Source organism: Pedococcus sp. P2_A3 (genome assembly GCF_056405035.1).
Genome location: NZ_JBFUCW010000008.1, coordinates 1 through 56,149 on the forward strand (window position 1 = coordinate 1; position 56,149 = coordinate 56,149).

Genomic DNA, 56,149 nt, shown 5'->3' on the forward strand with positions numbered 1-56,149 from the left:
AGGTGCGGCCGCGCAGCGCGTGGGCACCTTCGCCCGTGCCGCTGCCGACAAGGCCGCCCAGCGGCGGGAGCAGCGCCAGGCCGCCGAGGAGCGCGCCGAGCAACGCCGGATCTCGCTCAACCAGGCACTCGTCGAGGGCGAGGAGCCGCTCGGTCCACCGCTGCCGATGCTGCCTGCCGAAACCGGCACCGCACCCTCGCGTGACCAGGCCAAGGTGGTCCTGGCCATCGTGGCGGCGTTCCTCATCATCGCCACCATCCTGGGTTTCTGGGGTGCCTCGAGGATCGGCTCGAAGACCGACCTCGGGCTGGGTGGCAACCCCACCCCGCGCAGCACGGTCAAGGTGACCGCTCCGGCCGTCACCGTCACGCCGACCGCCCCGGGCACCACCGGCGCCCCCACCGGGGGGCAGCCGTTCGCCATCCTCAGTGCCACCGGGTTCGACCCGGACGGCGACGGCGCCGAGCGCAACGGTGAGGCAGCCCGCGTGTTCGACGGCAAGGACTCCACCTTCTGGAGCTCCGAGGGCTACGCCACCCCCAACCTCGGCGGCCTCAAGAAGGGGGTGGGCCTGCGACTCGACCTGGGCCAGAACCGCACCCTCACGACCGTCAAGCTCGTCCTGCCCAACGCCGCCGACGTGAGTGTGTATGCCGGCAACGACCGCGTGACCCTCGACAGCGCCACCCTGCTCGGCTCGTCGAAGGGCAAGTCGGGCGCCATCACGATCACCTCCCCCACCCCGGTGCAGGGCCAGTACGTGTTCATCTGGTTCACCGCCGTGAGCCAGGTCGCCGACGGGCGGTTCCGCGCCACGGTCGCCGAGGTCTCGGTCAGCTGAGCCGTCCCGGCGGCCGACCAGCACCCCCATGACCCCCGTCCCCTTGCCGGAGCAGGACGACCGCGCACTGCTGCGCGCGCACGTCGAGGGTGACCCCGACGCGTTCGGTGAGCTGTTCCGCCGTCACCGCGACCGCATGTGGGCGGTGGCGCTGCGCACCACGCGCAACCGGGAGCTGGCCTCCGACTGCGTCCAGGACGCGTTCATCTCCGCGTTCCGGCGGGCCGGGTCCTACCGGGGGGACGCAGCCGTCACCACGTGGCTGCACCGCATCGTCGTCAACGCCTGTCTCGACCGCCTGCGGCGCGACAAGCCCACCAGCGAGCTCCCGGAGCGCGAGCTGGCCGACCGCCACGACGCCCATTCGTCGGTCGACACGCGACTCGACGTCCGTGAGGCGCTCGACCGCCTCCCCGAGGGGCAGCGGATGGCCCTGATCCTCGTCGACATGCACGGTCTCTCGGTGGCCGAGGCCGCCCAGGTCCTGGAGGTCGCGGAGGGCACCGTGAAGTCCCGGTGCAGCCGTGGGCGCGACACCATGGCGGCCCTCCTGCGGGAACCATCGGGGCAGCCGTGACGTCGTACACATGTCGCCACCGCCGTGTCCGCCCCGGCAGCCGCGCGACCCCGCACCTGGTACCCGTCGTCTGGAGGAAGTCGTGGTGAGCACACCCCCGGTGCCCCCGGCAGACAGTGGCGACCCCCTGCGCGGCGGGCCGGCACCCGACCGCCACGCCGGCGACGGGCGCCACGCCGAGACGGAGCACGACCCCACCGGCATCCGGGCCCTCCTGTCGGGCCTGCCCGACCCGGGACCGATGCCCCCCGACCTGGTCGCCCGCATCACGGCGTCGATCGCCCAGGAGCAGTCCGCCCGCGACGGCGGCAGTGTCGTGCCCCTGCGCCGACGCAGCTGGGGCTGGCAGCACCTGGGCGCGGCGGCGGCCGCCGCGGTCGTCCTGGCCGTCGGCATCCCCGCGCTGCTGACCGGCACCGGTCCCGGTGACGTGATGGCCTCGCTGCAGGGCACCTCGTCGGCCGACAGCGCCAGCGGCGCCGGCGCCGAGGCCGGCAAGGCCCTCAGCAACTCTGGCGCCACCCCGACCGAGGGCAGCGCGGTGCCGGGCCCGGCGCAGCCGTCCGGCCCCAGCGACCAGCGGGTGCGTGGCTCGGTGGCCGGCGTGGCCCTCGCGGCCACCGGCACGGCATACACCCGCGCGGGGCTCGCCACGCAGGCCGCCGCCCTGGGCACCACCTTCGAGGCGTCCTCCGCGGCCAAGGACGCCGTCGTGCCCGATGGTGAGGCCGGGTTGCGCGCCTGCCTCACCGCACTGGGGGTGCCGGACGGGGTCCAGGTGCGGGGCGACGTCGCGACCCTCGACGGCGCCCCCGCGGTCATCGCCCTGGTCGGCGGCGGCAGCTCCCAGCGCGTGTATGCCGTGTCAGCCGACTGCACCGGGGAGCACCCGACCCTGCTCGCGGGCCCGCTACCCCTCCCCTGAGTGGCTCCCGACCCCACGGCCCGCGCGTCGGGCCGCACCGGCGGCGACGGGGAACATCGAGGCCCTACGATCAGTTGAAGAGTCCGGCACCGTATGTTGCGGTGCACCGCCTTCTCGACCACAAGGGGCTGTAACCGCGTGACCACCACCGCACCCGCTGACATCCGCAGTCTGATCATCATCGGCTCGGGCCCGGCGGGGTACACCGCCGCCGTCTACGCGGCCCGCGCCAACCTCCAGCCGCTGCTGTTCGAGGGAGCCGTCACCGCTGGTGGCGCCCTGATGAACACCACCGAGGTGGAGAACTTCCCGGGGTTCCGGGACGGCATCATGGGCCCGGACCTGATGGAGAACATGCGCGCCCAGGCCGAGCGGTTCGGCGCCGAGATCATCACCGACGACGTCGAGTCGGTCGACCTCGAGGGCGAGGTCAAGACCGTCGTCGACGCCGAGGGCAACACCTACCGTGCGCACGCCGTCATCCTCGCCATGGGCTCGGCCTACCGTGAGCTCGGCCTGCCCGACGAGAAGCGGCTCTCCGGCCACGGCGTCTCCTGGTGTGCGACCTGCGACGGCTTCTTCTTCCGCGACCAGGACATCGCCGTCGTCGGTGGCGGCGACTCGGCCGTCGAGGAGGCCACCTTCCTCACCAAGTTCGCCCGGTCGGTGACGATCGTGCACCGTCGCGGCGAGCTGCGCGCCTCCAAGATCATGGCCGAGCGCGCCCTCTCGAACGACAAGATCAAGTTCGCCTGGAACTCCGCCGTCGAGGAGATCCACGGCGACGCCAAGCTCACCGGCATCACCCTGCGCGACACCGTGACCGGCGAGACCCGCGAGCTGCCCGTGACCGGCCTGTTCGTCGCGATCGGGCACGACCCGCGCAACGAGCTGGTCAAGGGCGTCGTCGACCTCGACGACGAGGGCTACGTGCTCGTGCAGGGTCGCACCACCCTGACCAACCTGCCGGGCGTGTTCGCCTCCGGCGACCTGGTCGACCACACCTACCGCCAGGCCATCACCGCGGCCGGCTCGGGGTGTGCCGCGGCCCTCGACGCCGAGCGCTACCTCGCCGACCGCGAGCACGCCGGCGCCCCTGCCCCCGACGCCGACCTCACCGACCCCGTGCCCGCCCAGGAAGGCGCCTTGACGCACTGACCTGCGGGTCGACCTGTCGGACCCTGCTGGGATCGTGACAGGTGCACCCAGCGCCACGGCACACCGACTGCACCACCCCGCACCACAACCAGCCAACCGCAGCACCACCGAAAGGAGCCCCCGAGTGGGAGCCATCAAGGACACCACGGACGCCACCTTCGAGGCAGACGTCCTCCAGAAAGACAAGCCGGTCCTGGTGGACTTCTGGGCGCCCTGGTGCGGCCCGTGCCGCGCCGTCGCCCCGATCCTCGAGGAGCTGGCCGTCGCCCACGCCGACAAGATCGAGATCGTCAAGCTCAACACCGACGAGAACCTCGCCGTCAGCAGCCGCTACGGCATCACCGGCATCCCGACCCTGAACGTCTACGTCGGGGGCGAGGTCGTCAAGACCCTCGTGGGTGCCATGCCCAAGCCCAAGCTGGTGCGTGAGCTCGCCGACTACCTCGGCTGAGCGACCTCCTGACCGTATGCCGGTCGCGCCCGATCGTGGGCGCGACCGGCATCGTCGTGACGGGGCTGGTCCGGTTGGTCCACGGCGCGGTTCTGACTTAGGCTCGGGCGTCGGCCACCCGGCGGCACGGGTCAGTTCACCCGTGCTCGTCACCACCGCTGACCTGCACAAACATCGATCGTCGAGGCACCCGCACCCCGGGTGGCGCCACCAGCCAGAGGAGGCCGTGTGTCAGACAGCAAGTACGGCCTGCTCGGTCTGGGCAGCCACGGCCCCGAGGTGGCCGACGTGCGGGCCCGCCTCGCCGCCCTCCCGCTCGACCAGCTGCCCGACCGCCCCGACCTGCTGGGCGCCGACGCGGGCGAAGGCTTCGACCCGGCCCTGTTCGACGCCACGCTCGAGCGGGCGGTGCGCGCCTTCCAGCAGCACAAGGGGCTCATCGTCGACGGCGTCGTGGGGGTCGAGACCTTCACCGCGATCGACGGCGCGAAGTGGGCCCTCGGCGACCGGATCCTGCTCCACACGCCGGGCCACCTGCAGCGCGGCGAGGACGTCGTCACCCTGCAGGAGCGGCTCAACACCCTCGGCTTCGCAGCCGGCCGCGTCGACGGCCGATTCGGCCCGCAGACCGAGGCCGCCGTCCGCAGCTTCCAGCGGGCCTACGGCCTGTCCGGCGACGGCTCGGTGGGTCCCCACACCCTGCGCGCCTTCGACGACCTGCGCCGGTCGGTGTCGGGCGGCTCGGCCAACGTGCTGCGCGAGCGCGAGCTCGTCCGACGCTCGGGCCACAGCCTGTCGGGTCGCACGGTCGTGCTCGACCCCGGCCACGGCGGCGCCAACACCGGGGCCGTCGCCCACGGGCTCGTCGAGTCCGAGGTGGTGATGGACCTCGCCCGGCGGATCGAGGGCCGGCTGACCGCCATCGGTGTCTCCGTCGTCTACACGCGCACCGAGCACACCAGCCCCAGCGAGGACGAGCGGGCCGCGCTGGCCAACGAGGCCGGGGCCGACCTCGTGCTGTCGCTGCACTGCGACTCCCACGACGCGGCCGAGGCCAGCGGCGTGGCCACCTTCTTCTTCGGTCGTGACCGCCAGACGTCCTGGTCGCCGATCGGTGAGCACCTGGCCGACCTCGTGCTGCGCGAGGTGGTGGCCCGCACCGGCCTCGAGAACTGCCGCTCGCACGGCCGGTCCTGGGCGCTCCTGCAGCAGACCCGGATGCCAGCGGTGCGGATCGAGGCCGGGTACCTCTCGCACCCCAGCGACGCGGCGCGGCTCGCCGACCCTGCGTTCCGCGACACCCTCGCCGAGGCCGTCCTGGTCAGCCTCCAGCGCCTCTACATGGGCGACGAAGACACCGCCACGACAGGCGTGCTGCGCCTCGGCGACCTGCGCGCATACCTCGCCTCGCACAGCTGACGCGTCGCGAATCGCCTACTGCCCCAACGATTTCACCGCTGGCTGGCAGGACCCGAGTCAGGCGCTGCGGTCGAGCCCGAGCAGGTCGACGATCCGGTTGAGGTCCTCGACGGAGGCGAACTCCACCGTCAGCTTGCCCTTGCGCTGCCCGAGGGCGATGTTGACCCGGGTGTCGAAGCGGTCGGAGAGCCGGGCGGCCAGGTCGTCCAGCTGCGGGTGCCGACTGCCGGCGCGTGGCCGGCGCGGCTTGGCGACCTCGTCCGGGCCACCGACCGCCACGATCTCCTCGACGTTGCGCACGCTGAGTCCCTCGGCCACGATCCGCTGAGCCACCCGTTCCATGGCCGCGCCGTCGGGGAGCCCCAGCAGCGCCCGGGCGTGCCCGGCCGACAGCACGCCGGCCGCCACGCGGCGGGCGACCAACGGGGGGAGCTTGAGCAGCCGCAGGGTGTTGGAGATCTGCGGTCGTGAACGACCGATCCGGCCAGCCAGCTCGTCGTGCGTGCACCCGAAGTCCTCGAGCAGCTGCTGGTAGGCCGCCGCTTCCTCCAGGGCGTTGAGCTGGCTGCGGTGCAGGTTCTCCAGGAGGGCGTCGCGCAGCAGGTCGTCGTCGTCGGTCTCCTTGACGATGGCCGGCACGGTGGCCTTGCCGGCCTCCTGCGACGCCCGCCAGCGACGCTCGCCCATGATCAGCTCGTAGCGCACGCCGTCGGCGGCGTTGTCGAGCTCGTCAGGCCCCTGACCTGCAGGAATGGGCCGAATCACGATCGGCTGCAGCACCCCGATCTCCCGGATCGAGTGCACCAGCTCGGCCATGTCGTCCTCGTCGAACACCGACCTGGGCTGGCGTGGGTTCGGCCGGATCTGCTCCACGGGGATCTCGCCGTAGGACACGCCGGGCACCGGCGTGAGGTCGGCTGCGCCGCTCGCGGACTCAGCACGCTCGGTCTGGCCACTGTCCGGGTCGGCGACTCCCCCGTCGGCGTCGGCGACTCCCGCAGCCTGGTCCTCGTCGGCCGCCGGCGACTCACCGGCATACGTGGTGGTCGTGCCTGAGCGCGAGTCGGGGAAGAACACGTCCACGGGACGGCCGTTGGGGGACATGGGGGCGTTGGGGATGAGGGCACCCAGGCCTCGGCCGAGGGCGCGACGCTTCTCGCTCATGGTGTCTTCTCTCACTGCTGTTCGGATGATGGCTGCGCGGACGCGGTCTGGGGGGTGGCGGTGACGGCGCCGCGGTCGGCGAGCTCGGCGGCTGCCCCGAGGTAGGACAACGCTCCGCTCGAGTTCGGGTCGTAGGTCATGACCGTCTGTCCGTGGCTGGGGGCCTCGGAGATCCGGACCGACCGGGGCACGGTGTTGCGCAGCACCTGCTCAGGGAAGTGGTTGCGCACCTCCTCCGCGACCTGGGCCGACAGGCGGGTGCGGCCGTCGTACATCGTCAGCAGGATGGTCGACACGTGCAACGTCGGGTTGAGGTGGTTGCGGATCAGCTCGATGTTCTTGAGCAGCTGCGACAGGCCCTCGAGCGCGTAGTACTCGCACTGGATCGGGATGAAGACCTCCTGCGCCGCGACGAAGGCGTTGACGGTCAGCAGGCCCAGGCTCGGCGGGCAGTCGATCAGCACGTAGTCCGGAGTCGGCCCGTCGCTGTCGGCGGCGTCCTCGAGGTAGGCCGCGATGGCCTTCTGCAGCCGGGTCTCCCGGGCCACCAGGGACACCAGCTCGATCTCGGCGCCGGCCAGGTCGATGGTGGCCGGGGCGCACCACAACCCGGAGATGTCGGGGCACTCCTGCACGACATCGGCCAACGGCGTGCCCTCCACCAGGACGTCGTAGATGCTGGGCACCTCGGCGTGGTGGTCGATCCCCAGGGCGGTGCTGGCGTTGCCCTGCGGATCGATGTCGATGACCAAGACCGTCAGCCCGGCCTGGGCCAGCCCGGCGGCGATGTTGACGGTGGTGGTCGTCTTGCCCACCCCGCCCTTCTGGTTGGCCACGGTCAGCACGCGCGTGGCGGCCGGCTTGGGGAAGACCCGTCCCGTGAGGGCGATCCGCTTGCGTGCGTCGGCGGCAACCGCGCGAGCCAGGGGCGTGTCATGGTCGCCCCGCGGCAGGGCCGCCGCCACTTCCTCGCGCTCGTCGGTTTCACGTGAAACAGCGGCGGCGAGGGCGTCCAGGGCCTCTTGGGCGGCGGCGGCATCGCCGGTGTGGGCGTCCGGCTCCCGCGGGGGCTGCGCCTCCACGGACTGGGCCTCCACGGACTGGGCCTCCACGGACTGGGCCTCCACGGACTGCGCTCCTGCCGCTGCCGGTGTTTCACGTGAAACAGCGGGCTCCTCCGGGAGTCCCGCCGTCACGAGGGGGCGCTGCGGCGTGGGGGTTTCACGTGAAACGTCGTCCAACTCCCCGAGCCGACCACCCACCGGCCAGCCGAGTGCGGTGCTGGCGCGGCCGAGCCGCTGAGGCCATCCGAGTCCCTGGGTCAGTTGCAGCGTCGCTGTGCTCACACAGTCACCTCGTTGGCCATGGACATCATCCAACCCTACGTCGCCGTGCAGTCACAACGCGGGAGGCGGGCCGCCGCCCGCCGGGTCAGGCAGGCGGTCGGGTCAGGCAGGCGGTCGGGTCAGGCAGGCGGTCGGGTCAGGCAGGCGGTCGGGTCAGGCAGGCGGTCGGGTCAGGCAGGCGGCCGGGTCAGGCAGGCGGCCGGGTCAGGCAGGCGGCCGGGTCAGGCAGGCGGCCGGGTCAGGCAGGCGGCCGGGTCAGGCAGGCGGTCGGGTCAGGCAGGCGGTCGGGTCAGGCAGGCGGCCGGGTCAGGCAGGCGGCCGGGTCAGGCAGGCGGCCGGGTCAGGCAGGCGGTCGGGTCAGGCAGGCGGTCGGGTCAGGCAGGCGGTCGGGTCAGGCAGGCGGTCGGGTCAGGCAGGCGGTCGGGTCAGGCAGGCAGGCGGGTCAGGTCGCGCCCTTCGCCTGACCCCTGGTCTGACCCGACGCCTGACCGGTGGCCTTCGCCCTGCCCCGGGCCGCGCGCCGGGCCGCTGCCTTCGAGGGAGCCCTGGGCGCGGGTCGGGAGCCGATGGTGAGCTGCAGGGTCGTCGTCGGGACCGACAACAGCTCCGTGCCGTAGGTCTCGATCCGGGCGGACACCAGGCCGAGCTTGCGCAGCGTCTTCTGCTCTGCCTCCAGCTCCTCCGCGGCCGACCCGCCCTTGAGGGCCACCAGGGTGCCGCCGTCGAGCAGCAGGGGGAAGGTCCACCGGGCCAGCTTGTCGATCCGGGCCACCGCCCGCGCCGTCGCGTATGGCGCCGCCAGGACCCCGGCGAACTCCTCGGCCCGGCCGCGGTGCACCGTGCAGTTCTCGAGGCCGAGCTGCTCGATGGTCGTGGCGAGCCAGGTCGTGCGGCGCAGCATCGGCTCGACGAGGTGCAGGTGGAGGTCCGGCCGGACGATCGCCAGGGCGAGCCCGGGCAGACCTGCCCCGGACCCGACGTCCACGACGGCGACGCCGTGGGGGAATGCCTCGTGGGCGACCGCGCAGTTGAGGATGTGCCGGTCCCACAGGATCGGCACCTCCCTCGGGCCGATCAGCCCGTGCGAGACCCCCGTGTCGGCCAGGATCGCCGCGAACCGTTCGGCGAGCTCACGCCGAGCACCGAAGACCGCGTCAGCCGCTGGGGGCGCCGGGGGTACTGGCGCGCTGGCGGAAGGCTCCACCTGTCCGTGGGGGGAGGACGCGACGGGCGCGGTACCGGTCTGCCCGGTACCGCGCCCGTCGTCGGTGCGCTCCTGCGAGGTCATGCGTGCTGTTTCACGTGAAACACGATCGTGCCGGAGCAGGTCACGCCGGGAGGACGACGACGAAACGTCGGGGCTCGACGCCGTCGGACTCCGAGGAGAGCCCGGCGGCCAGCACCTCGTCGTGCACCACCTTGCGCTCGAACGCGGTCATCGGGTCCAGCGCCGCCTTCTCGCCAGTCGCCTTCACCTGGTCGATGACGGTGTGCGCCAGCTCGACCAGGGTCGACCGGCGCTCGGCCCGGTGGCCGGCCACGTCGAGCATCAGGCGGCTGCGCTCACCGGTGGCGGACTGCACCGCGAGCCGGGTCAGCTCCTGCAGCGCCTCGAGCACCTTGCCGTCCTGGCCCACGAGGCGGCGGGGCACCCGGCCTTCGTCGGAGTCGACGATGGAGACCGCCGCGCGGTCGCCGTCCACGTCGACGTCGATGTCACCGTCGAGGTCGGCGATGTCGAGCAGCGTCTCCAGGAAGTCCGCGGCCACCTCGCCCTCGCGCTCGAGGTCGGCCACCTTGGCGGGACGCCGGCGCGGAGCGCCGGAGCCATCGGTGTCAGAGCCCTCGGTGTCAGAGCCCTCGGCGTCGGTGCTCTCGGTGTCAGTGGCGGCCGAGTCGGCTGCCTCGTCGGTCGTCTCGTCAGTGGACTCGGTGGTCTGGTCGGTGGCGGGGGTGTCGTCCACGACGGTGTCGTTCTGCTCGGTCATGGTGATCACTCTCAGTTGTCGGTCTGGGGCTTGGGGTCGGTGGTGGTGCCGGACGCCTTCTTCGGCTGGGCCGTCTTGGCCGCGCCACCCTTCTTCTTCTTGTTGCGGGACGGCTGCACGCGTTGGCCGCTTGGCTTGGGGGCCTCGGTCTCCTCGGGCTTGTCGAGGCCCTTCACGGTGAACTCCTCGACCGGCTTGCCCTTCTTGAGGCGCCGCTCCTGCATGGCCTTCTCGGCCAGGGAGCCCGGTGCCGGCATCTTGCGGATCACGTAGAACTGCTGGCACATGGACCAGACGTTGGTGGTGAGCCAGTAGAGCAGGACACCGATGGGGAAGTTCACGCCCGAGATCGCGAAGAAGATCGGCATCAGGTAGAGCAGCATCTTCTGCTGCTTCGCGAACGGGTTGTCCAGCGCGGAGGCCGGCATGTTCTTCATCATCAGCTGGCGCTGGGTGGTGAAGGTGCTGGCCGACATCAGGACGATGAGCATGATCGTGACGACCTGCACGGTGACACTGCTGGCACCGATGAACTTGTCGGACAGCTGGGCGCCGAAGAAGGTGGACGCCTCGGCCTCGCCGGCCAGCTTGCGGGTGATCGGGCCGATCGGGTCGGTCGAGCCGTCCGCGATCTTCTTGAGCCCGTTGAGCACCCGGAACAGGCCGAAGAAGAACGGCGACTGGAGCAGGATCGGCAGGCACGAGCTGAACGGGTTGGTCCCGGTCCGCTTGTAGAGGTCCATCGTCTCCTGCGTCATGGCCTGACGGGAGTCGGGGTCCTTCTTGTCCTTGTACTTGGCCTGGATCTTCTGCATCTCGGGCTGGATCAGCTGCATCCGCCGGGAGGCGTGGATCTGCCTGACGAACAGCGGGATCATCGCCGCCCGCATCACCACCACGAGGCCTACGATGGACAGGGTCCATGCCACCCCGGAGGCGGACGGGATACCGAGGGCCGTGAACAGGGAGTGCCAACCCCACAGGATCCACGAGACGATCCACTCGAACGGGTAGACCAGGCTGCTGAAACTCATGTCGTCCTCAATCTGGTGGTGGTCCGCCGAGGTGACGGTCCACCGGTGGTTCCGGTCCCGCGGTGGGTATGCCGCGTGGCCGGCAGGTCTGGTGCCCGGCCGCTAGGCGGCGTGGGCGGGTGGTGCTGGCTGGTGGTCGCTCGGGCCCGAGTCCGGTCCGGCGGGCGTCCCGCCGCCCGGTGCCTGCGGCGCGCGGGCGGGGACGTGGTCGACCCCTCCGGCGGCCCACGGGTGGCACCTACCCAACCGCCGCAGCGCCAGCCAGGTTCCCTTGACGGGACCGAACCGGCGGATGGCCGTCAGCGCGTAGGACGAGCAGGACGGGTAGTAACGGCAGCTCGGGGGCGTCATCGGGGAGATGAAGCGCTGGTAGAACAGCAGCAGCCCGATCAGGGGGGCCGCGGCGACTCGCCGGAGGGTGGTCACGCTCGGGTCGCCCCCAGCCGGGTGGTCACCCGGGCGAGGAGGGCGTCGAGCTCAACCGCGAGGGAAGCCGAACTTGCCTGTGCCGCAACGGGATTCGCGCGGATGACGAGGTCCGTGCCGCTCGGCAGGGCGTCGACGCGGGCTGCCATGAGCGCCCGCAGTCGCCGCTTCGTGCGGTTGCGGACCACTGCCCCTCCGACGGCCTTGGAGACAACAAAACCGACCCGCGGCGGTTGTCCCGCACGCGCGTCGGCCTGGTTGGCGTGGACCACGATCAGCGTGGAGCCAGCTCGGGCTCCCCTGGGCCCCCGAAAGGTGGCCGCGAAGTCCGAGCTCGCACGGAGCCGGTGCCCCGCGGGCAGCACGGGTCGACCTCAGGCGGAGAGCTCGGAGCGGCCCTTGGCGCGGCGGGCCGACAGGATGGCGCGGCCCGCACGGGTGCGCATGCGCAGGCGGAAGCCGTGGGTCTTGGCCCGACGACGGTTGTTCGGCTGGAAAGTACGCTTGCTCACGAGGATCTCCGTTACTGGTCAGGCCCGGGTGGCCTGCTGAGTGCATGGACGCCTGTTCGGCCGCAATCGGAGGCCCGCGCCTCGACCGGTGGTGGGACTCACCGCTGGTCCAGGGGCGTCACGGGCATGCGAAAACGGCCGACAGGCCTGGTCAAAGGTACGCGAGCGCGACGGGCAGGGTCAAACCAGCGGTGACCACCCGGCATACCTGGGGCTTTTAGCACTGGTGCTCCCGGTTCGCCCCGGGGACACGCCGAGTTCGCACACTGATTTTGGTCGGCGCTGGCCAATTTTCGGTCGTTTCGGTTGCCGGGGCACCGCCGCTGTTGTTACCGTCCCTCCTCGTCCCATTCCTTGCCCACAGGTTGTGGATAACTATGTGGACAAGGCATGCTGAGGACCCGGGGCACGCGGAAACCAGCACAGACCCTGCGACAGGGCAGATCAGCGACGACCGTCGAAAGGGATGTGGGACCGGTGAGTGACACAGATCTGGACTTCACTCAGATCTGGCAGAACACCATCGCCACCCTCGACGCCGACGGCCTCCCCGCTCGGGAGCGCGCCTTCCTCACCCTGGCCCGGCTGGCCGGTCTCCTCGACGGCACCGCCCTGGTCAAGGTCCCGAACGACTACACCAAGGACGTCGTCGAGCAACGGGTGCGCGATGCCGTGACCCGGGCGCTCTCCTCGCAGCTCGGGGAGCAGGTGCACCTCGCGGTGACCGTCGACACCTCGCTCGACGAGTCCCACCACACGGAGGACACGACGGGCTACGCCGACGAGGCCGCGTCCGGTCCGATGACCACCCTGGGCTCCGACATCCACGCGGGCATGGGTGTGCCCGGTCAGGGCGACAACGTCTACGCCCTCACGCCGGCCACCGAGCAGCAGCGCCGCCCCCGCGACGAGGTGCCGAGCATCACCGACGAGTCGGCGACCCGGCTCAACCCGAAGTACACCTTCGACACCTTCGTCATCGGCGCGAGCAACCGGTTCGCCCACGCGGCCGCCGTCGCGGTGGCCGAGGCGCCGGCCAAGGCGTACAACCCGCTGTTCGTCTACGGCGAGTCCGGGCTGGGCAAGACCCACCTGCTGCACGCGATCGGGCACTACGCGCGCAACCTGTACCCGCACGTCAAGGTGCGCTACGTGAACTCCGAGGAGTTCACCAACGACTTCATCAACAGCATCCGCGACGACAAGGCGAGCAACTTCCAGCGCCGGTACCGCGACGTGGACGTGCTCCTGATCGACGACATCCAGTTCCTGCAGGGCAAGGTGCAGACCCAGGAGGAGTTCTTCCACACCTTCAACACCCTGCACAACGCCAACAAGCAGGTCGTCATCACCAGTGACCTCCCGCCCAAGCTGCTGAGCGGCTTCGAGGAGCGGATGCGCAGCCGGTTCGAGTGGGGCCTGCTCACCGACGTCCAGCCGCCCGACCTCGAGACCCGCATCGCCATCCTGCGCAAGAAGGCCATCCAGGAACGGATGAGCGCCCCCGACGAGGTGCTGGAGTTCATCGCCAGCCGGATCTCGACCAACATCCGCGAGCTCGAGGGCGCCCTGATCCGGGTGACCGCGTTCGCCAGCCTCAACCGGCAGAGCGTCGACATGGGCCTGGCCGAGATCGTGCTCAAGGACCTCATCCCGAACGAGCAGGGCAGCCAGATCACCAGCGCGACGATCATGGCCCAGACCGCGGCCTACTTCGGGCTCACCATCGAGGACCTCTGCGGTGGCTCCCGCTCCCGCGTCCTGGTGACCGCCCGGCAGATCGCGATGTACCTGTGCCGGGAGCTCACCGACCTCTCGCTGCCCAAGATCGGCCAGCAGTTCGGCGGTCGCGACCACACCACGGTCATGCACGCCGACAAGAAGATCCGCCAGCTGATGGCCGAGCGCCGGGCGATCTACAACCAGGTCACCGAGCTGACGAACCGGATCAAGCAGCAGTCGCGCTGACCACCATCCCCAGCACAGCCCCCGGTCGCCGCCACGTTCTCCACAGGGTTGTGCACAGCTGTGAAGGTTTGTTCATCCCCCCGACATGTTCGTCCGGGGCCACCTCCGTCACGCTCGTCTGAGCACGGACCCGCCGTGGGAAACGGGACATTTACGGCACAGGGACCATGGTCCACACCTGTGGACAACTCTGTGGGTATGTGTGCGGGGCCCACGACCATCGTCCGAATGGATGATCTTTCCCACCGGTTGTGGATAACCGGTGGACAACGCGTGCACGAGTCGTCGTCCGGCTGGGGACAACGCGACCTGGCGTGTGGAGACCGTGTGGGCGACCGAACCGCCTCCACAGCCCCAGCCAGCTTGTCCGCCGGCCCGTCCACCCCTCGTGCACACCGGACGCGCCGCGCTGACCTGCACCGATGTCGCTCGTCCACAGGATCCACACCCCCTATGACAACGACTAATCCTCCCTAGTCATGGATCCAGCCCCGAGTACCCAAGCTGGTTCACCCCTGCTGGTTCACCGACGGGGAAAGAACAGAAAACGGCCGACGAGATCGGGGCAGCGGATTGCCCGATCCGGGTTGGCCGACCGCACCCTGAGCACTAGGGTCAGTCCGCAATCACATTCTTGAAGTTTTCCAGCGGCGGGGCCGCACGCGAAGGGCAGGTAGTCACGGTGAAGTTCCGGGTCGAACGTGAGGTCCTCGCCGATGCCGTGACGTGGGTGGCCCGCGGCCTCCCGGCCCGTCCGCCGGTGCCGGTCCTCGCCGGCGTCCTCCTCGAGGCGAACGAAGAGGGCACCCTCACGCTCTCGGCCTTCGACTACGAGGTCTCGGCCAAGATCACCGTGGCGGCCGAGGTCGCCGAAGGTGGCACGGTCCTGGTGCTGGGCCGCCTCCTCGCCGACATCTCGCGCAACCTGCCGTCCAAGCCGGTCGACGTCGCGACCGAGGGCAACAAGGTCTCGGTCGTCTGTGGTTCGTCGCGGTTCAGCCTGATGCAGATGCCGGCCGACGACTACCCGACCCTGCCGACCTCCCCCACCGCCAGCGGCACCATCGCCGGCGACGTCTTCACCCAGGCGGTCGCCCAGGTCTCGATCGCGGCCGACCGCGGCGACACCCTGCCGATCCTCACCGGCGTCCGGGTCGAGATCGACGGCGACAAGATGACGCTGCTGGCCACCGACCGCTACCGGCTCGCGATGCGCGAACTGACCTGGAACCCCGAGGCCACCGACGCCAGCCACCTGGCCCTGGTGCCGGCCCGCACCCTGTCCGAGACCGCGAAGGCCCTCGGCGCCTCCGGCTCGATCGAGGTCGCGCTGGGCTCCTCCGCGGGCGGCGACGGCCTGGTCGGCTTCGAGGCCGGCCAGCGACGCACGACCACCCGTCTGCTCGACGGGGAGTACCCGAAGGTCACCTCGATCTTCCCCACCAGCGTCGACACCGAGGCCGTGATCAAGACCTCCGAGCTCATCGAGGCCGTCAAGCGCGTCGCCCTGGTGGCCGAGCGCAACACCCCCGTGCGGCTGAAGTTCACCGACGGCCAGGTCGCCATCGAGGCCGGTACCGGTGACGACGCCCAGGCGTCGGAGGCCGTCGAGTCCACCCTCACCGGACCCGAGCTCGAGATCGCCTTCAACCCGCAGTTCCTGCTCGACGGCCTGGGCGCCGTGGGCACCGACTACTCGCGGTTCTCCTTCACCCAGCCCTCCCGGCCGGCAGTGCTCTCCGGGCAGGACGAGCTCGACGGCGAGGCCGACACCTCGTACCGCTACGTGCTGATGCCGGTTCGCTTCGCGAGCTGACCTCACCCGGGCGTAGCCTGAGCGGGCCGCACCCGAGGTATGCCGCGAAGCCTGGCTCCGCGGCATACGTCTCCACCCACACGAAAGGGCGTCTCATGCAGCTCGGTCTGATCGGTCTCGGCAAGATGGGTGGCAACATGCGCGAGCGGATTCGCCGCGCAGGGCACGAGGTGGTGGGGTTCGACCGCAATCCGGCGGTGTCCGACGTCAAGACCCTGGCCGGTCTGGTCAAGGCCCTCGACGCGCCCCGCACCGTCTGGGTGATGGTGCCCGCCGGCGCGCCGACCTCCGACACGGTGGCACAGCTGGCCAAGCTCCTCGACAAAGGCGACATGGTCATCGACGGCGGCAACAGCCGCTTCACCGATGACTTCGAGAACGAGAAGCTGCTCAAGTCCAAGGGGATCGGCTACCTCGACTGCGGCGTCAGCGGCGGCATCTGGGGCCTCGAGAACGGCTACGGCCTCATGGTCGGTGGCACCGCGGCCAACGTGCGCAAGGCGATGCCGATCTTCGACGCGCTGCGCCCCGAGGGGCCGCGCGAGGAGGGCTTCGTCCACGCCGGCAAGGTCGGCGCCGGTCACTACACGAAGATGGTGCACAACGGCATCGAGTACGGCCTGATGGCTGCCTATGCCGAGGGCTACGAGCTGCTCGAGGCGAAGGACATCGTCACCGACGTGCCGGGCGCCTTCAAGGCCTGGACCCGCGGCACCGTCGTCCGGTCCTGGCTGCTCGACCTGCTGGTCGACGCCCTCGAGAAGAACCCCCACCTCGACGACGTGTCCGGCTACACCGTCGACTCGGGTGAAGGACGCTGGACCGTCGAGGAGGCGATCGCCAACTCGGTGCCGATGCCGGTCATCTCGGCGTCGCTGTTCTCCCGGTTCGCCTCGCGCCAGCAGGAGTCCCCGACGATGCAGGCCGTCGCGGCGCTGCGCGGCGGGTTCGGCGGACACCAGGTCATGTCGGTCGCCGAGGGCGAGAAGCTGCGCGCCGACGGTGCCCCGAAGCACGAGAAGGCCGTCCAGGCGAAGGCCGCCACCAAGGAGAAGCCGCCCACGAGCCCGGCCAAGGCCGCTGCGAAGGGGCGCCAGGCCGCGACGGCCGGACCGTCCTCGGGCACCGGCTCGACGCCCAAACGTCCGGCCAGGAAGGCCTGACCGGGGACCGTGCACGTCCGCCACCTGACCGTCTCCGACTTCCGCAGCTACAGCACGGCCGACCTGCCGCTCGAGCCCGGCGTGACGACGCTCGTGGGGCTGAACGGCCAGGGCAAGACCAACCTGGTCGAGGCGATCGGTTACCTCGCGACGCTGTCCAGCCACCGGGTCTCCACCGACCAGCCGATGGTGCGGTTCGGTGCGGAGCAGGCGGTCATCCGGGGGGCGGTCGTGCGCGACGGCCGGGAGACGATGCTGGAGCTGGAGCTCAACCCCGGCCGCGCCAACCGGGCCCGGCTCGGCCGCTCTCCCGTGTCACGACCCCGCGACGTGCTCGGCACCCTGCGCACGGTGCTCTTCGCCCCCGAGGACCTCGCCCTGGTCAAGGGCGACCCGTCGGAGCGGCGGCGGTTCCTCGACGACCTGCTGGTGGCGCGGCAGCCGCGGTGGGCCGGCGTGCGCAGCGACTACGACAAGGCGCTCAAGCAGCGCAATGCCCTGTTGAAGTCCGCACAACCGTTGCTGCGCAAGGGATCTCGTCGCCGCCCCCCGTCCCGGCCCGCGGACGAGCCGGTGGACGACGCCCGCGTGTCGGCCCTCCACACCCTCGACGTCTGGAACGACCACCTCGCGGCCGTCGGGTCGCAGCTGCTCTACGCACGCCTGCGGCTGCTGCGCGACCTCGGGCCCTACCTCGCCAAGGCGTACGACGAGGTCAGTGCGGGGCAGTCCGACGCGCGGGTGTCCTACAAGAGCAGCCTGCGCGAGGCCGCCGCCGCGTCCCTGGCTGCTGGTGAGGTCCCCGAGATCGACGCGCTGCGGGCCGAGCTGCTGGCCACCTTCGACGAGGTCCGCGACAAGGAGGTCGAGCGCGGCATCTCCCTCGTCGGACCGCACCGCGACGACCTCGTCCTGAGCCTGGGCGAGCTGCCGGCCAAGGGCTATGCCAGCCACGGCGAGAGCTGGTCATTCGCGCTGGGACTCAAGCTGGCGGCATACCAGCTGTTGCGGCACGACCTCGGTGAGGACCCGGTGCTGATCCTCGACGACGTGTTCGCCGAGCTCGACACCGGACGCCGCGAACGGCTGGCCGCGATGGTGGTCGACTGCGAGCAGGTGTTGATCACCGCCGCCGTCGACGCGGACGTGCCCACGAGCCTGGTCGGCCAGACCTTCACGGTCACCCTCGGACAGGTGGCCCGGCGTGAGTGACGAGCGCAATGACACCGAGGCGGTCGACGACGCGGAGGCCGGGGCAGATGCACCCGAGAGCGGCCTGCCGGGTGCCGACCTCGTTGACGACGCGGCCGAGGCTGCCCTGCAACGGGCGCGGGCCGCAGCGCGCGAGAAAGGACTTCGCCCCGGCCTGAAACCCATGCGCCGCAGGCAGATCGGGCGCCCGATGCCGGGGACGAGCACCGACCGGCGGGACCCCTTGCTGCTCGGTGACCAGATGGATCGGCTGATGGCCGACCGCGGGTGGAAGGTCGACGTCGCGGTGGGCTCGGTGATGGGCCGCTGGCCCGACATCGTGGGCGAGGAGGTGGCGCAGCACTGCACGCCGGTCACCTTCGAGTTCGGGGTCCTCACGGTGCGGGCCGACTCCACCGCCTGGGCGACGCAGCTCAAGCTGCTCGAGTCGTCGATCATGGGCCGGCTCGAGGGCGAGGTCGGCAAGGACACCGTGACCACCCTGAAGATCGTCGGCCCGAGCGCGCCGTCGTGGTCCAAGGGGCCGCGCCGATCGCAGGGGCCCGGACCGCGCGACACGTACGGGTGAGCTGCCCCCTGCCTAGGATCGGACCATGACGGCCGACGACGACCGCGCGCTCACTCGCGACCACTTCGACCACGTCACCCGCGTGACGACGAGGTGGTCGGACAACGACATGTACGGCCACCTCAACAACGCGGTCTACTACGAGCTCTTCGACTCCGCGATCAACGGTTGGCTGATCACCGGCACTGGAGTCGACACCATGGCGCTGCCGGAGCTCGGGGTCGTGGCGGAGTCGGGCTGTCGCTTCTTCCGCGAGCTGGAGTACCCGCATCCGCTCGACGTCGGCGTGCGCGTGGAACGCCTGGGTCGCAGCAGCATCACCTACGCGCTCGGTCTGTTCGACGCAGAGGCGGCCGAGGTCGCGGCCCTCGGCCACTGGGTGCACGTCTACATCGACCGCGAGTCGCGCGGCGCCGTGCCGATCCCCAGGGTCGTGCGTGAGCTGCTCGACCGGGCCGTGGCCGAGCGTTGATGCAGGTCATCGGCGCGGTTCTCGAGGAGGTCGGGCGCGCTGCTCCGTATGCCGACAGCCGTCCCCTCACGGTCGGACCCGTCGACCTCGCCGGCCCCGGACCCGGGGAGGTGCTCGTGCGGATCGAGGCCGCCGGGGTGTGCCACTCCGACCTCTCCGTCGTCGACGGCAACCGCGCACGACCGGTGCCGATGCTGCTCGGCCACGAGGCGTCGGGCCGGGTCGAGCAGCTGGGGCGCGGCGTGACCGACCTCGCCGTCGGGCAACGGGTGGTGATGACCTTCCTGCCCCGCTGCGGTGAGTGCGCCGRCTGCGCCACCGGCGGGCGTATGCCGTGCGGCCCCGGCTCGCTGAGCAACAACGCCGGCGCGCTGTTGGGTGGCGGGCGGCGGCTGTCGCGCGGCGGCATACCGGTGCACCACCACCTCGGGGTGTCGGCCTTCGCGACGCACGCGGTCGTGGACACCAGGTCGGTGGTCGCCGTCGACGACGACGTGCCACCTGCGGTGGCGGCGGTCCTCGGGTGCGCGGTGCTGACCGGTGGTGGGGCGCTGCTCAACGCGGCGCCCCCGGAGCCCGGGCAGACCGTCATGGTGGTCGGCCTGGGCGGGGTCGGGATGGCTGCCCTCCTCACCGCCGTGGCCCTCCGGACCGGTGACGTCGTGGCCGTCGACGCGGTGGCGGCCAAACGCGAGCAGGCGCTGGAGCTGGGTGCCGCACGGGCGCTCGACCCCGCTGAGCTCGCCAGCACCGGGGCGCTTGCCGACGTGGTGGTGGAGGCGGCGGGCACCGTCCGGGCGTTCGAGGCTGCGTTTGCGGCGACCGCCCCGGGCGGACGCACCGTGACGGTCGGGCTCCCCCACCCCGAAGCTCGGGCCAGCATCTCTCCGCTGGCACTCGTGGCCCAGGCGAAGACGGTGATCGGCAGCTACCTCGGCTCGGCGCTGCCGTCGCGAGACATCCCGGTCTTCGCGCAGTGGTGGCGCGCGGGACGGCTGCCGGTCGAGGCCCTGGTCTCGGCGCGGATCGGTCTCGACGACGTGAACCACGCGATGGACGAGCTCGCGGCCGGGCGTGCCGTCCGCCAGGTCATCGACCTCTGAGGAGGCGCCCTCGCCGTCACCGGTCCTTGCGCCGCAGGCCGGCCCGGTCGACCACGTCGACCTGCCCGCGCCGCAACCGCAGCAGGCCCTCGGCCGCCAGGGACCGCAGCACGCGGTTGGTCGAGGGACGGGTGGCCCCGGCCAGCTCGGCGATGTCGGTCTGGGTGAGGGGGATGGACACGGGACCCTCGGGACCGGACTCGTACTGGTCGCACAGGTCGAGGAGGCGGCGGACCACCCTCCGGTCGGTGGGCAGGAACAGGGCCTCGAGCAGGTGGTCGGACAGTCGTTTCACCCGGGCGGCGAGGAGGGTGGCCAGGTGGGTCTGGATCCCGGGGTGCGCCTTGCACAGCTGCGCGAACTCGGTGAAGGTCAGGCTCAGCGTCGTCGTGGGCTCGAGGGCGGTGACGGTCGAGCTCCGGCGTCGAGCTGACGAGACCACGGCAACGTCGCCGAGCGCGCGGCCAGGCCCGATCACCCGGAACGCCACCGAGTCCCCCATCGGTGACGTGCGCCGGGCCATCACCCTGCCCTCGGCGATGAAGTGCACCGTGTCTGCAGGGTCTCCCTCGTGGAAGAGGACCTCGCCGCGCTTGAACTGACGACGCCGGGCCGCGGCCAGGACCTCGCGGCGCTCCCCCTCGGTCAGGTCCCGAAGCAGCTGCCACTCCATGACTCAGTGCACCACACGCAGGGCTGCCTGCCACCGGGGTCGGCGCTGTGTCACGAGGAGCACACTCGCTCGGTCCGCCGGTGCACAGACGGCGCGGGCGCCAGCCGCGACCGTGGAGTGACCACCCGGAACCGCCGGGAGGCACGGACGAAGGAGGCGGCCATGCACCCGAACCGTCGACATCACCCGGACCTCGCCCACCACCACCCGATCATCCACAAGGTGCGGGGCCGGTGGGTCTGGTCCTGCGAGTGCGGCAGCGCGTCGTGTCGCACCGACCTGACCCAGCTGAACTGGCACCAGGTCGTCGTCGAGGCGCTGCGGCACGCCACCACGATCGCTGCCTGAGCTCATGACGCGCTCGGGGCCACCCCCTCAGGGGAGAGATCTGGGGGTGGCGGCGGAGCGGGCCTCGGTGAGGAGGATCCGCTCCGCCCTGTCGTAGCACTCCTGCGCCTTGGCTGCGGTGTCCCCCACGGCGGTCATCCCCACCCGCCCGGCCTCGGTCACCGAGCTGATCATGTGGAACACGACGCCCGTCTGGCTCGCGGGGTCGAAGTGCAACCCGGTCCGGGCGACGACGTCGAACAGGTCGTTCACCCGCAGCCCCCGCAGGCTCGGGTCCTCGAGGTGGTCGGTGGCGACCAGGTGCTTCTCCCGTCCGGCGGGGGTGGTGAACAGAGCGGTCCGGCTGTCGTACCGCCCGTTGGTGAGGAACTGCAGGGTCAGGAAGGGATGGGTGGTCCCGCCCTTGCGCAGGTTGACCTCGATCGCGTACGAGTCCCATCGGGTGCCTCGCCGGACGACCACGAAGTCGATCGCGAACCGCCCCAGCACCCCGAGCTCGGCCAGTCGCGCCCCCACCGCGCTCGCCTGGTGGGTGATGGTGCCCGCGTACTCCGGGTCGGCGGGGAAGCGGCACCCGAGGTAGGACTGCCCGGTGGGTCCGCCGAGGATCTGGTCGTGCGTCGACAGCACCTCCACCTCTCCCAGCGGGGTGATCCGCAGCTGGACGCTCGGGCTGAGCACCTCCTCGCCGTCGATCCGCTCCTCGACGATGCCGGYGCGTTCGGCGAACTTCGCGAAGTAGAGGTCGTGCGTGACGGTCTTGCCCTCCAGCTCCATGGTCCGCACCCGGCCCTCCAGCTCGGCCCGTTCGGACGCCGACCCCGTGGGTGGGAGGCCGCGGAGGTCGACGAGGGCGTTGCCGGCGCCGGCCACGCCCTCGTTGAGCTTCACCATCGCCTGCGCGACACCGGGTCTGCGGGCGCGCAGCTCGGCGAGCGAGTCCACGATGGCCTCGACCGAGCGGAGGTCCTCGAAGCCGGCGGGGTAGTCCACGCCGGCCTCGTCGAACAGGCGCCGGCACCCGGTCTTGGTGCCCAGCGCGAAGTGCCTCGGGTCTGCGCCGTACATGGGGATGCCGAGCTCGAGGGCGAGGTCCCGCTCCAGGGTGGTGGTCGTGTAGGGCACGAGGTGCGACCGGGTGGGGTCGGGGATGAGGTCCCGGAGGTCTGCCAGGACCCGCGGCCGCTCGAGCAGCTTCTCGGTCAGGGGGCGTGCGGTGAGGTCACCCACCGACACCAGCGACAAGCGGGCCCGGGCATGGCTGGGGATGACCCCCGGCAGGAGCGCGAGGTAGTACTCGACGATCGCCGGGTCCACCGGGCCCGAGGTCACGTAGACCATGCGCAGCCGGGGCTGGCGCAGCAGGAGCAGCAGGAAGAGGTAGCGCTCCTCCATCGCCTGGTTGATCGCCCCGACCTTGGCCGTGACGCGGTCGAGGGACACCGAGGGCACCACCACGACGGACTCCCCCGGCTCGTTGAGCCGCATCGACCTCCAGACCGAGGGCAGCCGGCTCTGCAGGCGGTCGTATGCCGCGTTGCGCTCCTCCTCGTTCAGCTCGGCCAGCGGGCGCGAGACATCGAGGGAGGTCATGGCGTGACCCTGGCGGCATCGAGCCCGAGGACGTCGAACACCTCGACCGGTCTGGTGATCCCCCTCAGCTCCATCGGCCCGAGCGAGCGCGTCACGGCAACCTCGGCCGCGCCCGTCACGACCCGCTGGGTGGCGAGGATCTGACCGGCCTGGGCCTGGGCCGACAGCCGGGCGCTGACGTTGGTCACCGTGCCGATGGCCGCGTAGTCGTAGCGTCCCTCGAACCCGACCCGGCCGAGGGTGGCGTAGCCCTGGGCGATGCCGACCCCGAACCCGAGGTCGTGGCCACGGCTGCGCCATCCCTCCGCGAGCTCGGCCACGCGTCCCCGCATGGCCACCGCCATGCGCACCGCCCGCTCCGGCGCGTCGGGACACGGGATGGGGTCGTTGAAGAAGACGAGCAGCCCGTCGCCGGCGAAGTGCTCGAGCGTGCCCTCGAACCGGAAGACCAGGTCGCCCAGCGCCTCGTGGTACTCCCGCAGGACCGAGATCACCTCCTCGGGCTCGGCCGTCTCGGCGAAGCTGGTGAAACCGCGCAGGTCGCAGTAGACCGCCGTGATCTCGCTGCGGTGGCTCTGCAGAAAGGCATCGTCGCCGCTCTCGACGACCAGCCCCGCCACCTGCGGCGACAGGAACCGGCGCAGGCGACCGACCCGCTCGAGCTCGGCCACCTGGGCGGCCACCTTGGCCTCGAGCTCGCGGTTCCAGTCGGCCAGCTCGCGGGCCTGCCGCTCGACCGTGTCGTGGTACCGCTTCACCCGCACCAGTGAGCGGACGCGTGCCAACAGCTCGGCCTGCTCGAACGGCTTCGTGACGAAGTCGTCCGCACCGGCTTCGATGGCGCGCAGCTTCTGCTCCTGCCCGCTGGCCGTCACCATCACCACGGGCAGGAACGACGTGGCCTCGTTGGCCCGGATCTGCCGACAGGTCTCGTAGCCGTCGATCCCGGGCATCAGGATGTCGAGCAGCACGAGGTCGGGGACCTGCGTCGACAGCCACGCGAGGGCTTCCTCACCCGAGCCGGCGGAGTGGACGACGAAGCCTCGCGGGCTGAGGACCGCGTCCATCAGCTTGACGTTCTGCGGCAGGTCGTCGACCACCAGGATCACGCCGTCATCGGTCGTCATCGGGGGTCCTCCGTTCTGAGGTGCGCACGCACCTGGTCGGGAAAGCTGCGGACGCTGATCGGCTTCTCGAGGTATCCGTCGAAGCCGGCCGCCAGGGCGCGGTCGCGGTCCTGGGCCATGGCGAAGGCGGTCAGGGCCACGACCGGGATGTCCCACGTCGTGGAGTCCGCGCGCAGGAGCGACAGGGCTGCGTGGCCGTCGATCCCGGGCAGCTGGAGGTCCATGAGGATGACGTCGGGACACGAGCGCTGGGCGGTGGCGACGGCTTCCTCACCGGTGGTCGCCACGAGCACGGTGAACCCGGCATACTCCAGCACGTCGCGCGCGAGCTTGAGGTTGCGTTCGTTGTCCTCCACGAGCAGGACCACGCGACTCGTCATCCCGCCTCCCGACCGCGGGCCCGGACCGGCCCGGCGGTGACCTGGGCCAGTCGTGCGGCCAGCAGCTGGAGGTCGACCGCGCTCTTGGACGTGACGAACTCGATCCGCCCGTCGAGCAGCGCACGGTCCTGGGCCGTGAGGGTCTTGGCCGTGAGCACCACGATCGGCAGGGACGTGGTCTGCGGGTCCGACCGGAGGCGGTCGACGACCTCGAACCCGTCCGTCTCCGGCATGAGCAGGTCGACGAGGACCACCGACGGCCGATGGGTCCGGATCAACGTCAGGGCGACGTCCGGACTGGTGCAGGTGTGGACCACCCAGCCGGCCTGCTCCAGGGCGAGCCGCACGAGTTCGAGGGCCAGGGGGTCGTCATCGACGAAGACGGCCACCTTGCGCGCGGCCTGGTCGACGGGCAACGAGACCAGCCGCCGCAGGGCGGCGAGCAGGTCGTCCCGGGCGACCGGCTTGACGAGGTAGTCGGAGGCACCGAGGGCGAAGCCGCGACCCCGCTCATGGATGACCGAGACCACGACGACGGGGATGGACGCCGTGTGCGGGTCGCCCTTGATGGCACCCAGGACGTCCCAGCCATCCATCCCCGGGAGGCGGATGTCGAGGATCACCGCGGCCGGGGACTGGGCTCGCACGGCAGCCAGCCCGTCCGCGCCGTTGGGCACGACCACGGGCCGCAGCCCCGCCGCCTCGAGGTGCAGCGCCATGAGCTCCGCCGAGCTGCGATCGTCCTCCACGACCACCACCACGGGCCGGTCGTCGGCGGCGCCGAGCGCGGGGTCGGGCCRCCCGGTCGCCACGACGCTCCGGTCGAGCGGGATGGAGAAGCCGAACGTGCTGCCGTGGCCGACCTCGCTGTTCAGCCAGAGCCGGCCGCCGTGGAGCTCGACGATCCGCTTGGTGAGGGTGAGCCCCAGCCCGGTGCCCTCGGCCTGGCGGGCCGTCCGACCGCCCTGCTGGAACGAGTCGAAGATCCGCTGCTGGTCGGCTGGGTCGATGCCCATCCCCGTGTCCGACACGGTGATCTCCAGGTCGCCGTCGGCGGCCCGTGCGCGGACCTCGACCCGTCCACCATCCGGGGTGAACTTCACCGCGTTGCTGAGCAGGTTGAGCAGCACCTGCTTGAACCGGAGCTCGTCGGCCCGGACCATCCCGACCCCGGGCGCCACCTCCCGGTGCAGCGTGATGCCGTGTGCCACGGCCCGCTCACGGACCATCGACAGGGCGTAGTCCAGCGTCTCGGCGACGTCGAAGTCGGTGGGGTCGAGCTCCATGGCACCGGCCTCGACCTTGCTCAGGTCGAGCACGTCGTTGAGCAGCGCGAGCAGGTGCCGGCCCGAGTTGAGGATGTCGCGCAGGTAGTCCTCCTGTCGCTCGTTGAGGTCGCCGAACATCCGCTCGAGCAGCACCTCGGAAAAGCCGATCACGGCGTTGAGCGGGGTCCGCAGCTCGTGCGACATGCTGGCCAGGAACTCCGACTTGTGCTGGCTGGCCTCGGCCAGCTCGGCACTCTGGAGCTCGAGCTGCTGGTAGAGCCGGGCGTTGGTCAGGGCGATCGTGGACTGGCTGGCGAACGCCTCCAGCACTTCGCAGGTCTCGTCGCTGAGCAGCCCCGGGGACTTGCGACGCACGACCATGGCCCCGACCACCCGGTCCGAACGCACCATCGGGATGGCGACGACCGAACGCCACCCCGCGGCATACAGGACGGACAGGTGGGGGTCGCGGTCCGCCACCGCCAGGTCCTCGACCTGCTGGGGGGAGCGGTCGAGGCAGGCCCGGCCCACGAGGGTCTCGTCGAGGTGGATCCTCGTGCCACGCAACGCCTCCACGACGCCCGGCTCGGTGCCGAAGGTGGTGCGGACGGAGAACAGCCGGGTCTGCTCGTCGTACTCCATCAGCGAGCCGCCGTCGGTGCCGGAGAGCTCGACGGCGATGCTGACGATCGTGGTCAGCACCTCGTCGACGTCCAGGCTGGAGCTCACCGCCTCCCCCACCTCGGCGAGGGCCTCGAGCTGGTCGACCCGCCGGGCGAGCTCGGCCCGGCCGGCCTGGAGCTCCTGCACCAGCCGGACGCCGTTGATGGCCAGGGCCGCTTGGGCGGCGAAGGCGGTCACGATGGTCATCTCGCGCTCGGCGAAGGGGCTGACCTGGTTGCGCCAGAGCACGAGCGCCCCGACGACCTCGTCGTCGACGACCAGTGGCGCGCCCATCGTGGTCCGGAAGCCGGCGACGCGCTGGAGGTCGAGGCGGCCGTACTCCGGGTCGGCCACGACGTCCTCGATCTGCTGGGCCCGGCGGTCCAGCGCGACTCGGCCCATGAGGGTGGCGCGGTCGATCGGCAGCGGGTGTTCGGCGATGTAGGCGATCGACTCGGCACTGATGCCGACCGCCTTGATCAGCTGGAAGACGCGCTCGTCGTCGAGGAGGCAGAGCTGTGCGGCATCCGAGCGACACAGCCGCCGGRCACTCTCGACGATGGTGGTGAGAACCATCTCGGGGTCTCCCGCGGAGCGTCCGACCGCGGACAGCACCTCGTTGACCGCAGCGAGCTGCTCGCGGCTCTCCCGCAGCTCGGCCGCGAGGTCAGGTCCCCCCTGCGACGGCCCAGCGGTGGCTGGCGTCGACCCTGCCGGTGTAGTCACTCGCAGCCTCCCCGGACGAGCAGCACTCATGCACTCGCGTCCCTGCAACGACTTCACTTGGCAGTGTCCACCTTGGGCGCGGGCCTGACCAGCGCAGATCCGAGCGCGCCGCGGCGGGGGCGACCCCGATCCCCGGAGGCGGGTGTCGGTCCCGGGAGGCGGGTGTCGGTCCCCCGGCGCACGATGGACCCATGACCGCACGCCCGAGCCATACCTGCACGATCGTCCCGCCCTACCTGCTCGCCGCGCTCACCGGTCACCGTGACGAGGCCGTCGCGGAGTGCGCGCGCCGGTCGCTCGACCGCGACCACACCCTGCGCGAGCACCGCTCCGCCGGGGTGCCCCGCGCGTCGTCCACCACCGATCACCCGGTGCAGCACCAGGGCGGGATCGCTGCGCCCCACGTCGACGACGGCACCGCACCGCAGCGCACCATCGCCGACGCCAAGGGCACCGAGACCACGCCGGGCACGACGGTCCGCACCGAGGGCCAGGCCGCAACGGGTGACCCGGCGGCCGACGAGGCCTACGACGGGTTCGGCCAGACCTGGACCCTCTTCGACCGCACCTACGGCCGCGACTCCCTCGACGGCCGCGGCCTGCCGCTGCTCGGCAAGGTGCACTACGGCCGGGGCTACGACAACGCGTTCTGGGACGGCACCCAGATGGTGTTCGGCGACGGCGACGGCACGGTCTTCAACCGGTTCACGATCGCGGTCGACGTCATCGGGCACGAGCTCACCCACGGGCTCACCGAGCACACCGCCGCCCTCGTCTACCGCGGTCAGTCAGGGGCGCTCAACGAGAGCATCTCCGATGTGTTCGGGTCGCTGGTCAAGCAGCAGGCGCTCGGCCAGGACGCCGCGTCCGCCGACTGGCTGATCGGGGCCGGGCTGTTCACCGCGCAGGTCAAGGGTGTGGCACTGCGCTCGATGAAGGCCCCCGGCACGGCGTACGACGACCCCCAGCTCGGCAAGGACCCCCAGCCCGCCACCATGGCCGACTACGTCGAGACCACCGACGACAACGGCGGCGTTCACCTCAACTCAGGCATCCCCAACCATGCCTTCTACCTCGCGGCGACGGCGATCGGCGGAAAGGCGTGGGAAGGAGCAGGCCGGGTCTGGTTCGACGTGCTCACCGGTGGGGCGCTGACCGCGACCGCCGACTTCGCGACCTTCGCGCGCCTGACGGTCGAGGCCGCCGGGCGCCGGTATGCCGCCGGGTCGGCTCAGGCCTCGGCCGTGCGCTCGGCGTGGGAGCAGGTCGGAGTGCTCACCGCCTCCGACAGCGCACCGTCCGCTCCCCCCGCGCCGGTGCCGTCCGGAACGCCGGTGCCGGCCGGCACTCATGTCCAGGTGCGGCGCACGGGCGGGCTGGCTGGTCAGCGCCGGGCCCGCACGGTGGCCCTCGACGAGCTGCCCGACGAGGACGCCCAGGGCTGGCGTGCCCTGCTGACCGACCACCGCCTCCAAGAGCTGGCGGCCGGCGCACCCACCCGGGCGATCCCCGACGCCTTCACCTACCACGTGGCGTGCCCCCCGGAAGGTGAGGAGGTCACGTTGCCCGAGCACGGCATACCGGAGCCGGTGCGCGACCTGTTCCAACGCACCCTCGGCGCCTGACCGCCACCGGCCCCGGAGCCCCCGACTGCAGCCGCGCGAAACGCGAGAATCGGGCTCTCAGGGGGTGGGAGACGTATCCCCACCCGTGAAAGGGCAGGTTTTTGGCGCAAATCAGCGTTCCCGGGCCTCCTGACGCGAGATCTGACCCCGCCGACAGGTAGACTGTGAGGTGAATTCGCGACCAGCTGGTCTCCAGTCTGGTCGCGTGCCATGAGCGGGTTCAGCGATGCCAGGGGGCAGCCCTTGTTCGCTGTGCCACCGGAGAAGGAGCACCGTGTCCGAGGCTGACCACACGCCAGACCAGAACGCCCCCACCGCCGGCACCCCGGCAGACGCCGCAGCCGACGTCCCCCAGCAGACCCCCACCGAGCACCTCACGGCCGCCGAGGCCGAGGCCGCTCGTGAGGCGGTCGAGGCCGAGATCGTCGGCGCGGCCCCCGGGTCCGAGTACGACGCCAGCCAGATCACCGTGCTCGAGGGTCTCGAGGCGGTGCGCAAGCGTCCCGGCATGTACATCGGGTCGACCGGGGAGCGCGGGCTGCACCACCTGGTCTGGGAGATCGTCGACAACTCGGTGGACGAGGCGCTCGCCGGCTTCGCCGACACCATCGACGTGACCCTGCTCGCCGACGGTGGTGTGCGGGTGGCCGACAACGGCCGTGGCATCCCCACCGACATCCACGCCGGAGAGGGCAAGTCCGCGGTCGAGGTCGTCTACACCCAGCTGCACGCGGGCGGGAAGTTCGGCGGCGGCGGCTACAAGGTGTCCGGTGGCCTGCACGGCGTCGGCTCCTCGGTGGTCAACGCGCTCTCGACCCGCCTCGACGTGGACGTCCACCAGAAGGGGCACGTCTTCCGCATCTCGTTCAACCGGGGTGAGGCGGTGGCGCCGCTCGAGAAGATGGAGGCGTCCGACCGCACCGGCACCACGGTGACCTTCTGGGCCGACGGCGGCATCTTCGAGACCACCACCTACGACTTCGAGACGATCCGAGCGCGGTTCCAGCAGATGGCCTTCCTCAACAAGGGCCTGACCATCAACCTCGTCGACGAGCGTGAGCCCGAGAGCGCCGCCGACGACGCCGAGACGGTCGACGCCACCGAGCGCAAGCCGCGCAAGGTGTCGTACAAGTACGACAACGGCCTCGTCGACTACGTCACCCACCTGGTCTCCTCGAAGAAGTCCGAGCCGGTGCACGCCGAGATCATCTCGATCGAGTCGGAGGACACCGAGCGCCAGCTCAGCCTCGAGCTCGCGATGCAGTGGACCACCGCGTACTCCGAGTCGGTGCACACCTACGCCAACACCATCAACACCCACGAGGGCGGCACCCACGAGGAGGGCTTCCGCGCGGCGATGACCAAGCTCATCAACGACTTCGCGCGCAAGCAGAACCTCCTCAAGGAGAAGGACGACAACCTCACCGGCGACGACATCCGCGAAGGCCTCACCGCCGTCGTGTCGGTCAAGCTCGGCGAGCCGCAGTTCGAGGGCCAGACCAAGACCAAGCTCGGCAACTCCGAGGTCAAGGGGTTCGTCCAGCGCGCCATGACCGACGAGTTCGGCCACTGGCTCGAAGCCCACCCGAGCGAGGGCCGCGACATCGTCCGCAAGTCGGTGCAGGCTGCGGCCGCCCGGATGGCCGCCCGCAAGGCGCGCGAGGCCACCCGGCGCAAGGGCCTGCTCGAGTCGGGCGGCCTGCCCGGCAAGCTGCGCGACTGCCAGAGCAAGGACCCGGCCATCTCCGAGGTCTTCATCGTCGAGGGTGACTCCGCCGGCGGCTCGGCCGTGCGCGGCCGCAATCCGCACAACCAGGCGATCCTGCCGATCCGCGGCAAGATCCTCAACGTCGAGAAGGCCCGCATCGACAAGGTGCTGGCCAACAACGAGGTCCAGGCGCTGATCTCGGCGTTCGGCACCGGCATCGGCGAGGACTTCGACAAGACCCGCGCCCGCTACCACAAGATCGTGCTGATGGCCGACGCGGACGTCGACGGCCTCCACATCCGCACCCTGCTGCTGACGCTGTTGTTCCGGTTCATGCGGCCGCTCATCGAGGAGGGCTACGTCTACCTCGCGCAGCCCCCGCTCTACCGGCTCAAGTGGAGCAACCACCCCCACGAGTTCGCCTACTCCGACCGCGAGCGCGACGCCATGATCGTGGCCGGCCAGGCCCAGGGCTGGCGGCTGCCGAAGGACGCCGGCATCCAGCGTTACAAGGGGCTGGGCGAGATGGACTACCAGGAGCTGTGGGAGACCACGATGGACCCCGACCACCGGGTGCTCCTGCAGGTCACGCTCGACGACGCGGCAGCTGCCGACGAGATCTTCGCGATCCTGATGGGCGAGGACGTCGAGTCGCGCCGCGGCTTCATCCAGCGCAACGCCCGCGACGTGCGCTTCCTGGACATCTGATGGGTATGCCGTGTGGTCGCCTGGCGGCGAGCTGGCGGGAATCCGTGGCCGGCGCGATCCATCCGCGGCTCGCGCGCTGCGCGCACTCGCCGCTCCCGCCAGACCCAGCCAGCGCCGGCCACGGACCCGCCAGCTCACCGCCACTCTGAACCTCGCCGCACGGCATACGCCCGCTTTGAATGGCACGGCTGTTGAATAGCATTGACGGACAAGGGAATTCATGACTGAGATACCGCCGATCGAGTACGACCGCACTGAGGCGGTCGACCTCAACACGGAGATGCAGCGCAGCTACATCGACTACGCGATGACGGTGATCGTGAGTCGGGCACTGCCGGATGTGCGGGACGGCCTCAAGCCGGTGCACCGTCGCGTGGTCTACGCCATGTACGACGGTGGCTACCGGCCGGACCGCGGCTACAACAAGTGCAGCCGTGTCGTCGGTGAGGTGATGGGTCAGTACCACCCGCACGGTGACTCGTCGATCTATGACGCCCTCGTCCGGTTGGTGCAGGACTGGTCGCTGCGCTACCCGCTGGTCGACGGGCAGGGGAACTTCGGCAGCCCGGGCGACGACCCGGCCGCTGCGCCGCGGTACACCGAGTGCCGGATGGCGCCGCTGGCCATGGAGATGGTCCGCGACATTCACGAGGAGACCGTCGACTTCAGGGACAACTACGACGGCAAGACGCAGGAGCCCGTCGTCCTGCCGAGCCGGTTCCCGAACCTGCTCGTCAACGGCTCCTCGGGCATCGCGGTCGGCATGGCGACCAACATCCCGCCGCACAACCTGCGTGAGGTGGCCGACGCCGCCCAGTGGATGCTCGCCAACCCGGAGGCCACCCGCGACGAGGCGCTCGACGCGGTGCTCGCCCGCATCAGCGGGCCTGACTTCCCGACCGGGGCGCTGATCCTCGGCCGTAAGGGCATCGAGGACGCGTACCGCACCGGTCGCGGCTCGGTCATCATGCGCGCCGTCGTCGAGGTCGAGGAGATCCAGGGCCGGCAGTGCCTCGTGGTCACCGAGCTGCCCTACCAGGTCAACCCCGACACGCTCGCGCAGAAGATCGCCGAGCTCACCAAGGAGGGTCGCCTCAACGGCATCGCCGACATCCGCGACGAGACCTCCGGTCGCACCGGCCAGCGCCTCGTCATCGTGCTCAAGCGCGACGCGGTGGCCAAGGTCGTGCTCAACAACCTCTACAAGCACACCCAGCTGCAGAACAACTTCGGCGCCAACATGCTCGCCCTGGTCGACGGGGTGCCCCGCACGCTGCCGATCGACGCGTTCATCCGCCACTGGGTCGAGCACCAGATCGAGGTCATCCAGCGACGGACAGCGTTCCGCCTGCGCAAGGCCGAGAACGAGATCCACATCCTGCGCGGCCTGCTCAAGGCGCTCGACGCGCTCGACGAGGTCATCGCCCTCATCCGCCGGTCGCAGACCGTCGAGGCCGCCCGCGACGGGCTGATCGAGCTGCTCGAGATCGACGAGGTCCAGGCCCGCGCGATCCTCGAGATGCAGCTGCGTCGCCTGGCCGCCCTCGAGCGCCAGAAGATCATCGACGAGCACAACCGCCTCGAGGCGATGATCCTCGACTTCCAGGACATCCTCGCCAAGCCCGAGCGGCAGCGGACCATCGTGTCCGACGAGCTGGCCGAGCTGGTGGACAAGTACGGCGACGACCGCCGCACCCGGATCGAGTTCTTCGACGGCGACATGTCGATGGAGGACCTCATCCCGGAGGAGGACGTGGTCGTCACCATAACCCGTGGTGGCTACGCCAAGCGCACCCGGGTCGACGCGTACCGCTCGCAGGGACGCGGCGGCAAGGGCGTGCGGGGCGCCTCGCTGCGGGGCGACGACATGGTCGACCACTTCTTCACCACGACGTCGCACCACTGGCTGCTCTTCTTCACCAACCTCGGCCGGGTCTACCGCGCCAAGGCCTACGAGCTGCCCGACTCCGGTCGTGACGCCAAGGGCCAGCACGTCGCGAACCTGCTGGCGTTCCAGCCTGACGAGAAGATCGCCCAGGTCCTCGACGTGCGCGACTACGCCCAGCAGCCCTACCTCGTGCTCGCGACCAAGAACGGCCTGGTCAAGAAGACGCGGCTGGCCGACTACGACTCCCCCCGGTCCGGCGGCCTCATCGCCGTCAACCTCAAGGAGGGCGACGAGCTCGTCGCAGCCGACCTGGCGTCGGCCACCGACGACCTGCTGCTCGTGTCGCGGCACGCCCAGTCGGTGCGGTTCCACGCCACCGACGAGCAGCTCCGCCCGATGGGCCGGGCCACCAGCGGGGTGACCGGCATGCGGTTCCGCGGCGACGACTCGCTGCTGTCGCTGAGCGTCATCCACGAGGGCGAGGACCCCGACGTGTTCGTGGTCTTCGAGAACGGCATGGCCAAGCGCTCGCCGGCCTCCGACTGGAACGCCAAGGGCCGTGGTGGCCTCGGCGTCGCCGTCGCCAAGATCACCGAGCGCAACGGTGACCTGGTCGGCGCCCTCACCGTGAGCGAGGACGACGAGGTCCTCGTCATCATGGGCAAGGGCAACATCGTGCGTATGCCGGTGAGCCCGGTCACGCGGCGCGGCCGCAACACCCAGGGCATGAAGTTCGCCAACCCGGGTAGTGGCGACTCCGTCGTGGCCCTCGCGCGAAACCCCGAGCGGGCCGTCGACGAGGCGGACGAGGACGCGGTAATCCCGTCCGGCGCGGCGCCGGAAAGCGACTCCACACGGGTTGATGCCGTACCGTCGTCAGGGAACGAGCACGGTGTCGAGGCGGCCGCAGAGCCGTCCGAGGCACCCGAGAGCGACGCCACCGGAGGTAGCGAGTGAGCACGGCAGGCCAGACCAGCAGGTCGGCCCTCCCCCAGGGAGGAGCCGCACCTGTGAGCCCGACCCAGTCCCTGTCCCAGGGTGGCGCACGCCCGGCCGGCGCGCGTCCCGCTGGAGCAGCGTCGGCCGCCCAGGCCGCGCGCGCCAGGCGGGTCAAGCTCACCGTCTCGCGCGTCGACCCGTGGTCGGCGATGAAGATGTCCTTCCTCATCTCGGTCGCCCTCGGCATCGCCGGTGTCGTCATGGTCGCCGTGCTGTGGATGATCCTGTCCGGGATGGGCGTCTTCAGTGAGGTCAACCGCCTGGTCGGCACGATCATCAGCGACTCGTCCAACCCGTTCGACATCATGGACTTCCTCGGCTTCGGCCGGGTGCTGTCCCTGTCGATCGTCATCGGGGTCATCGACGTCATCCTGTTGACGGCGCTCTCGACCCTCGGCGCCTTCCTCTACAACATCTGCTCGGCCCTCGTCGGCGGCCTGCAGTTGACGCTCACCGACGACTGAGCCTCCGGCGCCACCCGCAAAACGGTGGTTGCTCGACAACACGGACGCTATGGCCTCCGTTTCGTCGAGCAACCACCGTTTTGCTGTCCGGCGGGGACGTCCGAGGGGCTCCCGGAACCGTTTTGGCCGACGGTATGCCGGTGATGTAACCTCGTGCCTCGCGCCACCTCCCGTGGCGCAGCGGAGATTGGGCTCACGGGCCTATAGCTCAGACGGTTAGAGCGCTTCCCTGATAAGGAAGAGGCCACAGGTTCAAGTCCTGTTAGGCCCACCAATCCCGATCCCCGCGGTTGCTCTGCGAGGGAAGGCGACGGCCCATGAAGAAGCTCCTGCTCCTCATCGTGACGGCCGTCGGTGCCGTGGCAGTCCAGCGGAAGCTCAAGGCCCAGAAGGCCGAGAAGGACCTCTGGGCCGAGGCCACCGACTCCCCGAAGTAGGCAGCACCCGGCGGCCTCGGTCGCCTGTCACATGAACATGTGACACCAGGGGCCATGGCGCAATTGGTAGCGCACCTGCTTTGCAAGCAGGGGGTTAGGGGTTCGAGTCCCCTTGGCTCCACCAGTTCTCGGGTGACCAGCAAGGCCCCCGCCAGCCCACGGCGCGGGGCCTTCCGTGTTTCCCGGCTCCTCTGCTACGCATCGTGGGGGATGTGCAAACCCACGACCGGGGCGCACGCTGGCTGAGGTCCACTTCGCACGGGACGCGCGGTGGCTGTCGGAAGCGAGGTGGGTCGTATGTTCCGTGCCCGGACGGTCCTCGGATCGATCCTGTCCACCGCCGCCGTGGTGTTGCTCGCCGCACCCGCGGCCGTCGGCGCCCACGCCGACAGAGTGATCGTCCTGCCTGGCGCGTCGAGCGCGGAGGGCATCGCTCGCGGCGCGGGCACGACCTTCTATGCCACCGACCTCTTCGCTGGCGACGTGTTCCGCGGCGACCTGCGCACTGGCCAGGTGCAGCGCTTCATCGACAACCCTCCGGGCCGGGTCGCGGTGGGCCTCAAGGCGGACCTGGCGCACGGCTTGTTGTTCGTGGCCGGCGGCCCCACCGGTCAGGCCTACGTCTACGACCTCGACACCGGAGCCACGGTCGCCACCTACCAGCTCACGACCGGTCCCGCCTTCATCAACGACGTCGCGGTCACCCGCACCGGGGCCTGGTTCACCAACTCCAATGCGGCCGAGCTCTACTTCGTGCCGGCGAGCTGGAAAGCGACGAGTCCCCCGCGCACCCTCCCCCTGAGCGGGCCTGCCAGCGACCTCAGCGGACAGTTCAACAGCAACGGCATCGCCGCGACTCCGGACGGCACGACACTCCTCGTCGCGCACAGCGGTCAGGGCGCCGTCAACCTCGTCGACCCGACCACCGGAGCGAGCCACCCGCTGGCCGGAGTGGCCGTCCCGAATGTCGACGGCATCCTCCTCGAGGGCCGCACCTTGTGGGCGGTGCAGAACTTCAGCAACCAGATCTCCACGTTCCGGCTGAGCGGTGACGTATCCTCCGGCTCGCTGACCAAGGTCATCACCAGTGGTGCCTTCGAGGTGCCGACGACGGTGGCCCGGTTCGGGGACCGGCTGGCCGTGGTCAACGCCAAGTTCGACACCGGCCTGCCGCCGACCGCCAGCCAGTACGAGGTCGTCGTCGTCGACCGCTGACGCGCCGTCCGCGTCCCACTTCTGGCCAGGGATGCCGCGTGGCGGGCCGGGTTCCGCTGCCACCTGCCCCACGGGTGGCCAGAAGTGCGTGCCTGTTGCCCCCCTCCCCGCAACCTGAGCACCCTGGAGGGCGCCCAGGTTGCGGGGAAGGGAGGGGGACGGGAAGGGAGGGAGGGGGACGGGAGGGGAGGGACGGGTGAGGGGGCCGGGCGAGGGGACGGGAGGCGGGTCAGGGGGCGAGCAGGACCAGCGGGACCCGGCAGTTGAGGCCGACCGTGTTGAGGCGCTCGACCAGGGGCTTGCCGTCGATCGTGGGCAGGTCGAGCGGCGCCGGCTTCCCCGCCGCCAGTGACCGGGCATAGGCATCGCGAGCAGTGACGAGCCGCTGCCAGTCCTCGACCCACCGGGCGGCCGGCTGGTCGGCCTCGAGCTGCCTCTCCCCCAGGGCGCGCATCCGCGTGATCAGCTCGGTCACGGCGTCGTTCTGGGCGTTGATCGCCCCGACCCGCCGCGGGATCGGCGCCGTGGCGGGGACTGCGGACGCCGCGGCGGTCTCGCGCAGCTGGGCGCACGCCGCCGAGGCGACCCTGGCGATCGCGCCCTGCTCGACGACGTCGGGGTCGTCGGCGTTGGCGAAGGTCCACAGCTTCGAGAGCGCGACGAAGACCACGACGGCGGCCACCACCACGGCGATGCGCGCGCCCCACACCCTCCAGTGCTCCCCGGTCATCGCTGCCATCCTCGCCGCAACCCCTGCGGGCGCAACTCAGCCGACGACGAGGCCCCGCGCGGCATACCCGTGAGGTAGCCGGGCGAGGCCCGGTCAGGCCGGTGGTGGGTTATCCGTCGACCTCGACGGTGGGCGCTCCCGGCGCGTTCGCCTGCACGGAGGCGATGCCGTTCTCGGCGGCCGACTTCGACTCGTACGCCTCACCCACGGCGATCACCTGGCCGTTGCTGGCCTTGAGCCGGAAACGGTACTTGCCGGCCTTGTCCTGGTAGAGCTCGAACTTCCCCGCCATCAGTGCACCTCCATGAGTGGACCACGACTGCGAACGGTTCGAAGCCTAGGCCTGCCGGTATGCCGCGTACAGGGCCAGCCGCGCGCCTTGCCTCAGCCCGCCTGGCCTCAGCCCGCCTCGGCCATCGCCTTCAGCTTGGTCATCGCGTCCATCGTCTGCTTGGGCAGGTCGCGCCGGATCAGCGGCGTGAAGAGCTTGCCGATTCCCTTGGTGGCAATGTCGATGCTGTGGGTGAGCGTGGTGCCGACGCCGTCGGAGGCCGCGACGAAGTCGACGGTCACGTCCATCATCCGGTCGGTGAACTTCATGGCGAAGTGGCGGTCGGGCTCGCGCGCGATGATCTGGCCGTCCATCGTGCCGGAGCGACGACCGTCGTCGTAGTGGTACTTCAGCTGGGTGCCGACATCGTTGGCTCCCTCCGACAGCTTGTCGATGCCGGTGCACCGGGACAGCCACAGTGGCGTCTTCGAGAAGTCGTCGACGATGGCGAAGACGGCGGACGGGGGTGCGCTCACCGAGAGCGTGTGGGCGAAGCGTGGCATGGCGGTCTCCGGAGGTGGGGGTGCGCACACGCTACTGCGTGCCGGCTCGCCGCAGGTCTGCCTGGCTCAGATGTCCGGGTATGCCGGTGGCTCGGCCTCCGCGCGCAGGCTCGGCGGGGTCGGCAGGGGACGCCGCGGCTCGCGCACGCCGGCCAGTCCCTCGCCGGGGCCGTCAGGCAGGAACGCACCGACGAGCCGTCGTCCGCGCACGCGTCGGTGGCGGTACACGGCATACAGGTCGGCGTGGACGTGGTCGCGCGCGGTGACGCGGCGCAGCGCTGGTCCGCCCACCATCACCGCCTCGCCGGGACTGGCTGCCTTGACGAAGACGGGGCGCCCGTGGGGGCGCCCGGCGTGGTCGTGAGCGATGAGCTCGTACCGGGCCATGGCTCCAGCGTGCGCCGCCCCGCACTCACTCACAAGACCCTTCGCAGGCGCGGGTCAGCGGATCTCGATCAGTGGCGCGCCCGCGACCGTGTGGCCGATGACCGGAGCGCCCGGCACCTCTCCCACGACGAGCAGCCCACCGCTGGTCTGCGCGTCGGCGAGCATGAGCAGCACCTCCTCGTCGACTGACCCCCCCGTGACGTCGAGGTGGGGCCGGACCCAGTCGAGGTTGCGCAGCGTGCCCCCGCTGACGTACCCGTCACGCAGCGACTCCCAGGCGCCGGCCAGCACCGGCACCGCGGCCGAGTCGAGGACCGCCCCCACCCCGGAGGCGCGCAGCAGCTTGAACAGGTGACCCAGCAGCCCGAACCCGGTCACGTCGGTCGCCGCCCGCGCCCCCGCCGACACCGCCGCGGCGCTCGCCGCGTCGTTGAGCGCCACCATCGACGCGACCGCGTGCTCGAACACCTCGCCGGTGGCCTTGTGCCTGTTGTTGAGCACCCCGACCCCAACGGGCTTGGTCAGCGAAATCGGCAGCCCGGCGACCGCGGCGTCGTTGCGCAGCAGGCGATCCGGGGCGACGACGCCGGTCACGGCCATGCCGTACTTCGGTTCCGGGTCGTCGATCGAGTGACCACCGGCGACCGGGCACCCGGCCTGCCGCGCCACGTCGAGGCCTCCGCGCAGCACCTCGCGCAGCAGTTCCAGAGGGAGCACCGACCGCGGCCACCCCACGAGGTTGATGGCGAGCACCGGCCGACCACCCATCGCGTAGACGTCGGACAGCGCGTTCGCGGCGACTATGCGCCCGAAGTCGTAGGCGTCGTCGACGACCGGCGTGAAGAAGTCGGCGGTGCTGATGACCGCCACCCCGTCGGCCACCCGCACCACGGCGCCGTCGTCCCCATCGTCGAGGCCGACCACGAGGTCGTCGGACACCTGACCCCCCAGCCCGCGCACCACCTCCTCCAGCTCCCCCGGCGGGATCTTGCACGCGCAGCCGCCCCCGGCGGCATACTGCGTCAGCCTGACCGGTGCGCTGAGTGAGGTCACGGTGCCTACGCTAGCCTCGCTCGCGGAGGCGTACAGGCGCCTGGTGGCCCTCCCGGTCTTCAAAACCGGTGCAGCCGAGCACCTCGGCTGGGCGGGTTCGATTCCCGTCCGCCTCCGCCACGGACAGGAGGCCGTATGCCGCAGCCGCACCCCACGGACGCGCGTCGCCTCGTGCCGCGCACCGATGCAGTGCTCGCGAAACCCGCTGTGGCACAGGCGATCTCGCGACTCGGTCGGGAGGCGGTGCGAACTGCCGTGCAGCAGGCCCAGGAGGAGGTGCGCGCCGGCCGCATCGGGCCCGACGACGTGGTCGACGCGACGTTGGCCGCGCTGCCCCAGCGCTCGACCACCCTGACCCCGGTGCTCAACGCCACGGGGGTCGTCATCCACACGAACCTCGGCCGGGCCCCGCTCTCGACCGCGGCCGTCGAGGCGATGGGAGCGGCGGCAGGCACCGTCGACGTCGAGCTCGACCTCGCCACCGGGCAGCGCTCAGCGCGGGGCAGGGGCACGACGGCCGCCCTGCTCGAGCTGCTGCCGGAGGCGGAGGCCGCGCTGGTGGTCAACAACGGCGCCGCCGCCCTGGTGCTCGCGACCACTGCGCTCGCCGCGGGTCGGGAAGTCGTCGTGAGCCGCGGCGAGATGGTCGAGATCGGCGACGGGTTCCGGCTGCCCGACCTCATCGCCAGCGCGGGCGCCCGGCTGCGCGAGGTCGGCACGACGAACCGCACCACCGTCGCCGACTACGCAGCTGCCGTCGGTCCCGATACAGGGTGCATCCTCAAGGTGCACCCCAGCAACTTCCGGGTGGAGGGTTTCACCTCGGCCGTCCCGGTGGCGGCGCTCGCAACCCTCGGCCAGCCCGTGGTGCACGACATCGGCAGCGGCCTGCTGCGACCCCACCCTCTCCTGCCCGACGAACCCGACGCCGCCGGCTCGCTCGCCGCCGGCGCGTCCGTGGTCACGTGCAGTGGCGACAAGCTGCTCGGGGGTCCACAAGCCGGGCTGGTGCTCGGTCGCTCCGACGTCGTCGCGCGTCTGCGCCGCCACCCGCTGGCGCGGGCGGTGCGGGCCGACAAGACCACCCTGGCCGCCCTCGAGGCGACTCTGAGGGGCCCGCGGCCCCCCGTCTGGGACGCCCTCGAGGCCGACCCCGTGACGCTGCGCGCCCGCTGCGAGGCGGTCGCCGCCAGCCTGCCCGACGGCCTCGCGACGGTCGTGCCCGCGGACGGCGTCGCGGGTGGCGGTGGCGCGCCGGGCCGCACGCTGCCCGGGTGGGCCGTCGCCCTCCCCGAGTCGTATGCCGTGTCGCTGCGCCTCCTCGACCGCCCCGTGCTCGGCCGCGTCGAGCGGGGCCGCTGCCTGGTCGACCTGCGCTGCATCGCGCCGGACGCGGACTCGTTGGTGGCACAGGCGATTCGCGACGCCGGGCAGTAGGGCGAGGGCATGGCTGTCGTCGCGACCGCGGGGCACGTCGACCACGGCAAGTCGACCCTGGTGCGCCTCCTCACGGGCCAGGAGCCGGACCGTTGGGCCGAGGAACGGCGCCGTGGCCTGACGATCGACCTCGGCTACGCGTGGACCGACATCGACGGTCGCCGGGTGAGTCTCGTCGACGTGCCGGGGCACGAGCACTTCACCGGCAACATGCTCGCCGGGCTCGGACCGGTCACGGCGGTGATGTTCGTCGTCGCGGCTGACGACGGCTGGTCGGCGCAGTCGCAGGAGCACGCCCGGGCCATCGCGGCCCTCGGCATCGAGCACGTGCTCCTCGTCATCACCCGCTGCGACCTCGCGGACGGCGAGCCCGCTCGCCTCCAGTCGATCGAGCGGCTGGGCTCGCTGGACCTGCGGGTTGCCGAGGGCGCCCTGGTGTCAGGGGCGACGGGTGACGGGATCCCCGGGCTGCGCGCCGCCCTCGGGCGGCTCGCCCTGGCCGCGACATCGACCGGCAGCGAGGACGAACCGGTGCGGCTCTGGGTGGACCGGTCGTTCAGCATCCGCGGCGCCGGCACCGTCGCCACCGGCACCCTGCAGGCGGGCCGGATCGGGGTCGGTGACCAGCTGCTGCTGGACGGGGTCCCGGTCGGGGTGCGGGGGCTGCAGACCTGCGGGGCAGACGTGGACGCGGTCGTCGGTCCCGCCCGGGTGGCGGTGAACCTGCGCGGYGTCGAGGTGCGGCAGGTGGGTCGCGGCACGGCGCTGTTGTCCACCAGCTGGCCGCTGCGCCCGGTCGCCGTGGCTGACGTGTCATTGAGATGGCTCGGCAGCGTGTCAGCCGCCGGGCAACCAGCTCCACCGCTGCGCCTCCCCCGTCAGCTGATGCTGCACGTCGGCACCGCCGCGGTGGCCGTGCGCACCCAGGTCATCGGTGACGGACTGGTGCGACTCCGCCTCGCCACCCCGCTCCCGCTCCGGGTCGGCGACCGGGCCGTGCTGCGGGACCCCGGTCGTCACGAGGTGCTGGCCGGAGTCGACCTCATGGCGGTGGACCCACCGGCTCGCCGCTCGAGGGCGTGGGCGGGCGGGGTGCCCCCGGGCGCCGGCCCAGCGGCATACCCGTCGCGGGCGGCGGCGCTGGTCGCCTGGCTCGACGACCACCCGCTGCAGGCGCCCACCCGCGAACAGCTGGACGACTGGGGCCTGACCCCTCGAGACCTGGCCGAGGCGGCCGACCGCGGCGAGGTCCTGCGACTGGGCGGCGTGGTGGTCGCGGCAGATGCCGTCGCCCGCGCGGAGGCGGTCGTGCGCGCGCTGGCCCAACCTTTCGCCGTCGGTGACGCGTCCCGCGCGCTTGGCACGTCACGGCGGGTGGCGGTGCCCCTGCTCGAGCGGCTCGACGCCACGCTGGTGACCCGGCGGCTGCCAGACGGGAGCCGCGAGCTGCGCGAGGTCAGACCGTGAGGGTGCCGCCCTCGAAGGTGCAGGTCAGCTGGCCACTGGGGGTGCGCTCCGTGTCGGTGACGGGGTAGCCGTACTGACCGTCGCTGCCACCGGTCTGCTTCCACGCTGTGAGCAGCGGGCCGTACACCCGCCTGACCGGGCCGGTCCCGAGTCGCCACAGCTCCCCAGACCGGAAGGCCTGGTGCGAGCCGCGCGCCTCGGTGACCAGCGCCGTGCGGGGGTAGCCGAGCACGCCGGCCGCCCCGCCGGCGTCGTACCACGCGGCGATCATGGTCGGCCCGACCATCAACGGCTCGGTGCTGTTGCTGTCGGCGACGGCGCCGTGCTCGAAGGCCTGCACCCATCCCCGGCCGGTCGGGGTCGTGCGCGGGCCGATGGGGTAGCCGAGCACGCCGCCCTCGCGGCCGTTGGCGACCCAGACCTGGTAGGCGGCGCCGGTGACGACCTGGGTCGTCGTGCTCCCGCTGTCGACCATCGCCCCGCCCTCGAACAGCTGGATCCAGCCGGCGTTGACGAGACCGGTCTGATAGGGCGCGGTCGGGTAGCCGAGCGGGCCGCGCACGCCACCGTTCGCGCCCATGACCCCGTTGACGCTCGCCGTCACGGGGACCGCCCCGGTCGCGCTGGTGTGGTAGATCGTGCCGCCCTGGTAGGTGACGTAGGTGCCCCGGCCGTCGCCGACGGCGCGGACCGGTCCGGCCGACGCCTTGAGGTAGGACCCCTGGGCGCCCATGGCGGCATAGCGGCTCTCGATCGGGCCCCACGCAGGGAGGCTGGGCGCGCTGTGCTCGGCGGTGCGGTTGTCGACCAGCGAGGTCGTGGTGCAGTTGCTCCACCGGTAGGGAGCCACGCAGCTCACCACTCGGCAGTGCACGCCGCCACTGCACTTCACCTGGGTGTTGCACTGGCCGTAGCGGAAGGCGTTGCAGCAGATCCGACGCTGGTCGCAGGTCGCTGTCGACCCGGTGCCGCACGAGCAGCTCCAGCACCGGGAGTCACACATGCCGTCGCTGCAGCCGGTCGTGCAGCGGGAACAGCTGGCGTTGCAGTCCACGATGTAGCGGTAACCGCCACCGCACCACGACGAGTCGGCCGCCTTCCACCACCCCGCCGCGAAGCTGCCCGGCGGACAGGTGTTGACGCCCTTGGTGATCGTGGCGCAGAAGACCGTCCAGCCGCTGGCCGCCGTGTTGCCGGGCCCGCAGATGGTGGCGTAGGCAGCGACCGGGGTGAGCGCGTACTCCTTCGGCTTGGTCGCGAGCGCCGTGGCGGCCACCGTGGCACCGACCAGCACGTCACGCCGCGACACGCTGCGCATCCTGCGCGACAAGGCACTCACGAACCCGGCCATCCCCCCGGGCCCGGCGTTGAGGTCGTCGAGGGTGCTCACGGCCGTCCTCCCTGACGGGCCAGGGTGGCCCGGTCGGTGATCCTGATGGTCGAGACCAGCGCTGCGGCGCGTGGCACCGAGGCCATCCGCCGGGCGTGGCTGCCCACGACGGTGAAGAGGCAGAACGCCCGACCCCCTGAGCTGAAGAAGTGCTGCGAGGCGCTCAGCCCGGGCAGGGGTCGCTGCAGCCGGTTGGGTCCGAACTGCGAAGGAGCCAGCTTCGGCAACCCCTGCCGCTCGAACAGGCCCTGGTCGGCCACCTCCGTGCCGTAGTCGACGAGCGCCACGAAGACGTCGTCGGGACCGAGCAGATCGACGACGTTGCTGCCGAAGTCGCCACGGTCGGCGGGCATCGCCCGCGTGCAGGCGTGCAGCACCGGGCGGGAGACGTCCTGGTCCTGGACCGCGCGGCGCGCGCCCGGAGCGGCGGGCACCGCGCCGGGCCTGCGGGTCACGGCCACCTGCCAGCCCGAGGGTGCGTCGGCCCGCAGCCCGTAGTGGTCAACCACTGCCCTCAACTCCCAAGCGTCAGCTTCCGAACGCGGCGGCGGCCAGCACGATCGCCGCTCCGCCCAAGGCCACCTTAGCGACGACTCGTGCCGGATTTGCCCATCTTTCGAGGCGTGTGAAGACCCGGTGCAGATCGTCCCGGTCGCTGACCCCGGCCATGAGCACCGACGGCAGCGCGCGCACCAGACCGAAGGTCGCCCCGATCGCCAGCCCCGCGCCGAGGCGACCGGAGAGCGCGGCCAGCAGCACCGCGGCATACGTCGTGGTGCTCGTGATGATGGTGACCAGCCCGAACCCGAGCTGCGCACCGAAGCCGACGCCGTAGACCCACCCGCGGTAGCGGGTCAGCCACTGCTCGTCGACCTGCCGGCGCCACGAGGGCACCGACCGCTGGTCGCGCAGCTCGAGGACGAGGCCGGTCACCAGCAGCGCGGCCACCACCGCGAGCGTCCAGGGCGAGGCGCGGACGTCGCCGGGCACGGCCGAGCCGAGCAGCGCCGCGATGCCTCCGACAGCGAGACCCCCGGCCAGCGATCCGAGGAGGTATGCCGCGGTGGTCAGCCACCAGCGGGAGTGGCGGGCCCGCTCGCCGAGCGGGCTGATGCTCGAGAGCATCGACTCGCCTCAAGGGGACCAGGTCGCCCGGACCGCGGCGACGGCCGCCATGGGGAGACCCAGCGCCAGGGCCAGTGCGGTCACCGACATGTCAGTGGTCGTGCTGGTGGGCGTGCCCGTGGTGGGCGTGGTCGTTGTTGGTGTGGTCGTGGTCGTGCTGCGCGTGGTCGTGGTCGTGCTGCGCGTGGAGGTCGGGCGCCGGGTCGGCGTCCGGTGCGCGGTAGAGGCTCGGGTCGCCCGGGGCGACGCCCGACGCGAGGAGCTCGGCGTCGATGCGCGACAGGTCATCGCGGCCACCGGCTCCCAGGGCGTCGGCCCCGAGCAGGCCGGGGCCGGTGCGACCGGCGGCCGCACGGGCGTCCTCGGTGTCGGCCACGCCCTGGGCCATCAGGTCGCGCACCTGCGCCCACGTCGTGGCCGAGCCCTCACCGGTGACCACGCCACCTTCGACGTACACGAAGTAGGGCGAGCCCGGGATGTCGTAGTCGACCCACGCGGCGGACGACTGCACGACGTCGCGGTCCCCCGCCAGGCCGCGCAGGGCCGAGGGGGACTCCTCGGCCGGACCCTTGGCGATGAGGTGCAGGACGCCGTCGCCGGGCACGTCGACCGGGCCGCGGAACTCGTCCCAGAAGGTCTGGCAGACCGAGCACCCGCTGGTCAGGAACGCGAGCAGGGTGCGGGTGCCCGGGGTGGTGACCGTGACGCGGCGCTCGACCCGGTCGAGGTCGGCGCCGACGATGTCGTGGGCGGTCGCCGAGTCCTTGCGGGAGGCCTGCACCACGCCCGTCTCGAGCTCGACCGGCACAGGTCCCGGCTTGCCGCCCGTGGTCGCCAGGCTCACCCCGGTGCCGGCCTCCTTCTCGAGCTCGAGGCCGGCACCGAGCTCGTGCAGGGCCTTGAGGATGAGGGCGTGGCTGCGCAGGAGCCCGAGGACCAGGACGCCCAGGAGCACGATGGCGACCCCTTCGGCGATCATGACGGCAAGCATCAGCGGCTCAGTCCTTCACGGTGGTTCGGGTGGTGCGGGTCGTGGTGGTACGGGTGGTGGTGGTGCGGATCGCGGCGGGCGACGTGGTCGGCAGCACGGCCATCACCTGCCAGGCCAGGAACCCGATGACGGCGGCCAGCCCGGCCGTCGTGATGGTGGCGCCATCGACGTCACCCCAGGCGGCGGTGGGTGGGTCGACGGCCACGGCCAGGGCGGTGCCGGCGGCCAGGGCGGTGAGGGCGAGGTGCGTGCGGGTGGCCGGGGTGTCGGGCTTGCCGAAGCAGCCGCACGACCCCAGCACCCCGCCGCGCGTCAGCACCCGCGCCACGAAGGCGGTGAACGCGAGGTATGCCGCGGCAACCAGCCCCGCGGCATACCGACCGGGTGCGAGCAGCGCCCAGGCACCCACGGCGACCTCGGCGACCGCGAAGCCGCGCACCAGGTGGCGATCGACGGGCAGCCCGGCCGCCCGCATCGCGCGGACGAGCTGCAGCGGGTCGACGACCTTGGGGACCCCGGCCACGACGAGCAGCCCCGCCGCGGCGAGGAACGGTCCGGCTGCCAGGTCCCACATGTGGTGCCACCGTAGTCGAGCCGACCGGCCAACAGCCTGCCCCGACCGTGCGAAACGGCGGTTGCTCGACGAAACGGGACGCAGAGACGCCGTTTCGTCGAGCTCGTCAGCGGTCCCCGCGGGGTGTGGGGTCAGTCGACCTTGTCCTTGGCGTCCTGAGCCGCGTCACCCACGCTGTCGGCCAGGTCGTGGGCGGCGTCGTCGGTCTCGTCCGCGGTGTCGCTGGCGACGTGCTTGCCCTTGGTGGTGACCTTGTCCTTGGCGTCGGACGTGGCCTCGGTGGCCTTGTCCTTGGCGTCGGACGCCTTGTCCTTCACGGTCTCGGCAGCGCTGCTGGCCTTGTCCTTGGCGGCATCCGCGAGGTTCGAGACCTTGGTGGCGGTGGACTCGCGACCGGTCGTCGGCGCGGTGTACGGGTCGTCGAGCGGGGTCGCCCACGGGTCCTCGCGCGGTGCCGACTTGCGGAACGCGGCGACACCGGCGGCCACGGCGGCGGCCAGGCCCAGCACCAGGAGGAACCGGCCCTTGCGACGGCGCGGCTTGGCGACGGCATCTCCCTTGAGCACCGAGTAGGCGTCGGAGGACCGGTCGGCGGTGTCGCTGGCAGCCGACTTGGCGGCAGCCGAGGCGGCGGCAACGGCCGCGATGGCCTCGGCGACCTTGGGGAGCAGCGAGTCGACGATGGTGTCGCGGGCGGTGTCCACCTTGGGCGCGAGACCCTCGACGGCACCCTGCAGCTTCGGGGCGGCGACCTCGATGCCGTGGTCGACGCGGGGCTTGGCCCAGTCGCGGGCAGCCTCGAGGCCGTGCTCGACGTGCGGCTTGCCCCAGTCCTTGGCCTGGACGGCGCGCTCCTTGGCGACCTCTGCGGCCGGGGCCACCCGGTCCTTGAGTGATGCGGCGTAGTCGGCCGCGCTCTGGGCGGAGCTGCTGACTGCCTCGGTGGCCTGCTCAGTCTTGGTCTTGGTGCGGAACACCGTGCCTCCTGTGACGTGGCTTATCTGGACTCCCTGACCTTGCTGACCGGTCCCTCGAAGGGCACCGGGCGAAGGCCGGACGGACGACTTCTCCCTCCCCATCCTGCCTTGTTTCCGCTGGTGAGCAAGCCCGTGGGGGTACTGGCAGCGATCTCGGGGGGCCCCGCATGGAAGGATGCGTGGCATGAACGTCACCCTCAAGACCAACCACGGCGACATCAACGTCACGCTGTTCCCCGACCACGCCCCGAAGACCGTCAAGAACTTCGTGGGACTGGCCAAGGGCGAGCAGGAGTACCGCGACGACGCCGGCCGCTCGAACCCCACGCCGTTCTTCGACGGCCTGGTGTTCCACCGCATCATCCCCGGCTTCATGATCCAGGGCGGGTGCCCGCTGGGGCAGGGCTTCGGCGGCCCCGGCTACACCTTCGACGACGAGATCAGCCCCGACAAGGACTTCACCAAGCCCTACATGCTCGCCATGGCCAACGCCGGCAAGCGGATGGGCAAGGGCACCAACGGGTCGCAGTTCTTCATCACCGTCGGCAACACGGCCTGGCTCCAGGGCAAGCACACGATCTTCGGTGAGGTGGCCGACGGTCCCAGCCGGGAGGTCGTGGACAAGATCGCCGCCGTCCCCACGGGTGCGAACGACAAGCCCGTCGAGGACGTTGTCATCGAGTCGGTCGTCGTCCACGACTGACGCCGACCGACCACCGGTTCGAGGTGTCCGGCCGGCCCGACCGAGGGCCCGGCCGGACACCTCGCGCCGATGGCCCGAACGACCCCCGGAGCGCGACGCATGAGTGAGCCCACGGCATACCCGCAGCAGCAGGTGACCCCGGTGTGCCCCCGGCACCCCGACCGCGTCTCCTACGTGCGCTGCCAGCGGTGCGGGCGCCCGGTCTGCCCGGAGTGCCAGCGCCCGGCCGCCGTCGGGGTGCAGTGCGTGGACTGCGTGAAGGCCCAGGCCAAGACCGTCCGCAGCACCCGCACGGTGTTCGGGGGCAACGTCACCGACACCCCGGTGGTGTCGTACGCGATCATCGCGATCTGCGTGCTCGTCTTCGTGCTGCAGACCGCCCGACCGGGGCTGAGCCGCGACATCTCGTTCGTGCCGTACCTCGGCGCCCACGAGCCGTGGCGGTTCCTCACGTCGGCGTTCGCGCACGCCACGATCACGCACATCCTGTTCAACATGCTCGCCCTGTGGATGGTGGGCGCGCAGTACCTCGAGCGGCTGCTCGGGGGTGCCCGGTATGCCGCGGTGTACCTCGTCAGCGCGCTCGGCGGCTCGTCCTGCTACCTGCTGCTGTCACCGGCGGTGGCGTTCGACCCGCAGCACCCGAGCTCGTGGTACATCGGCGCGGTCGGCGCCTCGGGGGCCGTCTTCGGCCTCTTCGGCGCGTTGCTCGTGCTCAACCGGCACCTCGGCCGCTCGTCGGCCGGCATGTACGCCACGATCGGCATCAACGCCGTGATCGGGTTCGTCGTGCCGGGCATCGCCTGGCAGGCCCACCTCGGTGGCCTGGTCACCGGGGCCGCCGTGGCCGGCGTGATCGCCGCGACCTCCGCCCAGGAGCGCCGCCGCTGGCAGTGGCCGGGCGTCGTGCTGGTGCTGATCGTCGTGATCGGCGTCGCGGTCGCGAAGTATGCCGTGTCACCCAGCGGCATCCTCGCCTAGCGGATTACACGCCTGTCATTTGTCCCCAGCTGTGGAGAACCCTGTGGACAAACCCCTGTGGAGAAGTCGGGGAGGTCTGGGGAAGTCAGCGCCAGCGCGTGGTCATCGCGAAGCCGGACAGCATCAGCCCGAAGCCGATCCCGAGGTTCCAGCGACCGAGCGACTCGATCGGGAAGCGCTGGCTGGTGATGTAGAAGACCACGATCCACAGGAGGCCGACGACCATGAGCGTCAGCATCACCGGCACGAACCAGGGCGGGTTGCCGACCTTGGCCTTCGCGGGCTTGCTCGGCGGGGTGTACGCGCGCTTGGCGCGACCCTTGGACTCAGGCACGGAAACACTCCTCGTAGCTCGGACGGCTGCATCGCCGCCGCGACGGTGTGGCATAGCGTAGTGCCATGGCGGACCAGCGGCTGACGTGGCTGACACGCCGCCCGACCGTGTGGTCGGCCGTGGTGCCCCTGGTCGCGCTGGGCGCCGGCGTGCTCTTCGCCCTGAGCGCCGCCACGGCCCGCGGGACCGACCTGCGGTCGTCCGCGGGAGACCTCCCCGGCCTGATCCGCCAGCAGACCCGCCAGAACGCCGTGCTCGCCTCGCGGGTCGCCTCGCTCCGCGCCGAGGTCGACCGGTTGTCGGCCCAGCAGGCGCCGGGTGACCTGCGCGTCACCCAGCTGACCCGGCTGGCCGACCAGCTCGCCCTGGCCGCGGGCACTCAGGCGGTGTCCGGACCGACCGTGCAGGTGACGCTCACCGACGCCCGCAACGTCCCCGACCAGCTCCCTGACGGCATCTCCGTCGACGACTACGTCGTGCACCAGCAGGACGTCCAGGCCGTCGTGAACGCCCTCTGGCAGGGCGGTGCCGAGGCGATGATGCTGATGGACCAACGGGTCATCTCGACCAGCGCGGTGCGCTGCGTCGGCAACACCCTGATCCTCCAGGGTCGGGTCTACTCGCCGCCCTACGTCATCACCGCGATCGGCAACCAGTCCGCCCTGCGCGCGTCACTGGATCGCAGCCCGTCGGTCGCCATCTACAAGCAGTGGGTCGCCGCGGTCGGGGTCGGCTACGACGTGAAGTCGCGGCGCGAGCAGACCTTCCCGGCTTACGCCGGCTCCATCAACCTCGAGAGGGCAAGGACCACCCGGTGAAGTTCGCACGCTGGACCCTGGGCATCCTCGGCGACCTGTTGGTCACGGCCGGGCTGGTGCTGTTGCTGTTCGTCGCGTGGCAGCTGTGGTTCACCGACGTCACGGCCAACCGCACCCAGGACGCCACGGTGTCACGCCTGACCCGTGACTTCGCGACGCCCTCGTCCACCGCCCCGGCCACGGAGACCCCGAAGGCGGTGCCGTTCGGGTCGGCGTTCGCGATCGTGCGCATCCCGCGGTTCGGGGCGAGCTACGCCCGGCCGGTGCTCGAGGGCACGAGCCGCGACATCCTCCAGGAGGGCATCGGCCACTACAAGGGCAGCGTGCTGCCCGGGGCGGTCGGCAACTTCGCCGTCGCGGGGCACCGCACCACCTACGGTCGGCCGTTCCACGACATCGACACCCTGCGCACCGGTGACCTGATCGTGGTCGAGACCAGGACGGCATACAGCGTGTATGCCGTGAAGCGGCACGAGATCGTGGCGCCCACCGACGTGCAGGTGGTCGCCCCGGTGCCCGACCACCCCGGCGTGCAGCCCACCGAGCGGTGGATGACGATGACGGCGTGCCACCCGAAGTACAGCGCGGCCAAGCGCTACGTGGTGTTCGCCCAGCTCGTGCAGACCTACCCGCATGCCGAGGGCCTGCCGGCCGGCACCCTGACCGTCCCGAAGAGTTCTTCCAAGAAGGCGGCCTGAGCGATGATCTACTCCGCGATCTGGCGAGCGCTGCCCGGTCCCCTCGTCGTGCGGGTCGTCCTCGCGGTGGTCCTGGTGCTGCTCGTGGTCGCGTTCTGCTTCCTGTGGCTGTTTCCGCGCATCGCGCCGCTGATGCCGTTCAACGACAACACCGTCGACCCCAGCGCCGGGGTCGTCGCCCACGTCCGGGAGGCCTGATGACGCGCATCCTCGTCGTCGACAACTACGACAGCTTCGTCTTCACCATCGTGGGCTACCTCCAGCAGCTCGGCGCCGAGTGCGAGGTGGTGCGCAACGACGCGGTCGGCCCGGCCGACGGTGCCGACTTCGACGGTGTGCTCGTCTCGCCCGGGCCCGGCACCCCCGAGGAGGCCGGGGTCTCGATGGCGATGATCGAGGCCTGCGCTGAGCGGTCCCAGCCGATGCTGGGCGTCTGCCTCGGTCACCAGGCGCTCGGGGTCGTGGTCGGCGCCACGGTCGGCCGGGCCCCCGAGCTGCTCCACGGCAAGACGTCACGCGTGCTCCACGACGACACGGGAGTGCTGGCCGGCCTACCTTCGCCGTTCACCGCGACGCGCTACCACTCGCTGACGATCGACCCCGCGACCGTGCCCGACACGCTGGTCGCCAACGGCCACACCGAGTCGGGCATCATCATGGCCGTGCGGCACCGCGACCTGCCGCTGCACGGGGTGCAGTTCCACCCCGAGAGCGTGCTCACCGAGGGTGGCCACCGCATCCTGGCCAACTGGCTGGTCGGCTGCGGTCTGGACGACGCGGTCGCCCGCTCCGCCGGCCTCAGCCCCCTCGTGCACGACGCCGAGGGCGTGGCGCGCGCGGTCGCGGCCGGCTAGGTCGAGCCCCGCGGGCACCCTCCCGAGATCCCAGCTCTCGGCCCGACATGGGGTGCGCAGGCCCGAGAGTTGGGATCTCGGCGGAGCGTCCCTCGCGGCCGTCCAGCCCCGTGCCGCTGCGCGCCCGGTTACGGCGCGGTGGTGGTCGTCGTCGGCGGAGTGGTCGGCCCGGTCGTCGTCGTGGGCGGCGGGGTGGTCGGGGTCTGGGTCGGCGGGGGCGGCTGGGCGATGGTGAGCGTGATCGTCGACCCGTCCTCGACCTTGGTGTTGGCCTTGATGCTCTGCTTGAGCACGGAGTTCTCGGCCTCGGTGCTGTCGACGTAGGTGGTCTTCACGCTCAGCCCGAGGTTCCCGAGGATGTCGGCGGCCTCGTTGCGGGTCTTGCCGACGACGTCAGGCACCGTGACCTTCCCCGAGGACACGTTGAGGTTGATCGCGGAGCCCACCGCGACCGACTCACCGGCTGCCGGCGAGGTGGTGAACACCTTGCCCTTGTCGAGCCCGGTGTCGTCGACCTGCTTGACCGTGCCGACCTTGAGGTCGAGGGCCGCGAGCCGAGCGGTGGCCTCGTCCTGGGTGAAGCCCTTGAGGTCGGGGAGCTCCACGGTGTCGGGTCCGGCGGACACGCTGATGCCCACCTTGCTGCCGCTGGCGACCAGCTCGCTCGCGCCGGGGTTCTGGTCGACCACCAACCCGACCTCCTTGGCGCTGGCGACCTGGGTCACCTCGGGCACCAGCCCGACGCCCCTGATCCTGGCCTCGGCCACGGCCTGGGGCAGGTCGATGAGGGTCGGCACGGCGACCTTCGGCGCATCGGTCGGGGGGCGGTCGAGCAGGGCCTTGCCCGCGACGCCCAGCAGCGCCAGCGCGCCGACCACCGCGAGCACGAGCAGGAAGTACGCCAGCCCGCGCCGCTTGCGTGGCTCGTCGTCGGGGTCGTGGCCGATCGCCGGCAACGTGGCGGTGTTGGAACCCACCGGGTCCAGCGCGGCATACCCGCTCGCGGTGGCGAGCACGGTGGTCGCCGCGGCCGGTGCGACAGCGGCCAGGGCGACGGTCGGCTCGGCTGCGCTCCCGGCGGTGCCGCGGGCTGCGTCGCTGATCGGGCGCCCGAGCCGCGCGGCCTGCAGGTCGGCGCGGAACGCCGTCGCGTCCTGGTAGCGCGCCTCGCGGTCCTTGGCGAGGGAGTGCAGGACGACGGCGTCGAGGGCGGGGTCGACGGCAGGGTTGAGGGTGGAGGGCCGCGGCGGGGGTTGCCCGACGTGCTGGTAGGCGATGGCGACCGGCGAGTCGGCCTGGAACGGCGGGCGCCCGGTGAGCAGCTCGAAGAGGAGGCAGCCGGTGGAGTAGAGGTCGGAGCGGGCATCGACGTGGTGGCCCTGGGCCTGCTCGGGCGAGAGGTACTGCGCCGTGCCGATGACCGCCTGCGTCTGCGTCATGGTGGCATTGGCGTCGGCGACCGCCCGGGCGATGCCGAAGTCCATCACCTTGATCTGGCCCTGGGGGCCGATCATCACGTTGGCCGGCTTGATGTCGCGGTGCACGATCCCCATGCGGTGGCTGTAGGCCAGCGCATCGAGCACACCCTCGGTGATCCGGGCGGCCTCCGCGGGGTCGAGGGGGGAGCTCGCGTTGAGGAGCTCACGCAGGGTCCGCCCTTCGACGAACTCCATGACGATGTAGGGCACCGGGACCGAGGCGCCCCCGGCCTCGAGGGTGTGGTCCTCGCCCGAGTCGTAGACCGCGACGATCGAGGCGTGGTTCAGACCGGCGGCGGACTGCGCCTCGCGGCGGAACCGGTTGAGGAACTGGGTGTCGCGGGCCAGGTCGGACCGCAGCATCTTGATCGCCACGGGACGCGACAGCCGGGTGTCATGACCGAGGTGGACCTCGGCCATCCCGCCTCGGCCGAGGAGCTCCCCGACCTCGTAGCGTCCCCCGAGCAGACGTGGTGCGGTCACTTCTTCCTTCCCCCCTTGCCCTTGCCTGGCCCCTTGCCGGGGCCGGGGGTGGGCGAGGCCTTGACTGCGGTGGTGGTGCGCGACGCCGTCGGCCTGGTGGTCGTGCTGGCCACCGGCGTCGTGGGTGGTGTGGTCGTGGTCGTGGTCGCGGAGGCGCTCGGCTGCGGGGTGCCGACCGGCGTGCTGGCGTTCCCTCGTCCCCCGATGGCGAGCGCTGCCACCACGACGACGAGGACGACCGCCGCCGCGAGCGCAGGGAGCAGCCACGCAGGACGGCGGGTGTCGTGCTCGGGGACGTCGGTGTGGGTCTCGACCGCCGCGGACGTGGGGAGCACCGAGGTGGGCAGGGGCTCGTCGGGGCCGAGGTCGAGCGGGGCGCCCGCGATGGCCGGGGTGACCGCGGCGGCCGCGCCGGCAGCCAGGTGCTCGGGCACCTGTCCCGGCGGCAGCCGCAGGGCCTGCGCGAACTCGGCGGCGCTCTGGGGACGCTGAGCAGGGTCCTTGGCCAGCGCCGCCATCACCGTCGTGCGCAGGGGCTCGTCGACGTCGTCGGAGAGCTGGGGCGCGGGCTGGCTCACGTGGGCGAGGGCGGTGGCGACCATCGAGTCGCCCGAGAACGGCCGCTGGCCGGTGATCATCTCGTAGCCGACCACCGCGAGGGCGTAGACGTCGCTGAGGGGTCCGGCCTGGGCTCCCTTCGCCTGCTCGGGCGCGAGGTAGTGGGGAGTACCCAGCACCTCACCGGTCTGCGTCAGGGAGGCCTCTCCCAGCGCACGGGCGATGCCGAAGTCGGTGAGCTTGGCGTACCCCTGCGGGTCCACGACGATGTTGGCGGGCTTGACGTCGCGGTGGACCACGCCGGCGTCGTGGGCGGCCTGGAGGGCCAGCGCCGTCTGGTAGAGGATCTCGGTGACCTCGGCCTGGGGCATCGGCGCCCGCTCGGAGATGATCGTCGACAGCGGCTCGCCCGGCATCAGCTCCATGACCAGGAAGGCCTGGTCGTCGTGCTCCCCGAAGTCGTGGACGGTGCCCACGTTGGGGTGGCTGAGCTGGCTGCTGAGCCGGGCCTCGGAGCGGAACCGCTCGACGAACCCCTCGTCCTGGGCGCTGTCGGGCAGGAGGACCTTGACGGCGACATCGCGATCGAGGGTCTCGTCATGGGCGCGCCACACCTCGCCCATGCCGCCGGAGGCGATGCGCTCGACCAACCGGTAGCGGTCAGCGATGAGGTCGTCGGGTGCGTAGGTCATTGGCCCAGCACCGCTTCCATGACGGCCTTGGCGATCGGCGCGGCGACCCGGCCGCCGGCGGCCTCGTTGCCGGCGTTCCCGCCGTCCTCGACCACGACCGCGACGGCGATCTTCGGGTCGTTCGACGGGGCAAAGCCGGTGAACCACGCGTGGGGCGGCTTGCCCTTGGCGTGCTGGGCGGTGCCGGTCTTGCCGGCGACGTCGATCCCGCTGATCTGGGCGGCCTGGCCGGTGCCGCTCTTCACCACGGCCTCCATCATCCGGGTCAGGGCGGCGGCGGTGTCGGCCGAGACGGCCTGCGACAGCTGCTCCGGCTGGGGCTCGTCGATGACCTCGAGGTCCGACGAGGTCACCTTCTTGACCAGGTGCGGGCGCATGACCACGCCGTTGTTGGCGATCGCGGCCGAGATCATCGCGACCTGCAGCGGGGTGACCCGCACGTCGTACTGGCCGATCGCGGACTGGGCGAGCTGGGCCGGGCCGAGCTCGGCCGGCACCGAGCTGGGGGTGACCGACATGGGCACCTGCAGGCGGTCGCCCATCCCGAACTTGGCCGCCTGCGCGCGGAAGTTGTCGGCCCCGACCTGCATGCCCAGCCACCCGAAGGCGGTGTTGCAGGAGATCTCGAGGGCGTGGGTCAGGGTGGTCTTGTTGTTCGCGCCGCAGGAGCCCTTGAAGTCGTTGGGCAGGTCGTTGTCGGTCTGGGGCAGGTCGAGCACCGCGGGACCGGGGATCACGCTCTCCTCGGTGTACTTCCCGGACTCGAGCGCGGCAGCGGCGGTGACGACCTTGAACGTGGAGCCCGGCGGGTAGAGGTTGCCGGCGATGGCACGGTCGACCATCGGCTGGGTCGGGTCGGCGTTGAGCTGCTTCCAGGCCGCGATGACCTTGTCGGTGTCGTGGCTGCTCAGCGTGGCGGGGTCGTATGCCGGGTGGCTGACGAGCGCGAGGATCTCGCCCGTGGTGGGGTCGAGCGCGACCACCGCGCCGCGCTGGTTGCCCAGCGCCTTGTCGGCGGCGGCCTGGGCCTTCGCGTTGATGGTGAGCTCGACACTCGCGCCGGTCTGCTCCTTGCCGGTGAGGATGTCACTCACCCTGCGGTAGAAGAGCTTGTCGGACGACCCGGACAGCAGGTCGTTCTCGGCTCCCTCGATGCCGCCGCCCGCGCCGTAGGTGAACGAGTAGAAGCCGGTGACGTGGGAGTACAGGCCGCCGCCGGGGTAGGTGCGCAGCCACTTCAGCTCGTCGTTCGTGGCCGTGGACTTCGCGATCGGCTTGCCCCCCACGAGGATCTGGCCGCGCTCGCGGGCGTAGTTGGCCAGCAGGGTGCGGCGGTTCTCGGGACGGTCCTGGAGCGACTTGGCCTGCACGAACTGGATGTAGGTCGTGGAGATGAGCAGGGTCGTGAAGAGCATCGCGACGATGGTGGACAGGCGGCGGATCGGGGAGTTCACCGGATCGCCACCACTTCGGTCTTGGCCTCACCCGACGGGCTGGGTCCGGTCTGGACCTCCGCGACGGGTCGGCGGGCGACGTCGCTGATGCGCAGCAGCAGGGCGACGAGGGACCAGTTGGCGAGCAGGGAGGATCCTCCGTAGGACAGGAACGGCATGGTCAGAC

General features: G+C 71.3%; 57 protein-coding genes and 3 tRNA genes (1 of these 60 cut by a window edge). 31 read left to right on the forward strand and 29 right to left on the reverse strand.

The window, feature by feature from the left end; translation table 11 throughout:
• From AC1DX8_RS08115 to AC1DX8_RS08140, 6 genes are all read left to right on the forward strand, one after another.
• A partial coding sequence (locus tag AC1DX8_RS08115; protein WP_477629409.1) for a discoidin domain-containing protein occupies window positions 1-841 on the forward strand: 841 nt, incomplete at its 5' end.
• A gap of 28 nt (window positions 842-869) precedes the next feature.
• A complete protein-coding gene (sigM, locus tag AC1DX8_RS08120; RefSeq protein ID WP_477629410.1) occupies window positions 870-1,418 on the forward strand; it encodes an RNA polymerase sigma factor SigM in 549 nt (182 codons plus the stop codon).
• A gap of 85 nt (window positions 1,419-1,503) precedes the next feature.
• Window positions 1,504-2,343, forward strand: a complete 840-nt coding sequence (locus AC1DX8_RS08125; RefSeq protein WP_477629411.1) for a hypothetical protein — start codon at window positions 1,504-1,506, stop codon at window positions 2,341-2,343.
• A 93-nt stretch (window positions 2,344-2,436) separates the two neighbouring features.
• On the forward strand, window positions 2,437-3,501 hold the full coding sequence (trxB, locus tag AC1DX8_RS08130) for a thioredoxin-disulfide reductase (protein WP_477629412.1): 1,065 nt from the start codon (window positions 2,437-2,439) through the stop codon (window positions 3,499-3,501).
• Window positions 3,502-3,625: 124 nt separating this feature from the next.
• Window positions 3,626-3,952 carry a thioredoxin gene (gene trxA / locus AC1DX8_RS08135; protein ID WP_056921368.1) on the forward strand — a complete coding sequence of 109 codons (327 nt, stop codon included), beginning with the start codon at window positions 3,626-3,628 and terminating at the stop codon, window positions 3,950-3,952.
• Between the two features lie 228 nt (window positions 3,953-4,180).
• Entirely contained in the window at window positions 4,181-5,371 is a 1,191-nt protein-coding gene (locus tag AC1DX8_RS08140; RefSeq protein WP_477629413.1) for an N-acetylmuramoyl-L-alanine amidase, read from the forward strand.
• Window positions 5,372-5,428: 57 nt separating this feature from the next.
• Here the strand turns inward: AC1DX8_RS08140 and AC1DX8_RS08145 are convergent, their stop codons facing one another.
• The 8 genes from AC1DX8_RS08145 to rpmH form a co-directional block, all read right to left on the reverse strand.
• Window positions 5,429-6,535 carry a ParB/RepB/Spo0J family partition protein gene (locus AC1DX8_RS08145; RefSeq protein ID WP_477629414.1) on the reverse strand — a complete coding sequence of 369 codons (1,107 nt, stop codon included), beginning with the start codon at window positions 6,533-6,535 and terminating at the stop codon, window positions 5,429-5,431.
• An 11-nt stretch (window positions 6,536-6,546) separates the two neighbouring features.
• Window positions 6,547-7,551: a ParA family protein gene (locus AC1DX8_RS08150; RefSeq protein WP_477629616.1), complete on the reverse strand. Its 1,005-nt coding sequence runs from the start codon at window positions 7,549-7,551 to the stop codon at window positions 6,547-6,549.
• A gap of 772 nt (window positions 7,552-8,323) precedes the next feature.
• Complete coding sequence (gene rsmG, locus AC1DX8_RS08155; protein ID WP_477629415.1) at window positions 8,324-9,169, reverse strand: 16S rRNA (guanine(527)-N(7))-methyltransferase RsmG; 846 nt, start codon at window positions 9,167-9,169, stop codon at window positions 8,324-8,326.
• Between the two features lie 40 nt (window positions 9,170-9,209).
• Window positions 9,210-9,869, reverse strand: a complete 660-nt coding sequence (locus AC1DX8_RS08160) for a Jag family protein (protein ID WP_477629416.1) — start codon at window positions 9,867-9,869, stop codon at window positions 9,210-9,212.
• A gap of 11 nt (window positions 9,870-9,880) precedes the next feature.
• Window positions 9,881-10,903 (reverse strand): membrane protein insertase YidC, encoded by a 1,023-nt coding sequence (gene yidC, locus AC1DX8_RS08165; protein ID WP_477629417.1) that lies wholly within the window; start codon window positions 10,901-10,903, stop codon window positions 9,881-9,883.
• 102 nt (window positions 10,904-11,005) lie between these two features.
• Window positions 11,006-11,329, reverse strand: a complete 324-nt coding sequence (gene yidD, locus AC1DX8_RS08170; RefSeq protein WP_477629418.1) for a membrane protein insertion efficiency factor YidD — start codon at window positions 11,327-11,329, stop codon at window positions 11,006-11,008.
• Complete coding sequence (gene rnpA / locus AC1DX8_RS08175) at window positions 11,326-11,694, reverse strand: ribonuclease P protein component (protein ID WP_477629419.1); 369 nt, start codon at window positions 11,692-11,694, stop codon at window positions 11,326-11,328. The genes yidD and rnpA overlap by 4 nt, the downstream gene beginning before the upstream one ends.
• Window positions 11,695-11,703: 9 nt before the next feature.
• Window positions 11,704-11,841, reverse strand: coding sequence for a 50S ribosomal protein L34 (gene rpmH, locus AC1DX8_RS08180; RefSeq protein ID WP_056882794.1), 138 nt, complete (start codon window positions 11,839-11,841; stop codon window positions 11,704-11,706).
• A 477-nt stretch (window positions 11,842-12,318) separates the two neighbouring features.
• On the opposite strand from rpmH, the gene dnaA reads away from it, so the two are divergent.
• From dnaA to AC1DX8_RS08215, 7 genes are all read left to right on the forward strand, one after another.
• Entirely contained in the window at window positions 12,319-13,809 is a 1,491-nt protein-coding gene (gene dnaA / locus AC1DX8_RS08185) for a chromosomal replication initiator protein DnaA (protein ID WP_477629420.1), read from the forward strand.
• A gap of 682 nt (window positions 13,810-14,491) precedes the next feature.
• Window positions 14,492-15,625 carry a DNA polymerase III subunit beta gene (dnaN, locus tag AC1DX8_RS08190; protein WP_477629421.1) on the forward strand — a complete coding sequence of 378 codons (1,134 nt, stop codon included), beginning with the start codon at window positions 14,492-14,494 and terminating at the stop codon, window positions 15,623-15,625.
• A gap of 95 nt (window positions 15,626-15,720) precedes the next feature.
• Complete coding sequence (gene gnd, locus AC1DX8_RS08195; protein ID WP_477629422.1) at window positions 15,721-16,788, forward strand: phosphogluconate dehydrogenase (NAD(+)-dependent, decarboxylating); 1,068 nt, start codon at window positions 15,721-15,723, stop codon at window positions 16,786-16,788.
• Window positions 16,789-16,797: 9 nt separating this feature from the next.
• Window positions 16,798-18,000: a DNA replication/repair protein RecF gene (recF, locus tag AC1DX8_RS08200; protein WP_477629423.1), complete on the forward strand. Its 1,203-nt coding sequence runs from the start codon at window positions 16,798-16,800 to the stop codon at window positions 17,998-18,000.
• Window positions 17,993-18,568 carry a DciA family protein gene (locus AC1DX8_RS08205; RefSeq protein ID WP_477629424.1) on the forward strand — a complete coding sequence of 192 codons (576 nt, stop codon included), beginning with the start codon at window positions 17,993-17,995 and terminating at the stop codon, window positions 18,566-18,568. Before recF ends, AC1DX8_RS08205 begins: the two co-directional genes overlap by 8 nt.
• 25 nt (window positions 18,569-18,593) lie before the next feature.
• Window positions 18,594-19,040 carry an acyl-CoA thioesterase gene (locus tag AC1DX8_RS08210; RefSeq protein ID WP_477629425.1) on the forward strand — a complete coding sequence of 149 codons (447 nt, stop codon included), beginning with the start codon at window positions 18,594-18,596 and terminating at the stop codon, window positions 19,038-19,040.
• On the forward strand, window positions 19,040-20,143 hold the full coding sequence (locus AC1DX8_RS08215) for an alcohol dehydrogenase catalytic domain-containing protein (RefSeq protein ID WP_477629426.1): 1,104 nt from the start codon (window positions 19,040-19,042) through the stop codon (window positions 20,141-20,143). Before AC1DX8_RS08210 ends, AC1DX8_RS08215 begins: the two co-directional genes overlap by 1 nt.
• Window positions 20,144-20,159: 16 nt before the next feature.
• On the opposite strand, the gene AC1DX8_RS08220 is transcribed toward AC1DX8_RS08215, so the two are convergent.
• Entirely contained in the window at window positions 20,160-20,816 is a 657-nt protein-coding gene (locus AC1DX8_RS08220; RefSeq protein WP_477629427.1) for a Crp/Fnr family transcriptional regulator, read from the reverse strand.
• Between the two features lie 162 nt (window positions 20,817-20,978).
• Between AC1DX8_RS08220 and AC1DX8_RS08225 the strand changes: the two genes are divergently transcribed.
• Entirely contained in the window at window positions 20,979-21,164 is a 186-nt protein-coding gene (locus tag AC1DX8_RS08225; RefSeq protein ID WP_477629428.1) for a hypothetical protein, read from the forward strand.
• Between the two features lie 27 nt (window positions 21,165-21,191).
• Here AC1DX8_RS08225 and AC1DX8_RS08230 read toward each other — a convergent pair whose 3' ends face one another.
• The 4 genes from AC1DX8_RS08230 to AC1DX8_RS08245 are packed head-to-tail and all read right to left on the reverse strand — an operon-like array spanning window position 21,192 to window position 26,921.
• Window positions 21,192-22,757: a peptide ligase PGM1-related protein gene (locus AC1DX8_RS08230; RefSeq protein WP_477629429.1), complete on the reverse strand. Its 1,566-nt coding sequence runs from the start codon at window positions 22,755-22,757 to the stop codon at window positions 21,192-21,194.
• Complete coding sequence (locus AC1DX8_RS08235) at window positions 22,754-23,884, reverse strand: response regulator (protein ID WP_477629430.1); 1,131 nt, start codon at window positions 23,882-23,884, stop codon at window positions 22,754-22,756. The genes AC1DX8_RS08230 and AC1DX8_RS08235 overlap by 4 nt, the downstream gene beginning before the upstream one ends.
• Complete coding sequence (locus AC1DX8_RS08240; RefSeq protein WP_477629431.1) at window positions 23,881-24,264, reverse strand: response regulator; 384 nt, start codon at window positions 24,262-24,264, stop codon at window positions 23,881-23,883. The genes AC1DX8_RS08235 and AC1DX8_RS08240 overlap by 4 nt, the downstream gene beginning before the upstream one ends.
• Window positions 24,261-26,921, reverse strand: coding sequence for a response regulator (locus tag AC1DX8_RS08245; protein WP_477629432.1), 2,661 nt, complete (start codon window positions 26,919-26,921; stop codon window positions 24,261-24,263). The genes AC1DX8_RS08240 and AC1DX8_RS08245 overlap by 4 nt, the downstream gene beginning before the upstream one ends.
• Window positions 26,922-27,112: 191 nt before the next feature.
• Here AC1DX8_RS08245 and AC1DX8_RS08250 point away from each other — a divergent pair, with 191 nt between their 5' ends.
• From AC1DX8_RS08250 to AC1DX8_RS08285, 8 genes are all read left to right on the forward strand, one after another.
• On the forward strand, window positions 27,113-28,546 hold the full coding sequence (locus tag AC1DX8_RS08250; RefSeq protein WP_477629433.1) for a protealysin inhibitor emfourin: 1,434 nt from the start codon (window positions 27,113-27,115) through the stop codon (window positions 28,544-28,546).
• A gap of 274 nt (window positions 28,547-28,820) precedes the next feature.
• The gene (gyrB, locus tag AC1DX8_RS08255) at window positions 28,821-30,962 is read left to right on the forward strand and encodes a DNA topoisomerase (ATP-hydrolyzing) subunit B (RefSeq protein ID WP_477629434.1); all 2,142 of its coding nucleotides are present in this window, start codon (window positions 28,821-28,823) and stop codon (window positions 30,960-30,962) included.
• Window positions 30,963-31,182: 220 nt separating this feature from the next.
• On the forward strand, window positions 31,183-33,807 hold the full coding sequence (gene gyrA, locus AC1DX8_RS08260; RefSeq protein ID WP_477629435.1) for a DNA gyrase subunit A: 2,625 nt from the start codon (window positions 31,183-31,185) through the stop codon (window positions 33,805-33,807).
• Window positions 33,808-33,860: 53 nt separating this feature from the next.
• Window positions 33,861-34,313 (forward strand): DUF3566 domain-containing protein, encoded by a 453-nt coding sequence (locus AC1DX8_RS08265; protein ID WP_477629436.1) that lies wholly within the window; start codon window positions 33,861-33,863, stop codon window positions 34,311-34,313.
• Window positions 34,314-34,510: 197 nt separating this feature from the next.
• Window positions 34,511-34,587, forward strand: a tRNA-Ile gene (locus tag AC1DX8_RS08270).
• A gap of 43 nt (window positions 34,588-34,630) precedes the next feature.
• Complete coding sequence (locus tag AC1DX8_RS08275) at window positions 34,631-34,750, forward strand: DLW-39 family protein (protein WP_477629437.1); 120 nt, start codon at window positions 34,631-34,633, stop codon at window positions 34,748-34,750.
• Window positions 34,751-34,798: 48 nt separating this feature from the next.
• A tRNA-Ala gene (locus AC1DX8_RS08280) sits at window positions 34,799-34,874 on the forward strand.
• A 173-nt stretch (window positions 34,875-35,047) separates the two neighbouring features.
• Window positions 35,048-35,965, forward strand: a complete 918-nt coding sequence (locus AC1DX8_RS08285; protein WP_477629438.1) for an SMP-30/gluconolactonase/LRE family protein — start codon at window positions 35,048-35,050, stop codon at window positions 35,963-35,965.
• Between the two features lie 229 nt (window positions 35,966-36,194).
• On the opposite strand, the gene AC1DX8_RS08290 is transcribed toward AC1DX8_RS08285, so the two are convergent.
• From AC1DX8_RS08290 to selD, 5 genes are all read right to left on the reverse strand, one after another.
• Window positions 36,195-36,695: a hypothetical protein gene (locus tag AC1DX8_RS08290; RefSeq protein ID WP_477629439.1), complete on the reverse strand. Its 501-nt coding sequence runs from the start codon at window positions 36,693-36,695 to the stop codon at window positions 36,195-36,197.
• A gap of 109 nt (window positions 36,696-36,804) precedes the next feature.
• On the reverse strand, window positions 36,805-36,987 hold the full coding sequence (locus AC1DX8_RS08295) for a YegP family protein (RefSeq protein ID WP_477629440.1): 183 nt from the start codon (window positions 36,985-36,987) through the stop codon (window positions 36,805-36,807).
• A gap of 107 nt (window positions 36,988-37,094) precedes the next feature.
• The gene (locus tag AC1DX8_RS08300) at window positions 37,095-37,529 is read right to left on the reverse strand and encodes an SRPBCC family protein (RefSeq protein WP_477629441.1); all 435 of its coding nucleotides are present in this window, start codon (window positions 37,527-37,529) and stop codon (window positions 37,095-37,097) included.
• A 66-nt stretch (window positions 37,530-37,595) separates the two neighbouring features.
• A complete protein-coding gene (locus AC1DX8_RS08305; RefSeq protein WP_477629442.1) occupies window positions 37,596-37,916 on the reverse strand; it encodes a hypothetical protein in 321 nt (106 codons plus the stop codon).
• 54 nt (window positions 37,917-37,970) lie between these two features.
• Window positions 37,971-38,969: a selenide, water dikinase SelD gene (gene selD, locus AC1DX8_RS08310; RefSeq protein WP_477629443.1), complete on the reverse strand. Its 999-nt coding sequence runs from the start codon at window positions 38,967-38,969 to the stop codon at window positions 37,971-37,973.
• 24 nt (window positions 38,970-38,993) lie between these two features.
• Between selD and AC1DX8_RS08315 the strand changes: the two genes are divergently transcribed.
• The 3 genes from AC1DX8_RS08315 to AC1DX8_RS08325 all read left to right on the forward strand — a co-directional run bounded on the left by AC1DX8_RS08315 (window position 38,994) and on the right by AC1DX8_RS08325 (window position 41,873).
• Window positions 38,994-39,089 (forward strand) — tRNA-Sec (locus tag AC1DX8_RS08315).
• Between the two features lie 15 nt (window positions 39,090-39,104).
• Window positions 39,105-40,406 carry an L-seryl-tRNA(Sec) selenium transferase gene (gene selA, locus AC1DX8_RS08320; protein WP_477629444.1) on the forward strand — a complete coding sequence of 434 codons (1,302 nt, stop codon included), beginning with the start codon at window positions 39,105-39,107 and terminating at the stop codon, window positions 40,404-40,406.
• Between the two features lie 9 nt (window positions 40,407-40,415).
• Window positions 40,416-41,873 carry a selenocysteine-specific translation elongation factor gene (locus tag AC1DX8_RS08325; RefSeq protein WP_477629445.1) on the forward strand — a complete coding sequence of 486 codons (1,458 nt, stop codon included), beginning with the start codon at window positions 40,416-40,418 and terminating at the stop codon, window positions 41,871-41,873.
• Here the strand turns inward: AC1DX8_RS08325 and AC1DX8_RS08330 are convergent.
• The 6 genes from AC1DX8_RS08330 to AC1DX8_RS08355 form a co-directional block, all read right to left on the reverse strand.
• A complete protein-coding gene (locus tag AC1DX8_RS08330) occupies window positions 41,863-43,263 on the reverse strand; it encodes an LGFP repeat-containing protein (RefSeq protein WP_477629446.1) in 1,401 nt (466 codons plus the stop codon). The two genes, AC1DX8_RS08325 and AC1DX8_RS08330, sit on opposite strands and share 11 nt — an antisense overlap.
• On the reverse strand, window positions 43,260-43,772 hold the full coding sequence (locus AC1DX8_RS08335; protein ID WP_477629447.1) for a hypothetical protein: 513 nt from the start codon (window positions 43,770-43,772) through the stop codon (window positions 43,260-43,262). The genes AC1DX8_RS08330 and AC1DX8_RS08335 overlap by 4 nt, the downstream gene beginning before the upstream one ends.
• Before the next feature lie 19 nt (window positions 43,773-43,791).
• Entirely contained in the window at window positions 43,792-44,388 is a 597-nt protein-coding gene (locus tag AC1DX8_RS08340; RefSeq protein ID WP_477629448.1) for a hypothetical protein, read from the reverse strand.
• Window positions 44,389-44,479: 91 nt separating this feature from the next.
• Entirely contained in the window at window positions 44,480-45,367 is an 888-nt protein-coding gene (locus AC1DX8_RS08345; protein WP_477629449.1) for a hypothetical protein, read from the reverse strand.
• A gap of 19 nt (window positions 45,368-45,386) precedes the next feature.
• The gene (locus AC1DX8_RS08350) at window positions 45,387-45,953 is read right to left on the reverse strand and encodes a MauE/DoxX family redox-associated membrane protein (RefSeq protein WP_477629450.1); all 567 of its coding nucleotides are present in this window, start codon (window positions 45,951-45,953) and stop codon (window positions 45,387-45,389) included.
• Window positions 45,954-46,084: 131 nt separating this feature from the next.
• On the reverse strand, window positions 46,085-46,930 hold the full coding sequence (locus AC1DX8_RS08355) for a hypothetical protein (protein ID WP_477629451.1): 846 nt from the start codon (window positions 46,928-46,930) through the stop codon (window positions 46,085-46,087).
• 184 nt (window positions 46,931-47,114) lie between these two features.
• Here AC1DX8_RS08355 and AC1DX8_RS08360 point away from each other — a divergent pair, with 184 nt between their 5' ends.
• Complete coding sequence (locus AC1DX8_RS08360; RefSeq protein ID WP_477629452.1) at window positions 47,115-47,633, forward strand: peptidylprolyl isomerase; 519 nt, start codon at window positions 47,115-47,117, stop codon at window positions 47,631-47,633.
• Window positions 47,634-47,732: 99 nt separating this feature from the next.
• Window positions 47,733-48,614: a rhomboid family intramembrane serine protease gene (locus AC1DX8_RS08365; protein ID WP_477629453.1), complete on the forward strand. Its 882-nt coding sequence runs from the start codon at window positions 47,733-47,735 to the stop codon at window positions 48,612-48,614.
• Window positions 48,615-48,699: 85 nt separating this feature from the next.
• Here AC1DX8_RS08365 and AC1DX8_RS08370 read toward each other — a convergent pair whose 3' ends face one another.
• Window positions 48,700-48,948: a cell division protein CrgA gene (locus AC1DX8_RS08370; RefSeq protein ID WP_477629454.1), complete on the reverse strand. Its 249-nt coding sequence runs from the start codon at window positions 48,946-48,948 to the stop codon at window positions 48,700-48,702.
• Window positions 48,949-49,013: 65 nt separating this feature from the next.
• On the opposite strand from AC1DX8_RS08370, the gene AC1DX8_RS08375 reads away from it, so the two are divergent.
• The 4 genes from AC1DX8_RS08375 to AC1DX8_RS08390 are packed head-to-tail and all read left to right on the forward strand — an operon-like array spanning window position 49,014 to window position 51,318.
• A complete protein-coding gene (locus tag AC1DX8_RS08375; RefSeq protein WP_477629455.1) occupies window positions 49,014-49,766 on the forward strand; it encodes a DUF881 domain-containing protein in 753 nt (250 codons plus the stop codon).
• Window positions 49,763-50,464, forward strand: a complete 702-nt coding sequence (locus AC1DX8_RS08380; RefSeq protein ID WP_477629456.1) for a class E sortase — start codon at window positions 49,763-49,765, stop codon at window positions 50,462-50,464. Before AC1DX8_RS08375 ends, AC1DX8_RS08380 begins: the two co-directional genes overlap by 4 nt.
• 3 nt (window positions 50,465-50,467) lie before the next feature.
• Window positions 50,468-50,662: a hypothetical protein gene (locus tag AC1DX8_RS08385; protein ID WP_477629457.1), complete on the forward strand. Its 195-nt coding sequence runs from the start codon at window positions 50,468-50,470 to the stop codon at window positions 50,660-50,662.
• Window positions 50,662-51,318, forward strand: coding sequence for an aminodeoxychorismate/anthranilate synthase component II (locus AC1DX8_RS08390; RefSeq protein WP_477629458.1), 657 nt, complete (start codon window positions 50,662-50,664; stop codon window positions 51,316-51,318). Before AC1DX8_RS08385 ends, AC1DX8_RS08390 begins: the two co-directional genes overlap by 1 nt.
• 128 nt (window positions 51,319-51,446) lie before the next feature.
• Here AC1DX8_RS08390 and pknB read toward each other — a convergent pair whose 3' ends face one another.
• The 4 genes in view from pknB to AC1DX8_RS08410 are tightly spaced (each overlapping or abutting the next) and all read right to left on the reverse strand, a layout consistent with a single transcriptional unit that may run on beyond the window.
• Window positions 51,447-53,279 (reverse strand): Stk1 family PASTA domain-containing Ser/Thr kinase, encoded by a 1,833-nt coding sequence (pknB, locus tag AC1DX8_RS08395; RefSeq protein WP_477629459.1) that lies wholly within the window; start codon window positions 53,277-53,279, stop codon window positions 51,447-51,449.
• Window positions 53,276-54,529, reverse strand: a complete 1,254-nt coding sequence (locus AC1DX8_RS08400; RefSeq protein WP_477629460.1) for a serine/threonine-protein kinase — start codon at window positions 54,527-54,529, stop codon at window positions 53,276-53,278. Before AC1DX8_RS08400 ends, pknB begins: the two co-directional genes overlap by 4 nt.
• Complete coding sequence (locus AC1DX8_RS08405) at window positions 54,526-55,983, reverse strand: peptidoglycan D,D-transpeptidase FtsI family protein (protein ID WP_477629461.1); 1,458 nt, start codon at window positions 55,981-55,983, stop codon at window positions 54,526-54,528. The genes AC1DX8_RS08400 and AC1DX8_RS08405 overlap by 4 nt, the downstream gene beginning before the upstream one ends.
• Window positions 55,980-56,149: the final stretch of an FtsW/RodA/SpoVE family cell cycle protein gene (locus AC1DX8_RS08410; protein WP_477629462.1), read on the reverse strand. It continues 1,207 nt past the right edge of the window; only the last 170 of its 1,377 coding nucleotides appear in the window; the start codon falls outside the window, past its right edge; the stop codon is at window positions 55,980-55,982. Before AC1DX8_RS08410 ends, AC1DX8_RS08405 begins: the two co-directional genes overlap by 4 nt.

Bases quoted from the DNA above. Each gene is read 5' to 3' on its own strand.
- sigM (WP_477629410.1), top strand. From the start codon at position 870: ATGACCCCCGTCCCCTTGCCGGAGCAGGACGACCGCGCACTGCTGCGC.
- trxB (WP_477629412.1), top strand. From the start codon at position 2,437: ATGTTGCGGTGCACCGCCTTCTCGACCACAAGGGGCTGTAACCGCGTG.
- AC1DX8_RS08145 (WP_477629414.1), bottom strand. From the start codon at position 6,535: ATGAGCGAGAAGCGTCGCGCCCTCGGCCGAGGCCTGGGTGCCCTCATC.
- rsmG (WP_477629415.1), bottom strand. From the start codon at position 9,169: ATGACCTCGCAGGAGCGCACCGACGACGGGCGCGGTACCGGGCAGACC.
- AC1DX8_RS08160 (WP_477629416.1), bottom strand. From the start codon at position 9,869: ATGACCGAGCAGAACGACACCGTCGTGGACGACACCCCCGCCACCGAC.
- yidC (WP_477629417.1), bottom strand. From the start codon at position 10,903: ATGAGTTTCAGCAGCCTGGTCTACCCGTTCGAGTGGATCGTCTCGTGG.
- gnd (WP_477629422.1), top strand. From the start codon at position 15,721: ATGCAGCTCGGTCTGATCGGTCTCGGCAAGATGGGTGGCAACATGCGC.
- AC1DX8_RS08210 (WP_477629425.1), top strand. From the start codon at position 18,594: ATGACGGCCGACGACGACCGCGCGCTCACTCGCGACCACTTCGACCAC.
- AC1DX8_RS08220 (WP_477629427.1), bottom strand. From the start codon at position 20,816: ATGGAGTGGCAGCTGCTTCGGGACCTGACCGAGGGGGAGCGCCGCGAG.
- AC1DX8_RS08225 (WP_477629428.1), top strand. From the start codon at position 20,979: ATGCACCCGAACCGTCGACATCACCCGGACCTCGCCCACCACCACCCG.
- AC1DX8_RS08235 (WP_477629430.1), bottom strand. From the start codon at position 23,884: ATGACGACCGATGACGGCGTGATCCTGGTGGTCGACGACCTGCCGCAG.
- AC1DX8_RS08240 (WP_477629431.1), bottom strand. From the start codon at position 24,264: ATGACGAGTCGCGTGGTCCTGCTCGTGGAGGACAACGAACGCAACCTC.
- AC1DX8_RS08250 (WP_477629433.1), top strand. From the start codon at position 27,113: ATGACCGCACGCCCGAGCCATACCTGCACGATCGTCCCGCCCTACCTG.
- gyrA (WP_477629435.1), top strand. From the start codon at position 31,183: ATGACTGAGATACCGCCGATCGAGTACGACCGCACTGAGGCGGTCGAC.
- AC1DX8_RS08275 (WP_477629437.1), top strand. From the start codon at position 34,631: ATGAAGAAGCTCCTGCTCCTCATCGTGACGGCCGTCGGTGCCGTGGCA.
- AC1DX8_RS08285 (WP_477629438.1), top strand. From the start codon at position 35,048: ATGTTCCGTGCCCGGACGGTCCTCGGATCGATCCTGTCCACCGCCGCC.
- AC1DX8_RS08290 (WP_477629439.1), bottom strand. From the start codon at position 36,695: ATGACCGGGGAGCACTGGAGGGTGTGGGGCGCGCGCATCGCCGTGGTG.
- AC1DX8_RS08295 (WP_477629440.1), bottom strand. From the start codon at position 36,987: ATGGCGGGGAAGTTCGAGCTCTACCAGGACAAGGCCGGCAAGTACCGT.
- AC1DX8_RS08300 (WP_477629441.1), bottom strand. From the start codon at position 37,529: ATGCCACGCTTCGCCCACACGCTCTCGGTGAGCGCACCCCCGTCCGCC.
- AC1DX8_RS08305 (WP_477629442.1), bottom strand. From the start codon at position 37,916: ATGGCCCGGTACGAGCTCATCGCTCACGACCACGCCGGGCGCCCCCAC.
- selA (WP_477629444.1), top strand. From the start codon at position 39,105: ATGCCGCAGCCGCACCCCACGGACGCGCGTCGCCTCGTGCCGCGCACC.
- AC1DX8_RS08340 (WP_477629448.1), bottom strand. From the start codon at position 44,388: ATGCTCTCGAGCATCAGCCCGCTCGGCGAGCGGGCCCGCCACTCCCGC.
- AC1DX8_RS08345 (WP_477629449.1), bottom strand. From the start codon at position 45,367: ATGATCGCCGAAGGGGTCGCCATCGTGCTCCTGGGCGTCCTGGTCCTC.
- AC1DX8_RS08350 (WP_477629450.1), bottom strand. From the start codon at position 45,953: ATGTGGGACCTGGCAGCCGGACCGTTCCTCGCCGCGGCGGGGCTGCTC.
- AC1DX8_RS08360 (WP_477629452.1), top strand. From the start codon at position 47,115: ATGAACGTCACCCTCAAGACCAACCACGGCGACATCAACGTCACGCTG.
- AC1DX8_RS08365 (WP_477629453.1), top strand. From the start codon at position 47,733: ATGAGTGAGCCCACGGCATACCCGCAGCAGCAGGTGACCCCGGTGTGC.
- AC1DX8_RS08375 (WP_477629455.1), top strand. From the start codon at position 49,014: ATGGCGGACCAGCGGCTGACGTGGCTGACACGCCGCCCGACCGTGTGG.
- AC1DX8_RS08385 (WP_477629457.1), top strand. From the start codon at position 50,468: ATGATCTACTCCGCGATCTGGCGAGCGCTGCCCGGTCCCCTCGTCGTG.
- AC1DX8_RS08390 (WP_477629458.1), top strand. From the start codon at position 50,662: ATGACGCGCATCCTCGTCGTCGACAACTACGACAGCTTCGTCTTCACC.
- AC1DX8_RS08400 (WP_477629460.1), bottom strand. From the start codon at position 54,529: ATGACCTACGCACCCGACGACCTCATCGCTGACCGCTACCGGTTGGTC.